At 44.7% G+C, this 57,671-nt stretch carries 51 protein-coding genes and 1 tRNA gene (1 of these 52 running past the window's edge); 17 read left to right on the top strand and 35 right to left on the bottom strand.

The genetic code is table 11. The annotated features are described in order from the left end of the window. Positions 1-84 precede the first annotated feature (84 nt). From R7D93_RS18995 to rbsD, 10 genes are all read right to left on the bottom strand, one after another. Positions 85-993 (bottom strand): siderophore ABC transporter substrate-binding protein, encoded by a 909-nt coding sequence (locus R7D93_RS18995; protein ID WP_005376635.1) that lies wholly within the window; start codon positions 991-993, stop codon positions 85-87. A gap of 163 nt (positions 994-1,156) precedes the next feature. Further along, positions 1,157-1,837: a Crp/Fnr family transcriptional regulator gene (locus tag R7D93_RS19000; RefSeq protein WP_213904450.1), complete on the bottom strand. Its 681-nt coding sequence runs from the start codon at positions 1,835-1,837 to the stop codon at positions 1,157-1,159. 134 nt (positions 1,838-1,971) lie between these two features. After that, the gene (locus R7D93_RS19005; protein ID WP_005373131.1) at positions 1,972-2,703 is read right to left on the bottom strand and encodes a nucleoside phosphorylase; all 732 of its coding nucleotides are present in this window, start codon (positions 2,701-2,703) and stop codon (positions 1,972-1,974) included. Between the two features lie 10 nt (positions 2,704-2,713). Further along, positions 2,714-3,445, bottom strand: a complete 732-nt coding sequence (pnuC, locus tag R7D93_RS19010; RefSeq protein WP_225496009.1) for a nicotinamide riboside transporter PnuC — start codon at positions 3,443-3,445, stop codon at positions 2,714-2,716. Between the two features lie 499 nt (positions 3,446-3,944). Then, positions 3,945-4,967 carry a substrate-binding domain-containing protein gene (locus R7D93_RS19015; protein ID WP_005373138.1) on the bottom strand — a complete coding sequence of 341 codons (1,023 nt, stop codon included), beginning with the start codon at positions 4,965-4,967 and terminating at the stop codon, positions 3,945-3,947. 35 nt (positions 4,968-5,002) lie between these two features. Further along, positions 5,003-5,920: a ribokinase gene (rbsK, locus tag R7D93_RS19020; protein WP_005382617.1), complete on the bottom strand. Its 918-nt coding sequence runs from the start codon at positions 5,918-5,920 to the stop codon at positions 5,003-5,005. Between the two features lie 223 nt (positions 5,921-6,143). Continuing rightward, positions 6,144-7,022 carry a ribose ABC transporter substrate-binding protein RbsB gene (gene rbsB / locus R7D93_RS19025; RefSeq protein ID WP_005373143.1) on the bottom strand — a complete coding sequence of 293 codons (879 nt, stop codon included), beginning with the start codon at positions 7,020-7,022 and terminating at the stop codon, positions 6,144-6,146. An 87-nt stretch (positions 7,023-7,109) separates the two neighbouring features. After that, a complete protein-coding gene (rbsC, locus tag R7D93_RS19030; protein ID WP_025767873.1) occupies positions 7,110-8,093 on the bottom strand; it encodes a ribose ABC transporter permease in 984 nt (327 codons plus the stop codon). Continuing rightward, complete coding sequence (gene rbsA / locus R7D93_RS19035; RefSeq protein ID WP_225496011.1) at positions 8,090-9,595, bottom strand: ribose ABC transporter ATP-binding protein RbsA; 1,506 nt, start codon at positions 9,593-9,595, stop codon at positions 8,090-8,092. Before rbsA ends, rbsC begins: the two co-directional genes overlap by 4 nt. A 23-nt stretch (positions 9,596-9,618) precedes the next feature. Further along, entirely contained in the window at positions 9,619-10,038 is a 420-nt protein-coding gene (gene rbsD, locus R7D93_RS19040; protein WP_005382620.1) for a D-ribose pyranase, read from the bottom strand. A gap of 473 nt (positions 10,039-10,511) precedes the next feature. Between rbsD and R7D93_RS19045 the strand changes: the two genes are divergently transcribed. Further along, positions 10,512-12,872 carry an EAL domain-containing protein gene (locus R7D93_RS19045; RefSeq protein ID WP_154204298.1) on the top strand — a complete coding sequence of 787 codons (2,361 nt, stop codon included), beginning with the start codon at positions 10,512-10,514 and terminating at the stop codon, positions 12,870-12,872. Positions 12,873-13,011: 139 nt separating this feature from the next. Here the strand turns inward: R7D93_RS19045 and R7D93_RS19050 are convergent, their stop codons facing one another. Further along, positions 13,012-13,587 (bottom strand): imm11 family protein, encoded by a 576-nt coding sequence (locus R7D93_RS19050; RefSeq protein ID WP_017635389.1) that lies wholly within the window; start codon positions 13,585-13,587, stop codon positions 13,012-13,014. Between the two features lie 858 nt (positions 13,588-14,445). Here R7D93_RS19050 and R7D93_RS19055 point away from each other — a divergent pair. The 3 genes from R7D93_RS19055 to R7D93_RS19065 all read left to right on the top strand — a co-directional run bounded on the left by R7D93_RS19055 (position 14,446) and on the right by R7D93_RS19065 (position 16,282). Next, positions 14,446-15,087 (top strand): murein L,D-transpeptidase catalytic domain family protein, encoded by a 642-nt coding sequence (locus R7D93_RS19055; RefSeq protein WP_017633652.1) that lies wholly within the window; start codon positions 14,446-14,448, stop codon positions 15,085-15,087. A gap of 326 nt (positions 15,088-15,413) precedes the next feature. Further along, the gene (locus R7D93_RS19060; RefSeq protein WP_017633653.1) at positions 15,414-15,872 is read left to right on the top strand and encodes a hypothetical protein; all 459 of its coding nucleotides are present in this window, start codon (positions 15,414-15,416) and stop codon (positions 15,870-15,872) included. 86 nt (positions 15,873-15,958) lie between these two features. Next, positions 15,959-16,282 carry a hypothetical protein gene (locus R7D93_RS19065; RefSeq protein WP_005373158.1) on the top strand — a complete coding sequence of 108 codons (324 nt, stop codon included), beginning with the start codon at positions 15,959-15,961 and terminating at the stop codon, positions 16,280-16,282. A gap of 124 nt (positions 16,283-16,406) precedes the next feature. Here R7D93_RS19065 and R7D93_RS19070 read toward each other — a convergent pair whose 3' ends face one another. The 3 genes from R7D93_RS19070 to R7D93_RS19080 all read right to left on the bottom strand — a co-directional run bounded on the left by R7D93_RS19070 (position 16,407) and on the right by R7D93_RS19080 (position 18,181). Beyond that, positions 16,407-17,087, bottom strand: coding sequence for a DedA family protein (locus R7D93_RS19070; RefSeq protein WP_017633654.1), 681 nt, complete (start codon positions 17,085-17,087; stop codon positions 16,407-16,409). A gap of 50 nt (positions 17,088-17,137) precedes the next feature. Then, positions 17,138-17,518 carry a hypothetical protein gene (locus tag R7D93_RS19075; RefSeq protein WP_017633655.1) on the bottom strand — a complete coding sequence of 127 codons (381 nt, stop codon included), beginning with the start codon at positions 17,516-17,518 and terminating at the stop codon, positions 17,138-17,140. 144 nt (positions 17,519-17,662) lie between these two features. Then, entirely contained in the window at positions 17,663-18,181 is a 519-nt protein-coding gene (locus tag R7D93_RS19080; RefSeq protein ID WP_005382627.1) for a DUF4136 domain-containing protein, read from the bottom strand. 371 nt (positions 18,182-18,552) lie between these two features. Between R7D93_RS19080 and R7D93_RS19085 the strand changes: the two genes are divergently transcribed. After that, positions 18,553-18,627 (top strand) — tRNA-Gly (locus tag R7D93_RS19085). A gap of 16 nt (positions 18,628-18,643) precedes the next feature. Here R7D93_RS19085 and R7D93_RS19090 read toward each other — a convergent pair. Both R7D93_RS19090 and R7D93_RS19095 read right to left on the bottom strand, forming a co-directional pair. Then, positions 18,644-19,501, bottom strand: coding sequence for a sterol desaturase family protein (locus R7D93_RS19090; protein ID WP_025998538.1), 858 nt, complete (start codon positions 19,499-19,501; stop codon positions 18,644-18,646). Positions 19,502-19,508: 7 nt separating this feature from the next. After that, positions 19,509-20,519, bottom strand: coding sequence for a DUF2804 domain-containing protein (locus tag R7D93_RS19095; RefSeq protein WP_017633657.1), 1,011 nt, complete (start codon positions 20,517-20,519; stop codon positions 19,509-19,511). Between the two features lie 305 nt (positions 20,520-20,824). On the opposite strand from R7D93_RS19095, the gene gdhA reads away from it, so the two are divergent. Further along, positions 20,825-22,177 carry an NADP-specific glutamate dehydrogenase gene (gdhA, locus tag R7D93_RS19100; protein WP_213867661.1) on the top strand — a complete coding sequence of 451 codons (1,353 nt, stop codon included), beginning with the start codon at positions 20,825-20,827 and terminating at the stop codon, positions 22,175-22,177. 75 nt (positions 22,178-22,252) lie between these two features. On the opposite strand, the gene R7D93_RS19105 is transcribed toward gdhA, so the two are convergent. The 3 genes from R7D93_RS19105 to R7D93_RS19115 all read right to left on the bottom strand — a co-directional run bounded on the left by R7D93_RS19105 (position 22,253) and on the right by R7D93_RS19115 (position 26,138). Further along, entirely contained in the window at positions 22,253-22,720 is a 468-nt protein-coding gene (locus tag R7D93_RS19105) for an OsmC family protein (RefSeq protein WP_053304737.1), read from the bottom strand. 99 nt (positions 22,721-22,819) lie between these two features. Continuing rightward, on the bottom strand, positions 22,820-25,177 hold the full coding sequence (locus R7D93_RS19110) for an ATP-binding protein (RefSeq protein ID WP_225496013.1): 2,358 nt from the start codon (positions 25,175-25,177) through the stop codon (positions 22,820-22,822). After that, complete coding sequence (locus R7D93_RS19115; RefSeq protein WP_086047464.1) at positions 25,170-26,138, bottom strand: cytochrome-c peroxidase; 969 nt, start codon at positions 26,136-26,138, stop codon at positions 25,170-25,172. The genes R7D93_RS19110 and R7D93_RS19115 overlap by 8 nt, the downstream gene beginning before the upstream one ends. Positions 26,139-26,636: 498 nt before the next feature. Between R7D93_RS19115 and R7D93_RS19120 the strand changes: the two genes are divergently transcribed. Next, positions 26,637-28,013, top strand: coding sequence for an NfeD family protein (locus R7D93_RS19120; RefSeq protein WP_213965462.1), 1,377 nt, complete (start codon positions 26,637-26,639; stop codon positions 28,011-28,013). 10 nt (positions 28,014-28,023) lie between these two features. Further along, positions 28,024-28,806, top strand: a complete 783-nt coding sequence (locus R7D93_RS19125; protein ID WP_005373196.1) for a slipin family protein — start codon at positions 28,024-28,026, stop codon at positions 28,804-28,806. Positions 28,807-28,847: 41 nt separating this feature from the next. On the opposite strand, the gene R7D93_RS19130 is transcribed toward R7D93_RS19125, so the two are convergent. Then, complete coding sequence (locus tag R7D93_RS19130) at positions 28,848-29,282, bottom strand: globin (protein WP_149192078.1); 435 nt, start codon at positions 29,280-29,282, stop codon at positions 28,848-28,850. A 243-nt stretch (positions 29,283-29,525) separates the two neighbouring features. Between R7D93_RS19130 and R7D93_RS19135 the strand changes: the two genes are divergently transcribed. After that, positions 29,526-30,182 carry an NAD(P)H-dependent oxidoreductase gene (locus tag R7D93_RS19135; protein WP_064354707.1) on the top strand — a complete coding sequence of 219 codons (657 nt, stop codon included), beginning with the start codon at positions 29,526-29,528 and terminating at the stop codon, positions 30,180-30,182. 96 nt (positions 30,183-30,278) lie between these two features. Here R7D93_RS19135 and choV read toward each other — a convergent pair whose 3' ends face one another. From choV to R7D93_RS19205, 14 genes are all read right to left on the bottom strand, one after another. Further along, positions 30,279-31,457, bottom strand: coding sequence for a choline ABC transporter ATP-binding protein (gene choV / locus R7D93_RS19140; protein ID WP_042523602.1), 1,179 nt, complete (start codon positions 31,455-31,457; stop codon positions 30,279-30,281). Between the two features lie 2 nt (positions 31,458-31,459). Then, the gene (choW, locus tag R7D93_RS19145; RefSeq protein ID WP_149192080.1) at positions 31,460-32,302 is read right to left on the bottom strand and encodes a choline ABC transporter permease subunit; all 843 of its coding nucleotides are present in this window, start codon (positions 32,300-32,302) and stop codon (positions 31,460-31,462) included. 77 nt (positions 32,303-32,379) lie between these two features. Beyond that, positions 32,380-33,318, bottom strand: coding sequence for a choline ABC transporter substrate-binding protein (locus R7D93_RS19150; RefSeq protein ID WP_005382646.1), 939 nt, complete (start codon positions 33,316-33,318; stop codon positions 32,380-32,382). Between the two features lie 36 nt (positions 33,319-33,354). Next, positions 33,355-35,070 (bottom strand): choline dehydrogenase, encoded by a 1,716-nt coding sequence (gene betA / locus R7D93_RS19155; RefSeq protein WP_005373209.1) that lies wholly within the window; start codon positions 35,068-35,070, stop codon positions 33,355-33,357. A gap of 181 nt (positions 35,071-35,251) precedes the next feature. Then, a complete protein-coding gene (betB, locus tag R7D93_RS19160; protein ID WP_149192081.1) occupies positions 35,252-36,712 on the bottom strand; it encodes a betaine-aldehyde dehydrogenase in 1,461 nt (486 codons plus the stop codon). Positions 36,713-36,730: 18 nt separating this feature from the next. Further along, a complete protein-coding gene (gene betI / locus R7D93_RS19165) occupies positions 36,731-37,330 on the bottom strand; it encodes a transcriptional regulator BetI (protein WP_017820329.1) in 600 nt (199 codons plus the stop codon). 605 nt (positions 37,331-37,935) lie between these two features. After that, positions 37,936-39,957, bottom strand: coding sequence for a tetratricopeptide repeat-containing diguanylate cyclase (locus R7D93_RS19170; protein ID WP_081051365.1), 2,022 nt, complete (start codon positions 39,955-39,957; stop codon positions 37,936-37,938). A gap of 462 nt (positions 39,958-40,419) precedes the next feature. Then, positions 40,420-41,178 carry an SDR family oxidoreductase gene (locus R7D93_RS19175; RefSeq protein ID WP_151515661.1) on the bottom strand — a complete coding sequence of 253 codons (759 nt, stop codon included), beginning with the start codon at positions 41,176-41,178 and terminating at the stop codon, positions 40,420-40,422. 9 nt (positions 41,179-41,187) lie between these two features. After that, a complete protein-coding gene (mmsB, locus tag R7D93_RS19180; RefSeq protein WP_149192083.1) occupies positions 41,188-42,084 on the bottom strand; it encodes a 3-hydroxyisobutyrate dehydrogenase in 897 nt (298 codons plus the stop codon). A 19-nt stretch (positions 42,085-42,103) separates the two neighbouring features. Continuing rightward, the gene (locus R7D93_RS19185) at positions 42,104-43,234 is read right to left on the bottom strand and encodes an enoyl-CoA hydratase/isomerase family protein (protein ID WP_025767889.1); all 1,131 of its coding nucleotides are present in this window, start codon (positions 43,232-43,234) and stop codon (positions 42,104-42,106) included. Positions 43,235-43,244: 10 nt separating this feature from the next. Beyond that, positions 43,245-44,021, bottom strand: coding sequence for an enoyl-CoA hydratase (locus R7D93_RS19190; protein WP_025767890.1), 777 nt, complete (start codon positions 44,019-44,021; stop codon positions 43,245-43,247). A gap of 49 nt (positions 44,022-44,070) precedes the next feature. Then, positions 44,071-45,225, bottom strand: coding sequence for an acyl-CoA dehydrogenase family protein (locus R7D93_RS19195; protein WP_005373226.1), 1,155 nt, complete (start codon positions 45,223-45,225; stop codon positions 44,071-44,073). Positions 45,226-45,318: 93 nt separating this feature from the next. After that, the gene (locus R7D93_RS19200) at positions 45,319-46,812 is read right to left on the bottom strand and encodes a CoA-acylating methylmalonate-semialdehyde dehydrogenase (protein ID WP_005382664.1); all 1,494 of its coding nucleotides are present in this window, start codon (positions 46,810-46,812) and stop codon (positions 45,319-45,321) included. Positions 46,813-46,882: 70 nt separating this feature from the next. Next, on the bottom strand, positions 46,883-48,061 hold the full coding sequence (locus R7D93_RS19205; RefSeq protein WP_149192084.1) for a thiolase family protein: 1,179 nt from the start codon (positions 48,059-48,061) through the stop codon (positions 46,883-46,885). Positions 48,062-48,270: 209 nt separating this feature from the next. On the opposite strand from R7D93_RS19205, the gene R7D93_RS19210 reads away from it, so the two are divergent. From R7D93_RS19210 to R7D93_RS19240, 7 genes are all read left to right on the top strand, one after another. Then, entirely contained in the window at positions 48,271-48,657 is a 387-nt protein-coding gene (locus R7D93_RS19210) for a MerR family transcriptional regulator (protein WP_005373242.1), read from the top strand. A gap of 45 nt (positions 48,658-48,702) precedes the next feature. Then, positions 48,703-49,872, top strand: a complete 1,170-nt coding sequence (locus tag R7D93_RS19215) for an isovaleryl-CoA dehydrogenase (RefSeq protein ID WP_213867653.1) — start codon at positions 48,703-48,705, stop codon at positions 49,870-49,872. A gap of 115 nt (positions 49,873-49,987) precedes the next feature. Then, positions 49,988-51,595 carry a carboxyl transferase domain-containing protein gene (locus tag R7D93_RS19220; RefSeq protein ID WP_213867652.1) on the top strand — a complete coding sequence of 536 codons (1,608 nt, stop codon included), beginning with the start codon at positions 49,988-49,990 and terminating at the stop codon, positions 51,593-51,595. Between the two features lie 104 nt (positions 51,596-51,699). After that, positions 51,700-52,482 (top strand): enoyl-CoA hydratase-related protein, encoded by a 783-nt coding sequence (locus R7D93_RS19225; protein ID WP_225496017.1) that lies wholly within the window; start codon positions 51,700-51,702, stop codon positions 52,480-52,482. Further along, positions 52,475-54,523: an acetyl/propionyl/methylcrotonyl-CoA carboxylase subunit alpha gene (locus R7D93_RS19230; protein WP_225496019.1), complete on the top strand. Its 2,049-nt coding sequence runs from the start codon at positions 52,475-52,477 to the stop codon at positions 54,521-54,523. The genes R7D93_RS19225 and R7D93_RS19230 overlap by 8 nt, the downstream gene beginning before the upstream one ends. Further along, on the top strand, positions 54,504-55,406 hold the full coding sequence (locus R7D93_RS19235; RefSeq protein WP_005382683.1) for a hydroxymethylglutaryl-CoA lyase: 903 nt from the start codon (positions 54,504-54,506) through the stop codon (positions 55,404-55,406). The genes R7D93_RS19230 and R7D93_RS19235 overlap by 20 nt, the downstream gene beginning before the upstream one ends. A gap of 173 nt (positions 55,407-55,579) precedes the next feature. Beyond that, positions 55,580-55,900: a DUF1840 domain-containing protein gene (locus tag R7D93_RS19240; protein ID WP_005373256.1), complete on the top strand. Its 321-nt coding sequence runs from the start codon at positions 55,580-55,582 to the stop codon at positions 55,898-55,900. A 98-nt stretch (positions 55,901-55,998) separates the two neighbouring features. Here the strand turns inward: R7D93_RS19240 and R7D93_RS19245 are convergent, their stop codons facing one another. Then, on the bottom strand, positions 55,999-56,865 hold the full coding sequence (locus R7D93_RS19245) for a mechanosensitive ion channel family protein (protein ID WP_047101328.1): 867 nt from the start codon (positions 56,863-56,865) through the stop codon (positions 55,999-56,001). 338 nt (positions 56,866-57,203) lie between these two features. On the opposite strand from R7D93_RS19245, the gene R7D93_RS19250 reads away from it, so the two are divergent. Then, positions 57,204-57,671: the 5' portion of a sugar O-acetyltransferase gene (locus R7D93_RS19250; protein ID WP_132937146.1), read on the top strand. The gene runs 81 nt beyond the window's last position; 468 of the gene's 549 nt are visible here — the first part of the coding sequence; it begins with the start codon at positions 57,204-57,206; its stop codon lies beyond the right edge, outside the window.

The raw sequence follows: 57,671 nt of genomic DNA on the forward strand, positions 1-57,671 counted from the left end.
GCCACCCCAACAAATAACGAAACCGTGCTTAAAACCACAAGGGTTAGCAATAACTTCTTCAAAGTTAACCTCTGCTATCTTGGATTACAGTTCAACGGTTTGCTTTATCTCACTGACCATTTTTTCTGTTGCTGTCACACCAGACATCGACAAGTACCACGCGTCCACATCTAAATAAGTGATTTTATGATTTTTATATGCCGCAGTCGCTTTGACTAAGTCGTTATCCATGGATTTACGAATATCGTTATCCGGCGTACCTGTCAGAGAATTTCGGTCAACCACGAGGATATTTTTCGGGTTAGCTTCACGAATAAACTCATAAGAAATGACATCTCCGTGAGTGCCCGTTTTCACGTGCTCAACCGTTTCCAAGAAGCCAAAGTCGTTATAAATGACGCCAAATCGCGACTGGGCACCAAACGCGCTGATGTTGTCACCCATGCTCAAAATCGTTAGTGCATCATTTTTGTTCGATTGGTTGTAGTCACGGATTGCTTTGAATTGAGCATCTAGCGCTTCAATTTTCTGCTCTACTTTTTCTTCGATATTGAAGATCTTACCAATATTGCGCCATTGCGCTTGCGTGCCTTCCCAATAGCCTTGGTTCTCTTTCGCCGCAAAAACAACTGTAGGGGCAATTTCACTCAGCTCTTCATATTTCGCAGACGCTCGCGGACCAACCAAAATCAAATCCGGTTTTTGCATGTAGATGGTTTCAAAATCAGGTTCAAACAAACTACCCGCAGAGGTGTAGTTATCTTTGCTGTATTTTGAAAGGTAACTAGGAAGATTAGACGAGTTAGATACTGCAACAGGATCGATACCAAAGTTGTCCAGCGCATCTAGCGGGCCAAAGCCAATCACAACCACACGCTCTGGGGATTGTTCTAGCTCTGTTTGACCCATGTAGTGGTCAATCACAACTTTAGCAGCGAAAGAAGGAGAAACAGTAAATAACGACAGCATAGCCGCACCGACGAATTTTTTCATTTTGTTAAGCCTTAATGAGATCTATTATCATACGCGTTCGCAATATAACGCTACTCTTTAATGCATTCAACAAAATTTAAGGTACTTTACATTAGTTACGTTTACTCAAGACTTAGATATATCAAAGACTTATAAAACCCATCAGTTTCAATACCTGGGCGTATCATTCATGCGCTTCAATAAACGCTTTGAGTGCCAGCTCATCAATAATCTCCAAACCGTTGTCCGTTTTTGTAATCAATCCCTTTTCAATCAAGTCCTTAACTGCACGTCGATAGACTCGGCCTGAGGTGCCAAACCGCTCAGCCTCTTGGTTCACTTTATCAAAGCCACCAAGGAGCTTATCCGTCTGATTACGGACGAGAAGATCATAGGCAATGTTGTAAGTAATGGGATGCAACAAACGACTAGTGTAGATATCCATGGAGTCTTGATAATCCTCAGCCAATGCTGAAGCGAAGAACACCATCATTTGGGGATAATTTTGCAGTGCTTCGGTTAGTTTTTGGATACAGATAACATCAACCTGCATATGTTCATCTGCTATCACATTCCATTGACAAGGAGTCCGAGTGAAGAACTCCATTTCACCATAAATATGATAGTCGCAGTTAGCTTCCCCTAATTGAAAACGTCGTCCATTTGCGGCCAATATGTTCATCGAGACTCGACCTACTGGCACAACATACAAGTACTGAAGTTGCTCACCTTGGCGGAGAATTGCTTCCCCAGCATCAAAGTAACGCGAATTTATTTGGCATTGATAAATCAAATCGCGAAAGGTGGCACTCTTTTCTTCAAGGTATGTTTTGAAGCGACCAGTCGGATAAGGGCTGATTTTCATTTTCTGCTCTCTCAGAAAAAGTTACGGACAACTATTTAAGGTGGATTGTACCCCGTAACTCCAAATAAAAAAGCGACAGTGACCTGTCGCTTTACATCTATTCTGTTTATGTGACTTACTGAGATAGAGACTGGCTAACGCTGAGCAACCAAGGCTTCTAATGCCGTAATCGCGGCACTCTTCTCACCTTGCATCATTACTTTGGCCTCATCAACGTACTGACCAACACCTTCTTTCACATCTTGTTGATACAGCACCACGTTGTTTAATATCGAAGCCACATGAAGGCCTCGTAGTCGACCGACCGTAAACAGCGCAGAGGTTTCCATATCGGCACCTAAGATGCCTTTCTTGTTCCAATGTTGGCATATCGCATCCTCGTCATCGGTATAGAAACTGTCGTGAGAACGCACCACACCAAAATGATAATGCACTTTTTGCATCGACAAGTAACGCTCGACTTCCTTTAACAGTGAAAAGCTTGCGTAGGCTGGATAAGACGAATCGACATACGCTTTAGAGCCGCCCTCATCTCTTACCGCGCCTTCGGCAATGATCAACTCGCCAAGATGAATGCCTGATTGCATTGCCCCCGCCGATCCAACGCGTACCACATGAGTCACACCGCACTGTTTTAGCTCTTCCACTGCGATGATCATCGATGGCGCACCTATACCTGTACTACATACTGAAACAGGCTTGCCTTTGTAGTTGCCGGTAAACACACGGTACTCGCGGTTTTCCGACACCATTTCTGCATCATCAAATAATACCGCGATACGATTCGCTCGATCTGGCTCGCCGCATACAATAACGAGGGGAGCGATTTGTGTTTCATCCACTCCGATATGAGGTTGTTTGGCCATTTTTCGTTCCTTACGCAGCAGCGTGCGCTAAGGTTTTATCGCCATTGCGCTTAGCGCTACGAGCCCACTCACGCGTGCCATTGGCAGCGATGAACATAAGAATCGCGTACTGAACAGACATTGCGTAAACACCTTGCGTCGCGTAGATACCCACACTGATCATATTAATCACAACCCATAGAATCCAGTTTTCGACGTATTTACGTGTCATCAGAATTTGTGCAACAACAGAAAGTACTGTCATGGTTGCATCCCAGAACGGGAACGCGTCAGGTTCAAGCACCGGTTCAGCCAAGTCAGCACCAAAGAAATTCAAGCTATCAACAGCAATGTTTGCTAGCGCAAAGAAAAATGGGTCGATATAGATCGTTAATAATGCGATACATGCAACGCTAATAGAGGCAGTAGTAATAAGTTTCTGTTTATTTAACCAGCGAACCTCCAGCGTTTCACCTTGTGCGTTTGGACGAGTCCACGCATACCAGCCGTAAATGTTCGCACAGAAGAAAAACAATTGAAGAAGCAATAATCCGTATAACTGAATTTGAAAAAAGATAACGGCAAAAAGCGTGACATTCAGCAAACCGAATAAGTAGTTGATGGTTTTTTCTTGGCTGGCAAACCAAATGCAAAGCAGTCCAAAAACGGTACCGAAAGCTTCGATCCAGCTCATTGCGTAGCCGTCGCCAATCGGAATGTTAACGAGAGTATTATTAATATCGAGTAAGGCAAAGAGGTCCATAACATTTCCTTTATTATTTTGTTTGGAATACGCTTATATTAGAGCGTGATCCCCAACAAAAAGGAGGACATTTGTCCTCCTCTTGATGCACTCGATCATAATTCAGTTCAATGTTTACTTGAAAGCAATAAATGATGCTATTGAACGGTGTTGGAAATAGACGTGCCTATGAGTCCAAGCCTAGATAGCGTTTTTTGAATGCAGAAGCTGATGCAAATAAAGCTGACGCCAAAAGTGTAATAATAAAGCCAATTGCGTACTCAAATGCTTCATTAACCAGTAGCTGATAGCAGCTCACAAAAAAAATCAATACAACTGTAATAACATTAACTCGGTGAAACCAAGGGTGTTTTACAGATAACTTAGCGTAACCTTTTGATAACATTTGACTAATCCGCCAGACAACAATTAATAGTTTTATTTATAATCAACGACGATAGTAAGGCTTTATCGTATAAAGAGAAACGACTTTTTTAATTTTTTAGCTCAACATCACACGTCATTCAGTGAGGTTTGACTTTAACCTCTTGACGCTTTTTCGTTCCACTAGAGTCGGCTCTAATTGTACGACCTGTGCCTCTGTTGATTTTTCATCCAACTTTCGGACAAGAGTCTCAACGGCAGCCTGCCCCAAACGGTACTTAGGCTGATGAATGGTAGTTAGCGATGGCGACATAAATTTCGCGATATGGATGTCATCGTAACCAATAATGGATAGGTCGTCCGGCACTTTAATACCGAGCTCATTTGCGGCGTTAATCACACCCATCGCCATCATATCGTTAGAGACGAAAATCGAGCTGGGTAATGCGCCACGCTGAGCCATTTTTTTGAACGCTTGATACCCACCCTCACATTCGAAGTCAGACTCAATGATCCAATTGGCATTAAATTCCAAGCCAGCTTCGTTCATTGCTCGCTTATAACCTTCGTATCGCATTTGCGCTTGGTGTTTAATCAAAGGGCCAGTGATGCACCCAATTTCGGTATGGCCGCAATCAATTAAGTATTTCGCCGCTAAGTAACCGCCACGAAGTGAGTTGTCTTGGATTTTATCACTTGTAAATAGCATCGGCCCCCAGTCCATTACCACTACTGGGATATCTGGGTAACGCTCAAATACATCGATACGCTCTCCTTCTAGCGACGAACACATCAAAATCAAACCATCGACACGCTTTTGCAATAGCGTATTAATGGATTGACGCATACGTTCGTTATCACCCTCGGTGTTACATAAAATGAGGCTGTAGCCTTTTTGGTAGCAGCTGCGTTCGACGCCTTTTACGACTTCGCCAAAGAATGGGTTGGTTGAGGTTGTCACGAGCATACCAATGGTTTTGGTACGATTAACTTTGAGGCTACGCGCCAACGCAGAGGGCGCGTAGTAGTTAAGCTCTTTTGCGGCATTGTTAACGCGTTCAGAGATCTCTTCGCTCACAAAACGCGTCTTGTTAATAACATGGCTCACTGTTGAAGTGGAAACCCCTGCCAGTTTTGCGATGTCTTTCATCGTCGCCATGTTACTACTCCTATTTTAATGAGGCGTTATGCGCCTTATTGTTCAGCGAGAAACGCGTCCACCTCTTCGCGGGTTGGAATCGACGTTTGCGCGCCAAAGCGGGTCACAGAAATTGCAGCCGCCGCATGTGCAAACTTAATCGCTGATTCTAAAGGTAAATCTTCTAGGAGACCAGTGACGAATGCCCCATTAAATGTATCGCCCGCTGCGGTAGTATCCGTCGCTTCAACGCGGAAACCCGAGATGATTTCGCCTCGACCGTTTTGGCTTAGCCAAACGCCTTTTGCACCGAGTGTGATCATGACAATTTCTATACCTTTACCATGTAGCACATTCGCCGCTTCTTGCGCGCTTTCGTTGTCTGTTACAGTAATACCTGTCAGAACTTCAGCTTCCGTTTCATTTGGTGTAATCACGTCAATGCAAGACAGTAATTCATCTGACAGTTCGCGAGCTGGCGCTGGGTTCAGAATGACATTGGTTTTGGCATCTTTCGCGATTCGCGCAGCTTTCTCAATGCCGCACATCGGCGTTTCCAATTGCATTAGCAAGTAATCTGCTTGGCGAATACGCTCTAAATCTGGCTCAATCGCTTCTGCTGTCAGTTTGGCGTTCGCTTCAGCTGAAATGCAAATGCTGTTCTCACCACTGTCCGACACTTGAATCATCGCGATACCTGTCGGGCAATTTGGCTGCATCTTCACACCTGTGATATCGATGCCGTCCATTTTGAAGTTTTCGCGAATGTTAATGCCGAATGAGTCGTCGCCCACACAAGCGATAAAACCGATGTCTGCATTTAATCGCGCCGCCGCGACGGCTTGGTTGGCACCTTTGCCACCTGGGATAACTTGATAGTTGCGACCATGCAGCGTCTCGCCTGGGCGAGGGAAAGAAGGCACTTGAAGAACATGGTCAGCGTTTACACTACCTAACACCACTAACTTATTCATACGGTTATCCTCGGTTCTGAATGAACCCTTTTAAAAAACTGTTTAGGAAAATACATTAGATGACTTTAACTTCTCTTCCTGATGAAGGAGTCTCGATAAAAAGCCAAAGGCATCTATACCCCACACTTTGCAGTATTTTGGGTAAGTTTGCCCTCACCTCCTAAACGACAGATATAAACGGAGGAGAGAGCAAAAATTAGGATGATTTATTGGAACTTGAAACTTACTTAGTGACTACTTTTAGTGGTACTGGGATGTACTCTTCTACTTCTTCACCTTTCAAAACTTTGTCAGCCGTTTCAACACCTAAAGCACCGATAAGGTCTGGTTGCTGAGCAATAGTTGCCGCTAGTTTGCCACGGTTAACTGCTGCAATGCCGTCTTCCGTACCATCAAAACCAACGATAACGACATCTTTGCCAGAAGCTTGAACTGCGCGAAGTGCACCTAGCGCCATTTCATCATTCTGTGCAAATACCGCTTGTACATCCGGGTTAGCCGCTAGCAGGTTTTCCATTACGTTTAGACCTTTTGTGCGGTCAAAGTCAGCTGGTTGGCTAGCAAGAAGATCCATATCGCTGCCCTTCACGGCATTCATAAAGCCTTCACCGCGCTCACGCGCTGCCGATGTGCCCGCAATACCTTCAAGTTGAATGACTTTTGCTTTTTCGCCTACTTTTTCCATGATGTAGTGGCCTGCCATTTCACCACCAATTACGTTGTCCGACGCGATGTGACTCACGACTTCACCACGGCTTGCACCACGGTCTAATGTCAACACAGGGATCTTAGAACGGTTCGCCATACGAATTGCATTAGACACTGCATCAGAATCCGTTGGGTTGATAAGAATTGCTTTTACGCCGCGAATACTTAAATCCTCGATGTTCGACAGTTCTTTACTCGGGTCATTTTGCGAGTCCAGTACAATTAAGTCGTACCCCAATTCTTTCGCTTTTGCTTCCGCACCGTCTTTCATCGTTACGAAGAACGGGTTGTTTAGCGTCGAAACCACAATCGCCATGGTATCTTGAGCTTGCGCCGCTACCGATACGGTTGAAGAAAGAAGTGCAGCAGAGATAAGAGTTGCAAGTTTTTTCATCGTTCTAGTCCTTTGTGTAGGGTGAGCCAGTACACGTCCCCTGACTCGGTTTGTATTCACTGTTTTATATATACAGATTGTTATGAATTACTTGTTTTTGTTGTCTACCAATACCGCAAGCAAGATAACCACTGCTTTTGCAATCATTTGGTAGTAGGAAGAAACATCAAGTAGGTTAAGTGCATTGTTCAAGAAACCGATGATCAGCGCACCAATCAAGGTACCCATGATACGACCTTTACCGCCCATCAAGCTGGTACCGCCAAGAACAACCGCTGCGATAGCGTCTAGCTCGTAGCCCATACCCGCTGTTGGCTGCGCCGAAGAAAGACGAGACGTTACAATAATGCCTGCAAGCGCTGCTAACATACCGCAGATGGCGTAGACACCAATCTTCACTCGGTCTACATTGATACCTGATAGGCGAGTCGCAGACTCATTGCCGCCTAGTGCGTAAACATAGCGACCAAAGCGCGTGTGGTTAAGTAAATACCAAGCCGCTGCAAACACAACCACCATTAACCAAACAGGAACCGGAATGCCTAGCGCGTAGCCAGTACCAAACCATGCGAACGCATCCGCGGTGTCAGTAAAGCCTGTCGAGATTGGTCGACCTTCGGTGTACACCATGGTCACACCACGTAGTAACGTCATGGTAACCAGCGTAGCGATAAATGCCTGCACCTTGCCCTTCGCAATAATGATACCGCTGATCGCACCTAACGCTGCGCCCGCAAGTAAAGCAGTGGGAACCGCCACCAGCACCGGGACTTCAAGCGCAATCATGCTTGCCGCAAAGGCACCACACAACGCCAATACCGAACCAACACTTAAGTCGATGCCTGCTGTTAAAATAACTAATGTCATACCCACTGCGATAATGGCATTCACGGAGGTTTGACGAAGAATGTTGAGAATGTTGTCGACCGTAAAGAAGTTCGGGTTCAAAAATGACACAACAACGATCAGAAAGATCAGAGCTATCAGTGATTTTTGTTCAATCAGCCACTCTTTTGTGAACAACTTCTTGTTGCCAGTTTCGGTTGGTTTGCTCATGGTATTCGTACTCATGCTGCTTCCTCATTGATCTCTTTGCCTACGGCACAGGCGAGTAATTTTTCTTGATCGGCGTCTTTCGCATCAAATTCGCCAGTGATACGACCTTCATGCATCACTAAAATACGGTCGCTCATGCCGAGCACTTCAGGCATCTCGGAAGAAACCAAGATGATGCTCATGCCTTCGGCCTTAAACTTGTTGATGAGCTGATAAATCTCTTTTTTTGCTCCGACATCAACACCACGTGTCGGCTCATCCAGAATCAGAACTTTAGGCTTCGTCATTAACCCTTTCGCTATCGCAACTTTTTGCTGGTTACCACCAGATAAGTTGCCGATGATTTGATCTCGCGTTGGGGTTTTAATGTTGAATAACTTAATAAAATCTTCCACAGCAATCACTTCGTCGCTGTGTTGAATCTGGAAGCCTTTGGTCAGCTGGTTTAGCGAACAAAGTGACATGTTCTCCTTAACCGAAAGACCTAAAACCAAACCATCGCCTTTGCGATCTTCAGAGATGTAAGCGATACCATTTGCCAAACCATCTTGCGGGCTAACCGGGTTAATAGTTTTGTTATCAAGATTGATAACACCATGCTCACTAGGTAATGCGCCGTAAATGACTTTCATGAGTTCAGTGCGGCCTGCGCCCATCAAGCCAGAAATTCCAAGAATCTCACCACGCTTGAGAGTAAAGCTCACATCCTGAACGCCAGACCCAGTCAAACCAATGACTTCAAGACAAGTTTCGCCATGTTGGACATCAATACGTGGATATTGCTCTTCTAATTTTCGGCCAACCATCATTTCAATTAGGCCATCTTCATCAGTGTCGGACACCTTGCACTCACCGATAAACTTACCATCACGAAGCACGGTAATGTCGTCACAGATTTCAAAGATTTCTTTAAGACGATGCGAGATGTATACGATGCCGCATCCTTGCTCGCGAAGCTCATTAATCACTTTAAATAGTGATTCCGTTTCGGTAAAGGTCAATGCGTCCGTTGGCTCATCCATAATGATGACTTTCGACTCAAACGAAAGTGCCTTTGCAATTTCCACCATTTGTTGTTCACCAAGGCTTAAATCGCCAAGCAATGTTTTTGATGAGTGCTTTACATTCAGACGTTTTAAAAGCTTGTCAGCTTCGTCATACATTTTGCCCCACTGGATACGCCCTAAGGAGCCAGTGAACTCTCGTCCCAAGTAAATATTTTCGGCAATCGTCAGTTCAGGAATCAGGTTCAGCTCTTGGTGAATAATGCTAATACCAGCTTCCTGTGAATCGCGTGGCCCTTTAAAGGCCGCCGGCTGACCTTGATATTGAATGCTCCCCGCATCCATGTGGTAAATGCCTGTCAACACCTTCATTAACGTTGACTTGCCTGCTCCATTTTCACCCATCAGCGCCATAACACGGCCTGGATAAACATTCAGGCTTGCTTTGTCGAGTGCTTTTACGCCCGGAAACGCCTTCTCAATTTCGCTTAGTTGTAGAATGGCTTGAGTCATAATCTGTCCTCAATATCTCTGGCTTAAAAAACCACGCCCGCTTGGAAAATAACGTTCGCATATGGCGAGCATTCGCCCGTTCTTACGATAGCGCGACTTTGGGCCGTGCGTGCTTTAAACGCTTCATGTGACACGTAGCTCACCTCAATAGATTTGCCCGTTTCTTCACTCTCTTTGCTCAGTTCGTTGAGCAACGCTTCATGCAAAACTGGGCTTGCATCAGAGAACTCTTCCGCAATGATGACCCCTTCGATTTGGGACTCAGATAGAATTACGCGAACAGTATCAAGAAAACTTGGTACCCCATGCGTTAGCGCCAAATCGATTCGCTGAACATGCTCTGGGATTGGTAGACCAGCATCACATATCGTGATCTCGTCGGTGTGGCCTAGCGTCGCCACCAAGTAAGAAATATCTGAGTTAATTAGGGTACTTTTTTTCATCTCATCGACCTTTCGGTTACACGTTCATACAACCATGAGCGCCTGTTTTAAAGTGTTTTCGTTATTAACAGAAAACTCATCGAAACGTTTCGATGAAATAATAATTCGTCATCGCAATTTGACCAGTGTGAGATCGATAAGGTGTGAGAATGATCTGTAATTCAATTGTCATTGAATAGGAAAAGTGCACTTGAGTCACACTTTATCATCGAAACGTTTCGATGACGGTATTTCCCTGTCATTACGGTTAGGTTTTATACAGGGAGGAAGGAAAAGAGACGTCCAACTACTGAGAAAACCTCTAGTTAATAAGCTCGAAACCTTTCACGTCATCACAATTCTTAGATAGCTGCCTGATTTTGGAGAACGCTCACCTTACAATCTGGTTACAATTTGCCAAAACACATCATCCGTTCAGTACCTTACCTGGTACGCGACGTTTGTAGGGACACAAACGGAAACTAAGAACCATAATGAAGTTAAGCAATAGAGTCATTTTGCTTGTCGCGCCAGTGATCTTATTAAGCGCGTTAGTATCTAGCTATATTATTTATAGCATTCAAAAAGTGACGCTCATCAAGCGGGAAGACAGCTATATTCAGTTGCAAATGGAAAAGCTCGCCGGGCAGTTTCGACAAGCGAATATTTTTCTTAATAGTTATGCCTATACGCTCAGTAAAAGTGATGTATTACAAGACTATTTGGTTAATCATAACAACCCCTATCGTGAACGAGTCTTGTTTAACCGATTAGACGAGACCGCTGAAGTATTGAGCCATGGTTACAAAGGCGATGCGAGCATGGCGATCCTCGACGGCAAACAAAACCTTCTCTACTACACAGAAAACAAATATTACGAATCATCAGGTGTGGTCGACCCAAAGGTGTTAGAGTACATATCACGAAGTTTCAATGAGAGAGAGGCTTTCAGTCACACTGGCTTTATTTATAACTCCAGTGGACAAAGCATTCTTCTTCAATATGAGGTCGTCGACAAAAGAACGGGGACTCACCCTTTGAGCTTTGACTCAAAAAATGTGTTTTTTGTGGTAGTTTCCGTATCACTTGAAGCCTTTAACGAGATTAAGCATGAAATCGAGTTTGACACGCACAGCGTGATTACTTTCGCCGACAAACCCATTTATCTTGATATTCCTCTCGCTCAAACCATTGAGCTGCTGCCGCACTTTTATGCCGTGCTTTCTCCTGCCGAATATTTAATGTGGAATAAAGTCGATAAAGTGTGGCTAGAACTTGCTTTCTCCTTTGGCGTAGCGGCGTTTTTCACTATCACATTAATCATTTTGGTGTTGTACCGCTATGTGTTGCGCCCTGTCTCTCGACTTGATAAGCAGCTGAACGAACTTGAATCTAATCAACGTGACAATATTGAAAAGCTAGAAACAAACGATGAAATAGGGCGCCTCTCTGCACGCTTTTTTGATATGTATGAGGAACTTAATGTCATCTATAAAAAGACAAAACGCCTAGCTGAAACGGATCACCTGACGCAACTCGCCAATCGCCATCGTTTTCATGAGCTTGCCACTCGTGAACTTATCTCCCCTTCGCAGTTTCTGTGGGTTGTTTACGTCGATCTTGATAACTTTAAATACGTGAATGATAAATACGGGCATGAATTGGGAGATAACTTATTAAAAGTGTTCTCATCACACATCAAGAATGCTTGTCAAAAGTTCTCGCACGATTACAACAGCCCCTGCTTTGCCGCCAGGTTATCTGGTGACGAATTTGCAATTTTGCTGAGCTCAAATCAAGAGGTAAAACGCTTGCCTGATTTGCTTGCATCAGAGTTACTAAAACCGATTAGTAATCTCAGTTCATCTTGGAGTAATTCATTTCCCGTTACGGCAAGCGTAGGTATTGCACAATATCCTCAAGACGGTACTGACATCGCGAAGTTACTCTCCAGTGCCGATGCGGCTATGTATCAAGCAAAACGGGCAGGGAAAAATCAATACGCCTATTATTCAGCCGCTCTCAATATTGAGTCTCAAAGACGAAGTCAACTTGAACGTGCGCTCCGAAAAAGCAATGTAGAGGAAGAATTTCACCTTGTTTTTCAACCCTATATGAACAATCGAAGCAACGAAATTGAGGGGTTAGAAGTCTTGTTGCGCTGGGAAGCCGAAGGTATCGGCCCTATCCCTCCAAAGGAGTTTATTCCAATTGCAGAGCAAGCCGGATTATTTGATAAAATTGACCGCTGGGTTTTCGCCAATGCAACGGCGGAATACCATCAATTAAGGAATATTTTCGGTAAGGATATTGTTCTTTCGGTCAATCTTTCATCAGCAGAGCTAAACTCGATAGAAATGGCAAACTACATCCATGAACAAGCGACACTGCACAGTGTTAAACCAGAATGTATTGAGATAGAAATAACCGAAACCTTTGCCGCAGAACAACAAGGCACGGCTCTACTTGATGAGCTATCAAAACGTGGCTACCGTCTTGCAATTGATGACTTTGGTTCTGGTTACACATCGTTAACTCAGCTCGTTCAGTATCCGGTTCAAAAAATCAAATTTGATCGAGAGTTCCTCGTTACATTGATGAACACCAACAACGGCCATGTGATCAAACCTATTATTGAGCTATGCCATGCCCAAAATAAAACGGTTACAGCAGAAGGTATTGAACACAATATGATGCATGAATGGCTATCGGCATACCGCTGCGACTATATGCAAGGCTATTTATTTGGCAAACCAATGACTAAAGAACAATTGAGCTTGTGGTGGCAATCGGCAAATGACGACAGTCGATTTGATGCGTCCATGGTCAGCTCAATTAGGGTTTCAAGAACATAAGTTAAGGGGAGAAGTACAGCAGTCACAACTGTGGCGGCTGTATTTAGCTGTATATGAGCTTCATTGATAGATGCTCAGCTTTTGTTCCCCCATACCTATATCTATGACTTTAGTTGAGTAAATTACTATTTATTCGTTTTTAAACCAGCACTTCCTTGAAATCCAAACCGGTCAAATTCAGCGCTTTGACGCTATCGTACAAGCCACCTTTTTTGTCCGTGCAAAACGTTCTGAGCCCAGCACCTTTTACTCTGAACAAGTCAGACTCATTAACGGCTTCTCTATTCAAAACGAGTTTCTTAAACGGTCTAGCACGACTTAGCTTACCATGACGAAGATTATACTCGGTAGCAGAGGTATCAATGGCATCAATTTGAGTGACAATGTTTAATGCTCGCCAAGGCTTTCCTTGTAGATTTAATGGTAAAAATTCGACATTCTCGCTCAACACATCGAGCTTATCCGCAATAGAAGCGGATACAGCAAGAGTAAAAGATCCCCATGCTGCAATATCAGGCCTGGGCAATGGCTTTTCACCCATAACGTCTAACCATTCAATATCAATACTTTTCCAACTGGCTTTAACAGACTCTCCATAGAGTTGGATAGGTTTGCTTGCCGTTACTTGAAGAGACATTTCCAATGGCGACTCTTGCAACATTGCAAAATCATTAACATTGGGAGTGACAATAAACACTTTATTAAATGCTGTCATAACCGTCCTTAAATAATTTTGAGCGTTTTTCTTAATGAGACGAGCGCTTTCACACCAAACCAAACCAAACCAAACATAATAGATAGAGTTTACTTTCATGTTCAAAAATTTAATGAATTAATATCTGGCGCTCTTATCTTTTAATTTCGAAGTTTTATTATTTATATATTTTAATCCACACGATAGAATTATTTTTTCAATTTTTACTATGTACCCTTCCTTATGTAATCGAATAAATTAGAGAATAAACAATAGCACGCGTCACTTCACTTTTGTCGAGCTCATCACTCTCACTTAAACGACACATTCACAAGTTCAATTTTTGAACGACTTAGACTTAGCTTTGTCAATCGTGAATTAAAAACAACCGATTCACCGCTGTTTTACTGCCTTTTCTTACCACCCTGTTGTTTATTCATACATTATAAATGCACTTATACACATAACGATTCGGCGTTACGATTTGTTACGAGTTAAATCACAAACTTTTGAGGTATTGGATAAAGCGTAGAAAAAGAAAACACATTGAAATAAAAAGAGTTTCTAAAGTACGAAAAATAAAACGCCGTTTTTATAAATTAGCAACTTCACAAATATCCTTAAACACAGTTTTATTAATTACATATATCAGATATTATTTACGCCGAAGTTTATAGAAATCATCGTTAAACTTCATATTTTTTATAAGTTTCAATTAGTTAGTTTTTAACTCGAAAACTTATCGTCAACCCAATATCAAGCACCTAAGCGTGCAATAAGAAACATTGGGAATAGAATTATATTGATGTGCATGTTGTTTTAACGAATGCATGAAGCAATCGGTAAATTTGTAACACCATAGAGTTTTATTTAGCCAAGATGAAAAAATTAATTATATTATTTACATGTGCGCTGTTGTCTGTATCACCTTTTGCTTTTGCAAAACAATCAGATAACGAACCCAGGGATCATTTACGACCAAAGCAAGTTGAACATGTGTTTAAACAAGCCAAGCTAGATGGCATAGTAGACTTTAAGTTGTTCAGTGACGCTTACATCGCTTATCAGAAGACACCCGATAGAAAGAAGTCGGTACTAACGATCATCGACTATAGTAAACCATCAACTGAAAAGCGTTTTTATGTGGTGGATTTAGATAAAAAGAAGCTAATCTACAATACGTATGTTTCTCACGGCGTGAACAGCGGAAAGAAAACAGCGACACAGTTTTCAAATGTCGTGAACTCGCGAAAAACATCATTGGGCACTTTTTTGACTGATACCACTTACTACGGCTCAAATGGCTATTCACTTCGATTAGATGGGCTAAGCTCTGGATTAAACGACAAAGCTCGCGAGCGTTACATTGTCGTGCACGGTGCCGATTACGCAAACCCTTCCTTCATCAAGAAGAATGGATACCTCGGACGCAGTTGGGGTTGCCCTGCTTTGCCAGAGAAGTTGTCTCGCGAGATCATTGACACCATAAAAGGCGGCAGCGTTATTTACGCAAGCGCATAATATCGATGCGACACATATGGGGAAGAAAAAGAAGATTCTATTTCTTCCCTAGTAATAATCCTGTTAGCTTAATCGTCCTGTGCAACGACTCTCTTTCCATTTTCGCTTACTCGAAAGCGAAAATTATTGTGTTATTCGCTGATATACCTAAGTGCGATCAGAAAACTCTGTTCATCCCCCTTCCATCTCGTTAGTATACGCTGAGTTGATCAGACACTGGCTTTCATCGTTATCATAGTTCCACTAAGATTCCTTAATCATGGTGGGTAACTGTGGCTTTATATGTTTAGGGTTACTTCTTGCGTTATCTACACCGTATATTATTGATGCTTTCTTTGTCCCTGCTCTCAGGGCTCATCACAGCTTCATATGCGCATGAGTGGCACCACACCAAACATTACACTTCCGAGCGCTTACTTAAACTCTCACAACAAGACGATTTTGAGCTAGCACACACTGATTTTCATGCCTCAGCTTCTCTGAGCTCTTGGGGTTCAGAAAGTTACTACCTACATATAAAGCGCGAGTTGTTCGGACTTGTCTCCTGTCGCCGAACATCAGCTACTGATGGCGTTTTATCATCAGATTTTACTCCTGATTATTTTTTACTTATTGCTTTCTCTTCTCCACCACTACTGGAGTTGGCAAAACAAGCATCTCGCTTACCTCTAGACAGTTATGGCGGACTCATGAGTCAACGCTCTCTTTATCGCCTCTCAGGAAGAAAGGAAGCGAACTTAATGTACGTCTTTACTCATGGTCGCAACGCCTTCTCTGTTGTTTAACTTTTTATGACATACAGAGAACACGAAAATGTAACGATAAGAACCAATATGCCCATTGTTACTAGAACCAATTTGAGGTCCATATAATGACAAGAATCGCTACAACCATCGCACTAGCATTACTATTTGCAGCGGGCTCAACCTTAGCAAACACAGAAACTAAGCCAGAAGAAATGAGTAACGACACTCTGTTAGAGTGTGCCAACGTTTCTAACGCACGTATTGCAGTTCCGGAACACAGAGCGATGTTCAGACACTACTTAATGTCTGAGAGAGACTACAGCTTTGACCAGCTATCGTCTGCCGAACTTGAATTTAAAGCAGCAGATAAGAATGAGTCTGAAGTAGAGAACATCTACAAGTCTCAGTGCAAAGAAGTTGGCGAATACTTATATAGCATTGGCTATTAAATTCGAAACCCTAACGACACTCAAAAAGAAAGGCGCAATGTATGCGCCTTTCTTTTTACTGATAAAAACCTGTCGATTAGATGTCTAATCTGCATACAAGCTTAAAAGTGCAAATCAAGTAAACTTACTGAGAAAACTCAGACACATCCTTGGGTTTACAGAACGCTCGACGTGCTTTAACAAACAAGAAACTAAGCACTCCAATCACAAGAGTAATTATTGGTGCCGCCATTAATAGCATTGTGATTGCTTTGCTCATATTTTCCGGTAGCAAAGGAAGTAATGAACCAAAACCGCATAATATCAGCGTCCATAAAATCGCACTCAGCCACGCAAAGTAATGGAATTTACTAATACGTTTCACTCGCAACCCCATCATTAATGGCAATAGGGAACGAACAACCGGAATAAACCGCGCGCACAAAAGCGCAACCAATCCATGTTTACTGAGTAATACGTCGACTTGTTCCAAACGCTTTTGAGGAACCGCACTCACCCAGCCTTGGACCTTAGGTAAGCGATTTAGCCACTTGCCTTGTAAATAAGCCGCCCAACTTCCCAACCCCGCACTAACAGCTATTACCAACATGATCATAATTGGGTCAAGGACGCCAACCGCCGCCAGCGTACCGGATAATACGACGACACTGTCGCATGGGAAAGGTGCAGCAGGAATAAAACCACTTTCCAAAAAGATACTCACAGCAACAACAAAATAAACCAAACCTGCACTGCCTGGCGCCATTAACGCCGTGAAATCTTGATGCCAAAAAGCACTCAAGACCTGAATGATCGAATCAAACATAAACCGCTCCTAAGCATAATTAACCAAAAGTTGCAAAAACATGGAATGTGTTAGCGAGCATGTATAAAGCGGTATATGAAATTCGACTCTTTTCTCACGCCGATTCTGTATTTAGAGTGAGTAAAAATACTTTCAATACAACAACCTAAAGCCTCATTACCGATGCGTTTTAGCCGCTTCATCGAGTAAATTGCCGAACGATGCGCCCACCATGCTACATCAAGCATTTCAAACCATTCGGGTTCTACATCGTCGTTCGAGCTCATTTCCTTAGCATGGATAACCCTCAATATATTCCGGCTGTTTAAACTCGGATAGTCTTGTTGTATTGGAGAGATAGGATGTTCTGAAAAGTGCTTCGACTTAGCGTCAACAGCGATATTCTGGTTATGAAAGGAAAGAAAATTTGGGTGTGAGTGCGCCAGGCTCATGCTCGGAGCCAACAAGCAGAAAAGTAGTCCGAGTAAAGCAATCAGGGTCGTACGCACAAAGGTAACCAAAACCAAAATAATAAGTTCTTTTAACCCTGTGCGTAACTATTGGCAATTAGTATTCTTAATCGTTAAGAATACTAATTATTTTTCACCGTAAGGGTAGCTTTCAAACATCTTCGCGATTTCTTCTTGGATGAGAGATTCTCTTTTCTCAGAGCTCATTGACTCAGACAGTTTACGACTTGAAACGCCTTTCCAAACGACTTGATTAGCCTTTGCATCAACCAGTTCAACCACCAACTTCCCATACTTACGTTCTTTATATCTTTCTGGGCTTGAAGTGATCACTCCAAAGCTATTCCAGCCATAGCCAAAGCTCACCGACGATCCTGAAGAAACAAGCTCGGATTCTTCTACGATATCATGATGTACGTAAAGGTCACCGCCACTATTTACCTTAATTAAACCCTTACCCTCAAGCTGTTCAGCAAGCCCTTGCTCAATACGTCGACCATCAATACTGGTAGGAGCTTCCGCCTGAGCACCGAAGTCAAACGTTCTGTAAGCTGAAAAGTCGGCTTGTTTATCTACATCGGTTGTAACGGTAGTACAAGCAGATACCAGCATCACCACCAGCCCTAATATCAAACCTCTCATCATGTTAAATCTCCTTTGGTTAAGCTGACTGTTTCAGCAGAATTACCCTGTGTTATACATACGCATCAACAGTAAAAAGTAATCATTTCAATATCTAGTCTTGACCATGAAACGTGACTGTTCAATAAACGAGATTAACCTTTACACAGAAAATCTTGAATATCATCAACATCTAAACACCTAAGAATTCGGTGTTTACGACCTAATTGGAAGCCCCTAGGCTTAGTAGCGGAATCGCGAGTGCCACAAAAAACCAGAGACAATGAACACTTTAACATCAGTCCGCTACTTTTTTAGGCAACTGACAAACATTTGATGAGAAAAGACTTTTCTTTTTCGTCCAGTGTGGCATATTAACTGAGTCCTATCGATGCGCGGGCATCGTATAATGGCTATTACCTCAGCCTTCCAAGCTGATGATGCGGGTTCGATTCCCGCTGCCCGCTCCAATCTCTTTATCCCAATTTACTCATAAAAATCCGATGGCGGAGCGAACAAACGGCGGCAGCGTTGTTTCCATGATAAGTTTGGTCGAGTTACGTCATGAAACATGTCTTTCCATTCTGCAAACGTCACGCGGATGGGATTAAAGCTGTTTACAGGTTTAGAAACCCCATATCGAACCGTTTCCACCTCTGGTTCAAACGTTCCGAACATTCGATCCCAAATAATTAATACACCCGCATAATTTTTGTCGATGTACTGACGGTTCACGCCATGATGAACGCGATGATGAGACGGCGTGTTAAATACCCACTCTAGTGGCCCGAGCGAACGAATTGATTGGGTGTGAACAAAAAACTGTAAGCCCAGATTAAACAACACAACGAAGACAACCCATTTTGGCTCAAAACCAATAATCACCAAGGGCAACCAAAAAATCCACATCCCCGCTAGCGGATACATTAAACTTTGACGAAAGGCGGTACTGAAGTTCATTCTTTCCGAACTGTGATGAACAACGTGCGCGGCCCACATCCAACGAATACGATGGCTAGCCCGATGAAACCAGTAATAGAAAAAATCTTGCAGGACAACAAGTAAAAGAAAAGCTGAGACGCTCATTTCGATATCAAACAAACGCCAATCAAACCACCACAAATACAACTGAGCAATCAGTAAACCCGTGAGTATGTCTGTCGCTTGGTGTAAGCCCGCAAGAACAAAATTACACGCTACTTCAGGGAAGTAATACGTCGCGCTTTCAGGCAAGCGTCCCCTTCTTTGTCCGAACCAATATTCGGCAAGCATGCAGAAAAAGAAAACTGGAGCCAGAATCATCAGAAGTAATTCTGGGCGGTCCATCAACTGCGTCCAATCCATTGTGTTTCTACCATTTTGCATAGTGATCTTCAGTAAGACCCATAACTTCTTCTAACTGATGTTTGATGCCATTTCCATCGATAATATAGCCAGAGAAATAACCGATGTACTGACGAAAGTTACTTTTGAGAAGCCAAAAATTTTTCTTCTCTGAGCGTCGATTCAAAGGCGTGAACTGTAAGTTAACTCGTTTATCTTCAGACGTAATATGCCACTTTTGCCCTTCATCACTTCGTGAAAACTGAAACTGCACAGGTTGCAAAAAGTGACGCTGACCATTAATCCACAATACATTTTCGCAATAGCCAGTTTCATTCACGCCAGCTGCCAAGTTCAACCCCAGACGCCTGTCATCCTCAAAGCAATTGATACTCGCCCAGCGCCAACTTGTTTCTCGCCGCATGTACCCAGCGGAAAAATCGTAACCAGCAGCCACCTCTGAAAGATCTTGCTCTTTTCCTAATATGAACAAGTTACCGTCTACTGCTAACGCATTGTGCTTCTGAGTATATGTCCAACCCGCATAACCTGTTGGCGTACACAACATTAATGGCAAACTCATATTTTCTGGACGTAAATAGAGATCCGCATTGACTGACTCTGTCACAAAGTGGACGTGCCAAATACCATCCTTAATAGAAAACTGAACTCTTTTGTTAGCAAGATGGGCAAGACTGCACCAACTGGAAGGCTGAGTTTGATAACCTATATTAAAAGGTTTCAACCATTGTTGCTCAATCAACTTATTCTTTTTAATATCAAACAGGTAGCAAAAGCCGGATGCTAAATACCGTATATCAGCAATCGCTACTCCAATGACGTAATCAGGTGTGACCAAATTGACGAACTGAAACTGCTTATAATCGCGGTAACGGCGCCACTTAGACACCGGCTTATCCATCTCATCGAGGTAGGTAAATTTATCTAGCTGTAACGATGTTGGAATTCCATCAAGGTGGCCAAACGCTGGTAGGCCATTCTGCTGAATAAACGAGTTCAGAACCTTAAGCTCATCCATATAGTTGTCTTTTCACAAGTTATCACACACCAAAACTTTAACATGACGTTAACATGAACAATTTGCGTAACTGCACAACAACATCGACTAAAGTGATTTCTGCTTGTTATATGTGAAACTGATCACTCAACCACCCGCTTACTTAGCTCGCCCTACCTATCTCAACCAACACTGCCTGGGTTAGAAGCTGCACATTCTCATCCGCAGGAAAGACCACTACAACCATTGAATCTTGGTCAAAATCACTATTTAATGGAAATACATTCATATAAACTGATTGCTTATTCACATCAAGGAAGAAATCTATGTCATACATACACGATACTATTGTTGCGTTGCAACACAGTAGCCCTGCGCAAAAAGAATTTTACCAAGCGGTAGAAGAAGTATTAACTTCTCTCGCGCCGGTAATTGAAGGCAATAATAAATATAAGGAACAAGCGATTATCCAGAGGATCGTCGAGCCAGAACGTCAAATCATGTTTCGAGTTCCTTGGGTTGATGATGCTGGAAATGTACAAGTAAACAAAGGTTATCGAGTTGAATTCAACTCTGCTTTGGGGCCGTACAAAGGAGGATTGAGATTCCATCACTCAGTCAATGCGAGCATCATAAAATTTCTCGGCTTTGAGCAAATCTTTAAAAACGCACTGACTGGCCTTCCTATCGGTGGCGGCAAAGGCGGTTCAAACTTCGATCCTAAAGGAAAATCCGACGGCGAGATCATGCGATTTTGCCAATCATTTATGAACGAGTTGTACCGTCACATCGGTCCTGCCACCGATGTACCCGCAGGCGATATCGGCGTCGGGGCGCGCGAAATTGGCTATATGTTTGGTCAATACAAACGATTGACGGGGCGCTACGAAGGTGTGCTTACAGGCAAGAGTCTTCTTTGGGGTGGCTCACTCGCCAGAAAAGAAGCGACAGGATATGGCGCCGTCTATTTTGCAGAATGCATGCTCAACGACCGCAACGATTCATTGAAGGGGAAAACTTGCCTCGTTTCTGGTGCTGGCAACGTGGCTATCTACGCCATTGAAAAACTGTACCATATGGGAGCAACGCCGGTTACATGCAGCGACTCTCGAGGTACGATCTATCATGAGCACGGTATTGATCTTAAGCTCCTCAAACAACTGAAAGAAGTGAATAGAGCAAGCTTAGAAGAATATTTAGAAACTTACCCTGAAGCAGAATACACACCAGAGGGCGACTATCCTAATGAAGGGCATGCTGTTTGGCGATATCAGGCTGATGCTGCCTTCCCTTGTGCGACTCAAAATGAATTAACGTCAGACGACGCACTGGCTCTTATCGAAAACGGATGTATTTTGATTAGTGAAGGGGCGAACATGCCAACCACCCGTGATGCTGCCAATATTATCGTGGACTCAGACATAGCTTATGGGCCTGCCAAAGCAGCCAATGCAGGCGGTGTTGCAACCAGTCAACTTGAAATGGCGCAAAACGCCAGCATGCAAAACTGGACGTTTGAACAAGTGGATAGTCAGTTGCAAACCATCATGAAAAATATTTTCATCAATGCAAACGAAACCAGTAAAGAGTTTGGCCAACCTGGAAATTTAGTTTTAGGCGCCAACATTGCAGGCTTTAGAAAAGTCGCTGATGCAATGATTGAGCAAGGTGTCGTCTAGATGAACGAGCCAGCAGGATGACTGCTGGCTTAATATAACTCTGTAATAGGCCGCGCTTTCGATAAAGAGCTTCACTTAATTCGCAATAAGCGTTGTCACTTCTGTTTTAACGGAGTTGGCGATAAAGCAATTCTCATGGGCCATGTGGTGCAGTTTTTCTAATTGAGATGGTGTCGGTTGTTTTTCACCTGAAAATGTTATCTCAGGGTTTAACGTCACCTTTGATACCCACTCTTTTCCGTTTTCGCCTTTTTCAAGCTCCCCCACCGCTTCATCTAAGTAACTGTCCACAACATAACGTCGCTTTGCTGCAATAGACAGGAAAACGAGCATATGACAACTAGAAAGTGCCGCGACAAACGCTTCTTCTGGATCAACATTTTCTTCTACGGATAGTGGTAATGGTACTACGTGGGGAGATGGAGATGCTGGGACTTGCAACCCTCCATCAAATTGCCAAATGTGTGCCCTACTATACTTATTATCACTAAACTCTTCGCCAGCTTTACGATGCCATTTGATTAAAGCGGAATGCTTACTCATTCTAACTCCCTGATTTTCCGACGACGAATCAACACTATCCGTCCTTGCCACAGTAAACCACAACAAAATGAGTTAAGGAAAGCATCGCACTCACAGGGACTATAAAATCTGTTGAGGATCGGCATTGTTCTTCTGGATATCATCCAAAAGTCTATGAGACTGATGGATGTTGACCTGTAACCGATTGATCAGCATCTGCAACTGCTCAATCTCGGGACTTTGGTTGGCTTTAAGTTGAGTTTCCAGGGCCTCCGTTTGGCTCGCCAAAATAGGTAAACTTAGGTTCAGTGCCATCCCTTTCGTTTTGTGCAACGTCAGCTCTAATGAAGCAAAGTCTTCAGCCATAAAGTATTCAATAAGCTCATCAACAGATGTCTCAAAATCGACAATAATGCTTTTTAGCAGCTCGTCGAGCGCTTCTGGCTCATCTCGTAAAGAAGCAAACATGCCTGAGTGGGAGAGTTCTTCCTCTGTTAACCTTAAGTTCTCGATTGGCTTACGTTGCAACTGAAGCACATTGCTGTCATTCGTTAGTGGCGGATTCCGTTTCGGTTCGAGTCTGGCTGCAAACTGTTTGAGAGCGTCTGAAAAGCTCTCATGCTGTAGCGGTTTTGTAAGCACATGGTCTGCTCCTGCTTCAATAAAGCTATCGTGAGCTTCACGAAATACGTCTGCCGTGTACGCAAAGAGTAATGTCTTGATACCTAACTCTTGTCGGATAACGCGTGTCGCCTCAACACCATTCATCTCGGGCATGTGGTTGTCCATCAAGATCAGGTCGTACTCGTTCTCTTTCGCCTTTTTAACCGCGATTAATCCATTTTCTGCAACATCCACTTCATGCCCAAGCTTTTCGCAAAACCCTTTTGCCACAATGGCATTCACACGGTTATCATCAGCAAGTAGTATCTTTAAATGGTGTGATTTTGCGCGAGGTTTCGGTGCTTCTTGCTGCTTTTTCGGAGCAGATTCTACCCAAGGAATCGGCAACTCAACGATAAATTGACTTCCAACGCCTTCTATACTCTTCAGAGTAATATGACCACCCATCAAATCGGTTAGTTTTTTGACGATGGCTAACCCAAGCCCTGTTCCGCCGAACCTTCGAGTCGTTGATGAGTCTGCTTGCTCAAACGAGTTAAAAATATGCTCGTGCTTGTCTGGCGCAATACCAATACCGGTGTCGCTCACGCGCATGACCAACAACTGATTCGATTCATCTAACTCGGTTCTAACCAGCACATGCCCTTCATTGGTAAACTTCACCGCGTTACCGGCGAGATTAAATAAGATCTGTCGTAAACGCGCACAATCCCCAGTAAATTCAGTATATTCAGAAACCTCGTTTTCCAAGATTAGCTCGATATTTTTTTCATCAACAAGTGGTTTTATTGCGCTACACACCGGAGAAAGCACTTGATCGAGCTTAAACTTAGCTTGCTCAAATTCCAGTTTGTTTTCTTCAACTTTAGAAAAATCCAAAATATCGTTGAGGATAGTCATCAGATGCTGGCCAGAGTCAAGAATAACCCTAATGTGCTCTTTCGTCGTCGGCTCTTTGGTCTCTTCTGCAATCATTTGAGAAAGCCCTAGTACGCCATTCATCGGCGTTCTTAGTTCGTGACTCATTGCAGCAAGAAAATTTGATTTCGCTTTTGCCGCTCGCTCGGCTTTGTTTCTCGCCTCTTCAATTTCAAGATTCAACTGTTTTAAGTTATGCATTCGGTGATGTGACTGATAAACAAACGCGCTAACTAGAAACATCACCGCGATAAATACAAACAACCACGTAAAACGCGCCTCACTTTGAGCAATATTGAGTAACCGATGCTCTGAGCTTTCGACAAACTCAATATAAGTGTGATCAAGCAGTTCATTCGTCAGCAATTCAATTCTTTTATCACTCGTTTGAAGCCGTTTAAGGAAGTTCGCTTCTTTTTCACTCTCAACTTCAGTTTGTGTTAGAAGCAACTGGTTGAGAAATTCAAAATAACGACTGCCACCCAATGATTGACCGCTCTCGGTAGAAACCTCTTGCTGATATAAATTGAACAACATGAGTAATGCATACCGATTTTCTACCTGAACACCAATTAACATATCAAGCTTCAACGTTGTTTGAAGCACTCGCTCCTTAAACTGTTCAAGCGTATCCCTAACTTTTATACGATTGGGTGTCACGGGAAACCAAACTGATGCCTTTGATGATTCCAACAGTGCCTGTGCTGCGATTTCTATCTCTACTAAAGATGTTGTTAACTCATAGTTTTTCCTATCTTCAACGGCATATCGGTTCACGATAACATCACGCTCTTCAATCAACTCATGTCCGATGTTCATTAGCTCTGCATGAAATTCTTGAGCGTTTTTTGAGTTCATATACGACATATACGCCAGTGTGCAGCACGTCAGTATCCCAATAAAAAAGCAAAAGTTGATCAGTTTGAATTTATTCATTTTCCAACACCTCTAAAATTATGGGTCTAGGTGCTGTCAACGACTGCAAGAATGCTTCAATGTCCGCGACATTCTCATCGTTCATCGTTATACCGAGCTGGGTTTTAGCCATGATTTGTATCGCGTCGGATAACTTATCGACTTGCCCATTATGAAAATAAGGACTCGTTAGCGCGACATTGCGTAAACTGGCTACTCTAAAATAGAATCGCTCTTCATCCTCTATCGTAACGAGCTGCCTGCCCGAATCCTCTACTACTGGCTTATCCTTGAAATAGGCGAACCTTTGGATCATCGCTCCGCCGATATTTTTGCCCTGATGACACTGCACACAACCTGAAGTCTGAAATGTTTTCCAACCTCTGATTTGCTGTTCACTCAGTACATGCGTGTAACCCAATAAGTAAGCATCGAATGGTGCGCCAGGCGTCTGCAGCCCTTCAACAAACTCCACTATAGCGGACTTGATATTATGAACGTTAATCGGCAATTCACCGTCACGATTAAATAGCGCTTGATAATGTTCACTCTCTTTTACATATTGCTCTATTGTTTGCCAGTTTGAGTCCATTTCCATTGGATTATGGATTGGACCATCAATCTGAGCCATCAAGGTGTTTTCCGTACCATCCCATAAAAAACGATAATTTAACGCTGCATTAAACACTGTTATAGAATTTCTAATTCCATCACCTTTCACCCCCGTAGAGACTGGTATATTTTCAGCGCCATTGGTTTGCAGATTGTGGCATGTCGCGCAGCTGACATTACCATTTGACGATAATTGAGGATCGCGGAAGAGATGCCAGCCAATTCTCGCTAGCTTAATATCCACATTAGGATCACCCTGTATGGGCTGAACTAGGGAGATATCACCTAACATCTTCGCGTTTCTTGCGGTTGTTGTTTGGCTCAAAATGAGTGTTACAACAGCTAGTGCGATTGCGCTGAATTGCCTCATCAACTACATACCTTAAACTTGTCATTGATATGAATTTAGTTGCATTTTGGCGTTTTTTCCACCGACAGGAAGTTGAAAAAACGAGTTAAGTATTGCTTTGTTTAAGGCTTTGGTTGAAGAGGGAGTAATAAGGCGAATATGAAGAAACCTATCGCCTTATGAGTAGCTAACGTATTGAAATCTGAGTTTAGTGTAGAAAAGCCAAAAACCGTTGAAACCAAGTCACCTCTCCATAGGAGATCAGATCGAAAATAGTAAAGAAAACGGCACAGATAACGGCCAACTTAATCAAACGCTGGACAATAAACATAAACATCACAATTACCAATAAGTTGCTTTAGTTTACTATCTCACACAGCGTTTATATATAAAAATGTAGTCTCCTAATTAGCCTCGGGAACTTATTCATTAGAACCTATACTCAAGCATCTCTAAGTTATTTGGATATACTTGAATTAGGATTTCAAAAAGTCCCTGTGACAACACAAGGAGGACTGCATGAAACGACTATGGATATGGTTCTTACCTTTACTCTTGATGGCCAGTCAAGCACTGGCGAATACTGTTTGGATTGTTCCTGTCAAAGGCGCTATAGGGCCTGCTACTAGCGACTATTTATCTCGTGAAATAGAAGAAGCTCAACTAAACGGTGTCAGTTTAGTGATCTTAGAGATGGACACACCAGGCGGCTTAGATAGCGCAATGCGAGATATTATTCACGCGATTACCACCTCCTCGACTCCCGTTGCAACTTGGGTCGGCCCATCTGGTTCTAGAGCTGCCAGTGCAGGAACATACATCTTGCTCGCTAGTCACGTAGCCGCCATGGCTGAAGCGACAAACCTCGGAGCTGCAACGCCCGTCGCGTTAGGTGGTACGCCTCAACCTCCTTCATCGGATGATGGCAAAGATCAAAACGCGGAAGAAACGCCAGAAGGAACCAACGAAAGCTCAGAGAAAGTTCCCGCTAAAACCGCAATGGAGAAAAAGGTAATTAACGACGCCAAAGCCTACATTAAAGGCTTAGCAAAACTTCATGGACGAAATGCAGAATGGGCAGAGAAAGCAGTAAGCGAAGCGGCGAGCTTGGATGCAACAGAAGCATTAGAATTAAACGTGATCGATTACATCGCCAATTCGCCAGAGGACTTAGTCAAAGCCATAGATGGGCAAACAGTTAAAGTAAACAATCGCACTGTGACATTGTCACTTGAAAATCCAACATGGGTTGAAAGAACGCCAGATTGGCGAGCAGAAATGCTAGCCGTTATCACCAATCCAAACGTTGCCTACATTCTAATGCTCATCGGCATCTACGGTTTACTTCTTGAATTTTACAACCCAGGAATTGGCTTACCCGGTGTGCTAGGTGGGATTTGTCTGCTTCTTGCCATGTACGCACTACAAATGATGCCCGTCAACTACGCAGGTCTTGGTCTGCTGTTACTCGGTATTGCACTAATGATAGCGGAAGCATTCAGCCCGAGCTTTGGTATTTTGGGCTTAGGCGGCGTTGTCGCCTTTGTACTCGGTTCGATATTTCTCATGGACAGTGAGTTACCAGGATTCCAGATCGCCCTTCCTTTGATTTTTGGTATTGCCATATTTTCCGTGGCTCTAATCGTGCTGACCGTCGGCCTGCTGCTCAAAATTCGTCGCCGGCGTGTAACGACGGGTTTAGAGACTTACCCTGGGAAGGTCGCCGTGGTAAGCGATGACTTTATCGATGGCGAAGGACGCGTTCAACTCAACGGTGCGTTATGGCGAGCTAAAGCCAAAGACCATCAACAATTCAAACAAGGTGATCACGTCACCATTGTTAATGTTAAAGGGCTGACCTTAACTGTGATGCCTGATGACCGCCAAAATAAATAGGAGGCGCTTTATGATGCTCTATACCGTTGCGGTGATCGTGGTGCTGCTGTTCGCACTAGCGACCCAAATGTTCAAGGTTTTGAGAGAATACGAACGTGGGGTTGTGTTCTTTCTTGGTCGATTTCAAGAAGTCAAAGGACCTGGTTTGATCATCCTTATCCCATTTATTCAGCAAATGGTGAGGGTTGATTTACGTACTGTCGTTTTGGATGTGCCGACACAAGATTTAATTACCAAAGATAACGTTTCTGTGCGCGTAAACGCAGTCGTTTATTTTCGCGTAGTCGATCCTCAAATGGCGATTAACAATATTGAAAGCTACAGCGATGCCACCAGTCAGTTAGCACAAACCACGCTGCGCTCGGTATTGGGTCAGCATGAACTCGATGAATTGCTATCAGAGCGAGAACGCCTCAATAAGGATTTACAATCCATTCTCGATCAACAGACTGATGACTGGGGAATCAAGATTGCTACGGTTGAAGTCAAACATGTTGATTTAAATGACAGCATGGTCAGAGCCCTAGCCCGTCAGGCAGAAGCAGAACGTAACCGTAGGGCGAAGATCATTCACGCTACTGGCGAGTTAGAGGCTTCAAATAAATTAAAAGAAGCAGCGCAAATGCTCAACGAAGCACCGAATGCACTGCAATTACGTTACATGCAGACACTCACTGAAATCACTACAGACAAAACATCCACTATTATTTTTCCAATGCCGATCAATCTTGTCGAAGCTGTCAGTGATATCGCCGAAGCGGTGAAAAAGAATAAAGAGACACAAGATAAGTAAGATTCTGCCCCTAGGAAGTAACGACCACTCACGTTACTTCCTTATTTGGTACTCGCTTTAAGGATGTGCCTATCTTCTTTATCACATTCTTGTTTCATTACTTCTAAGCCCGTTTTAAAGCATGTTCGCCAAGCGGTTTCAACATCGGCATCATACCCGGAATCACACTGTCGAACCGTTTCTAACAAACTCTCAAGCCAAACATCAAAATCCTGCGGCTCTATACCAATATCTGCACTTGCATGCTTTTTCCCATACTTTTCCACCATTTTGTGCGCTTCGGTCGAGGTATCTGCCATCATAAAAAATACAATAGACCCTCTAAGCATTCTCACTTGTTGGTGCATGTCTATACCGTCAAACTTCTGTCTAAAGTTGGCACTTTTCGACCATAAATTTTTGTAGAACAAGTCGAAAAACTCCTGATCTGAAGTACAACGTTCATAGCTATCATTAAAAACTTCAATCACGTTCATGTTGCTTTCCCCTACGCCTCAATATGAGTTTAATTTAATATCAAATAAAAGCTTCCAAATAAGGACTTTTAAGTTTCAAATCGATCAACTCACATCGATTTTCAACAAAAAGTAAAAAGTGATTTAAATAAACACCCTCTTATCAATGAAAAAATATCCATTATCATGAACCCATATTCGAGGTACGCATGGTTGTCGATGCTAGTGCATCCTCATCTGTCATCACATAAAGAGGATATAAACGTGTCCCATCAAATCATTACCGATCTAAATAGCCGTTACACTGCAAAAAAATATGATGAAACCAAGCGCGTTTCTCAAGAAGACATGGCGATAATCAAAGAAGCACTGCGTTTGTCGGCGTCTTCTATCAACTCACAACCATGGAAATTCATCGTTATTGAAAGTGATGAAGCGAAGCAACGTTTCCACAATACGTTTGCAAATATGCATCAGTTTAACCAACCACACGCGAAAGCCGCATCACATACGATTCTGTTTGCTTACGATCCTAAATTTACTAAAGAGAAATTTGCGAAGCGTGTGGATGCAGAAGTAACATCTGGCCACTTGCCAGCGGAGATGTACAACAACTTTATGGGTGCTTACGCTTTTGCCGATGCAAATACGGACGAAAATGGCTTCAACGGAAACTGGACAAAAGCACAAGTCTATTTGGCACTAGGCAACCTACTACACACATTGGCACGACTAGGCATTGATTCAACACCGATGGAAGGTGTCGATCCGGCTCTGATTGGAGAAGAGTTTAAAGAAGAGCTCGAGGGCCATATTTGTGAAGTTGCGCTGGCGATTGGCTACCATAAAGATGGGGAAGATTATAATCATGGTCTTCCAAAAGCACGCCTTGCAATGGATGACGTAATTACGACTCTATAGTCGACCATTGTCTTAGCTTAGCGACTTAACTCATTGTTTAAACTAAAAAGAGCCGCATTAATGTGCGGCTCTTTTTTACTTGGTTCTGCGTCAACTTTACGCAACTTGCTCTGACTTAAAATTACCAAGCAATGCATCGTAAAGCTCATTGTCGCTTAACACACCAACCAACTTATTATCTTCAACCATAAGCAGAGGCTGATTGCTACGCTGTTTAAGTTCAATCGCTTCTCGCATACTGATTTCTGGACTAACCTGAACCAGAGAGTTTTCATTAACTTCGTCAAGGTTCGAAGAGTCGCTCTTCCATTGAATCAACGATTTATCTTTATCCGCTAAACTTAACCCCTTGCTCTCTTGTATCACCCAAATATCTTTGTCAGGGCAAATTAGAACACGCGTATCTTCGCGAACCAAATCGTCACGCATTAAGGAACGTCCCTTCAGCACATTTAATGGATTAGTGTGAGCAACAAAGTCCGCCACATAATCGTTTTCTGGAGCAAGAATGATCTGTTCTGGCTTGCCATGTTGAATCAGCTTTCCTGATTCCATAATGGCGATGTTGTTACCGATTTTAAGTGCTTCATCCAAGTCGTGACTCACAAAAAGAATGGTTTTGTTTAGCTTTTCTTGAAGCAGAATCAATTCATCTTGAAGCTGAGCACGAATCAATGGATCAAGTGCTGAAAACGGTTCATCCATTAACAAGATATCAGTGTCCATCGCAAACGCTCGCGCTAGGCCAACACGCTGCTGCATACCACCAGAAAGCTCGTGCGGGAATTTGGTTTCCCACTCAGATAAACCGACCATTTCGAGCTGTTCACGCGCCTTTTTACGACGCTCTGCTTTACCAATGCCTTGCATCTCTAGACCAAACGCTACATTGTCTAACACCGTTAACCATGGCATCAATGCAAACTTCTGAAACACCATGGACACGCGGTGCGTACGAAGGTGGCGCAGTTTCTGTTCGTCACAGTTAGAGAGCTCAACCATATCGTCGCCATCTTTGATTTTCAGAGAGCCACGAGAAATATCGTTCAATCCGTTAACCGTTCGCAGCAAACTTGATTTACCCGAGCCTGAAAGCCCCATCAAGACACAGATCTCACCCTGTTTCACGTTCAGCGAAACATTATCAACCCCAACCACTTGGCCAGTTTCATCAATGATTTCTTGTCGAGATTTCCCTTGATCTAGTAGTGCTAGCGCCTGTGCTTGTTGCTGACCAAAAACGACATCAAGATTTTTAATAGTAATAGCGTCCATGATTATGACTCCTTCTGGTTTGGTGCTTTACACAAGCGGTCAAGAATGATGGCAACGAGTACAATCGCTAAACCCGCTTCAAAACCTTGTGAAATGTTTACCGTATTCAGTGCACGTACGACTGGCTTACCAAGCCCATCAGCACCAACAAGCGCCGCAATGACAACCATAGACAAAGACAACATAATACATTGCGTAACGCCAGCCATAATACTTGGCAATGCCGCAGGTAACTCCACCTTAAACAGTAGCTTCATGCGGCTGGCACCAAATGCTTTACCCGCTTCAAGTAGCTCCTCCGGCACTTTAATAATGCCGAGGTACGTCAATCGAATTGGCGCAGCGATAGCGAAAATGATGGTCGAGATTAGACCAGGGACAATACCTAAGCCAAACAGAACCAAGGTTGGAATTAGGTAAACGAATGTCGGTACGGTCTGCATCAAATCGAGTATTGGCCGCAACAAGGTGTATAACCAAGGACGGTGCGCCGCCATAATGCCCAACGGCACGCCAATTAATACGGAAATCGTTGTCGCTGCAAACACAAGGACAAAGGTTTCCAGCATTTCTTGCCAGTAACCAAGGTTGAGAATTGCGAGTAAGGCCAACACGATAAATACGACAAGAGGAATGCTGCGATGTAAGAACCAAGCAATTGCCGCCGTCATAATGATTGGCGCTGCAGGTGGCATCCATTTAAAAATGTCCACCACGAAAAGAATGATCGTTTCAAGTGTAATAGAGATTGCATCGAAAAAACCCGATGCATTGATGGTTAACCAATCGACGCCAGTTTCCATCCATTGGCCCAACGGTAGTTTGTTGTCCGTAATAAAATTCAAAATAAAACCTTTGTGTTAATGAAGCGGGCAAAACTCTGCCCACTTTCTTTTAAAAAAACGAGCTCAAATACTGCTTATTAAGCGTTTGTTTTTAAGTAGTTTGTAATAGCTGTTAGCGCATCTTGGCCATCTACCGTTTTCACGCCCTCTAGCCACGCTTCAATTTGCTCTTGGTTTGCATTCAACCATGCTTGCGCTGCTTTTGATGGCTTCTGTTTCTGGTTAAGAATCGCTTCCATCAGTTCATTTTCCATTTCTAGGTTAAACTCTAGATTTTTCACTAGCTGACCTACATTTGGACACTCAGCGAGGTAATTTTTACGTACGTTTGTGTAGACGTTCGCGCCGCCGTAGTTAGGACCGAAGAAGTCATCACCACCCGCTAGATATTCCATTTCAACGTTACTATTCATTGGGTGCGGCGCCCAACCTAGGTACACAATCCATTGATTGCGGCGTGCGGCACGTGATACTTGAGACACCATGCCAGCTTCACTGGACTCAACTAGGCTGAAATCTTTTAGGCCGAATGCGTTGCTATCAATCATTGACTGAATTAAGCGGTTGCCATCGTTTCCTGGTTCAATGCCGTAAATGCGGTCTTTAAATTTGTCGGCATGTTTTACTAGGTCAGCGAAGTTGGTTACGCCTGCGTCATAAACGTATTTTGGAACCGCTAGCGTGTACTTTGCGCCAACGAGGTTCGCGCGTACGGTTTCAACAGTACCTGCATCACGGTATTTCGCGATATCACCTTCCATCGTTGGCATCCAGTTACCTAGGAAAATGTCGATATCGCCATTAGCCATAGAGGAGTAAGTTACAGGTACAGACAGAAGATCGGTCTTCGTTTTGTACCCCAACCCTTTAAGTAACTCTGATGTAACGGCAGTGGTCGCTGTGATGTCAGTCCAACCTACATCTGCGAAACGAACCGTTTCACATTGGTTGGCGTAAGCGCCTGTTGCTAAAGTACTTAGTGCAATTGTTGAGAAGATTTTTGTCATCTTAGACATGTTGAATTCCTTGTAATGATTACTGACTTTTTCATTTTATGAGATCGAATCGAGATCTCTTTTTGGCGGATGCATTCGTTGCATCTCTTGCCAGTCTGGTGCAATCCAAACTGGTACGTTGTTCGACGTTTCTAGGGCGTTATCCAAAATCATATCCGCGGCGCGTTCTGCCACCATAATCGTTGGCGCATTTAAATTACCGTTCGGAATGGTTGGGAAAATAGAAGAGTCCACCACACGCAAGCCTTGAATACCGCGTACTTGGCATCGCTCATTTAAGACGGCTAATGGGTCATTATCTGCGCCCATTTTGCAGGTACAAGATGGATGGTAAGCACTCTCGACGTTTTGCTTCACCCATTCATCAATCTGTTCATCCGTTGTGATGTTCAGACCGGGTTGGATCTCGTCCCCACGAAACTCATCCATGGCTGGCTGATTGAGGATCTCGCGAGTAAGGCGAATACAATCACGCCAATCCTGCTTATCTTGTTCAGTGGAAATGTAGTTAAACTCAATCTTCGGCTTATCATTCGGATTCGCAGAGACAACTTCGACCGACCCGCGACTTTCTGGCTTGTTAGGTCCGACGTGCACTTGGAAACCATGACCATCAAAAGCAGCTTGCCCGTCATAGCGCATTGCCGCTGGCAAGAAGTGATATTGAATATTTGGCCACTTTAGTCCTTCACGAGAGCGGATAAACGCACACGATTCAAAGTGGTTAGTAGCACCAAGGCCTTTGCGAGTTAATATCCACTCAGTGCCAATCAAGCCCTTGCTCACCAAGCCTAATTTGCTGTTGAGCGTGATAGGTTGCTTACAGTGATATTGGAAGTACACTTCTAAGTGATCTTGCAGGTTTTTACCTACCCCTTCCAACGAGTGTTTCACCTCAATGCCCGCTTTTTCTAATACTGCCTTAGGGCCAATGCCTGAAAGCTGCAACAGCTGAACGGAGCCAACCGAACCCGCACTCGAAATCACTTCATTATTCGCAAAACATTGCTGAATTGAACCTGACTTTTCAAATTCAACGCCTACCGCTTTCTTACCTTCTGCACCAGTTTCTTCTAATAAAACTCGATGAACCGTCACCCTCTTCATTAGGGTGAAGTTTTTGCGTTTTTTAGCGCGGCTTAAGTATGCATTAGAGGTCGAAGCGCGTACGCCTTTGTCGACGGTCATATGCATTGGGCCAAAGCCCTCTTGCTGATAACCGTTGTAATCTTTTGTTTCTGGGTAGCCCGCTTCTTTGCCTGCATCAATAAAAGCTTGGTACAGTGGATTGAGCTTCATATCGTTGCCGTTACATGTGCCGACTGGACCGTGATCGCCCCGATATTCATCAGCACCACCAATCCAAGACTCTGCTTTACGGAAATAAGGCAAACACGACTGATAATTCCAGCCTTTCGCGCCTTCCTCTTCCCACTGGTCAAAGTCACAAGCGTGTCCGCGAACGTAAACCATGCCGTTGATAGATGAGCTACCGCCCAGAACTTTTCCGCGAGGACAATGAAGTTGGCGACCATCCAACCCTTGCTCTTCAACCGTCTCAAACTGCCACGCGTATTTTTCAGTGTTCATCGGGTAAGAAAGCGCTGTTGGCATTTGGATAAAAATACTTTTATCCGACCCACCCGCTTCGAGTAATAGGACCGAATTTTGACCACTTTCACTTAAGCGATCCGCTAACACACAGCCGGCGGAACCCGCACCGACGATGATGTAATCGTAGTGTTGTTGCATTTTTATTCTCCTAGGAGTTAATACTCATCACCGTAGATAAGTGAACGAAATTAGCGTAGGAAAAATGCTTGAGAACAAGGCGGAAATTTTCGATAAGTAGTTAACCTACAATCGAAATTGACAAAGCAGTTATCGAGCATTTTAACAAGCTAAAGTGGTCAGTTATCTACTACGATTGGTATCATTTGTAAGGGCTTTCGAAGTCGCTTAGCTGAACCAGAACACTCTTCGTTTGTGTGTAATGCTTAAGGGTCTCGACTCCGTTTTCACGGCCAACACCTGATTGCTTGTAGCCGCCAACTGGCATTTCCGCAGGTGAGTCACCCCATGTGTTTACCCAACAAATACCCGCTTGAATTTGGTGGATCACACGATGCGCACGAGATAGGTTTTGAGTAAATACACCTGCCGCTAAGCCATAATCGGTGCCATTTGCACGCGCAATCACTTCCGACTCATCGCGGAATTTCAGGACTGACATTACCGGGCCAAAGATTTCTTGTTGAACGTGGCTCATGGCATCATCGCAATCGACAAATACAGTTGGAGCAACAAAGTTACCATTAGCTAGGCCATTGTCTGTTACTTTGTAGCCGCCAGTCAGTAACGTCGCGCCACTCGCTTTAGCGGCTTCAATCGCTCCTAAAACTTTCGATTCATGATCTTTAGAGATTAGCGCGCCAATCTGCGTGTTCTCATCAAGCGGATCGCCGACGACTAACAGCTCGGTTCGGGCTTTAAGTTGTGCGATAAAGTCGTCATAAATACCTTCATGGACAAATACGCGTGTACCGTGCGTACAAACTTCACCTTGGGTGTAGAAGTTCGCCACCATGGCCGCAGAAACGGCATCGTTTAACTTCGCATCATCAAAAATAATCAGTGGAGACTTACCACCAAGCTCCATCGTTACTTGTTTTAGTGTCTTAGCGCTGTCACTCATGACGACTTTACCGGTGCCTGACTCACCCGTGAATGACACTTTTGCGATATCAGGATGCGCCGTTAGCATCTGTCCTACTCGGTAATCCCCTTGCACGACATTAAATACGCCATCTGGCATGCCCGCTTCTGAATAAATTTCGGCGAGCTTAAGCGCCGTTAATGGTGTTTCTTCTGATGGCTTGAAGATCATTGCGTTGCCCGCAGCGAGTGCTGGCGCCGATTTCCACATCGCAATTTGAATTGGATAATTCCAAGCACCAATACCCGCGCAAATGCCCAATGGCTCACGACGTGTATAGAAAAACTGATCGTCGCTGAGTGGCTGCTGTTCACCTTGTAGACTTGGAGCAAGGCCCGCGTAGTACTCAAGAACATCGGCACCTGTTGTGACATCAACCGCGATAGCTTCTTGAATTGGCTTACCAGTATCTGACACTTCCAATGCAGCCAAATCGTCATTACGCTCACGTAAAATGGCAACGGCTTTGTGTAAAATACGGCTGCGCTCAATCGCAGTCATCGCAGACCATGCAGCAAAACCTTTCTTTGCCGATTCAATCGCTGCTTGAAGATCGTCTTGGTTCGCTTGTTTAATGTTGGCCAATGGCTCACCATTCGCCGGATTGTAAGTGGTGAAGTGTTCATCTGAACACCCGTCGTACATCGCACCATTGATATAGTGTGCTTTCATTTCCATTTTGAAGACCTGTAACTTTTATATTTTTTCAGAATAAAACGTAAGTTGTTTTTCGAGATAATCGTTGATGATGATTCTCGCTCTTTCTGCATCAATGCCTTGCGGGTTGAGCGTTCCGCGCAGCCAAATTCCATCAATAAGTGATGCAATACCATGAGCAACCAATTCAGCCTGCTCTGCATTTAATAATGCTTTGAGTTCTTTTCTTAGGTGGGACAATAGACGTCGTTCGTTGACACGCTGTAAACGCTTGAGCTGCTCGTCATGCATTGAGTACGACCAAAACGCCAGCCAAGTCTTAGCAACTTGGTTTTCTGCCTGATAGCCGACAAAGTTACCATCAATGATGGCGTTAATTCTTTGGTGATGAGCATCACTTGGCAGCTCACGTAACTTCTGTGTGATAGTGGACGAAAGCTGACGCAAGATTTCGCGCATCGTTTCCTCCAACAATCCGTGCTTACCACCGAAATAGTGGTTGATAATCCCCGTTGATACACCGGCTTCTTTGCTGATTAACGAAATACTCGCCGCGTGTAAACCGACTCTATCAATCACTGACATTGTCGCTTTCACAAGCTGCGGTTTTCTGATTTCAGGCATCCCCACCTTTGGCATTTTGCGTCCCTGTTATTTTTAATTGAACGGTTAGTTAAATATAAAATGCCTGAAAATTAATTCGAACTCAAATTATTTTTAAAGAAAAATGTTAGTAAAAGAGGATGAAAAGTTGAGGGTGTACGAAAAATTGCTCGGTAAGAACTTGTCGGGATAAGTAGATTTTAGTTTAAGAATAAACAAATAAGGAAAATAAAATCAGATATTTAACCCTTACTCTATTTTTAAAACGATGATGAACGAGTTGATTTTTGAACAACAAAAATCTGTGCTACAAAAAATTTATATCGACCACTAATCATTTCACCTGTACACGGTTTGTTTGTACAAAGAATAGACACACTAGTTTGTTATAGTTTTGTAGACACAAGTGGCATTCGCACTTTGAAGGTGAAGGAGACAAAAAGTGAGGCTATATTGAACGCCATGAATATGCGATTCGATATCCTTAAGCCATTTTTAAGTAATATCGCCAAGTGACTTTAAGATGTTAGATTCAGCGTTTTATATTCGAAGCAAGGATCTCAAAGTCACTTGGCTATCAAAGTAAATGGGAGGGATAAGTTCAGATTCATCGTGCGATGAGCCTGAACTTTTGATTTCTGTTACGCTAGCGAGCGACCTTCCACACAGTTGCGTCCGTTCGCTTTCGCTTGATAAAGCAATTTATCGGCCTGATCGCAAAGTGATTTAAAACTCATCTCATTATCTTCAGTGGTAACGACTCCAAAACTACAGGTCACTCTCACTTCTTCTTTCTGTTCCGTAACAAAGCCATGTAGGGATAAAGCGCTACGTAAACGTTCTGCAGTAATAAGGGCGTTTTTATGGTCTGTATTGGGCATAACAACAACAAACTCTTCACCACCAAAGCGAGCAACAATGTCGTTCTCACGTACAGTTTCCTCCAACACTTTGGCAACGCCCGTTAGTACGGTATCTCCAAACACATGCCCATAGGTATCATTTACCTGCTTGAAATAATCCACATCGATTAACGCTAAAGTTACTGGCCCCGATTGTGGTTTATTTGGCACCATTTTCTGTTTATCGAGTTTGCTATCTACCCATTTATTTAAAGCTAGATAACCGTACTTAACTTGCTCGACTTGCTCAAAAACAAATTGTTGTATCTTTTCTTGCTTAGATTGAGGTACCGGTTTCTCTTTTCGCTCACGCCTCACTTCTACTGGCTTAGTGAACCAGTCCTCTAAAAAACGGCGATTGAACAACCCTGTCAATGTGTCTGTCTTTGCGAGGCGACGCATTCTCAAACGCGAGCGATTGACGACGAGAAATACTACCGCCATCAAAAATAGAACACCGATGAGCGCAAGTAGCGCTTCACCCAATAAGTAAAAAGTACGACGGTTATTTTCTAGCTCCATACGCTGCAAGACATTGTTCCAGTTGAGATCTTCGTTCTCATATTCAAGTCGTTCCAACTCAAATAACGTCTGCTGGCGCTCAAGATTTTCAACTTCTCTTTGATTGCTAAATTGGATAAATTTATCGTGATAGTTACCGTAAGTTTCGAATGCTAGTTTAAAGTCATTGCTCCCCGCATAGGCCATAGCGGCGACTTTTAGTAGCTCCATTTGCTGTTGCTTGACGTATCGACTCTCTATAATCTCCGGCAGCATTGGCGCGATCATCGCTAAAAGTATTTCAAATTGCTGCTGCTCTAACATATATTCGGCTTGTAACAACTTAAATGTTGCCAAATACGCGCTAGACGTTTCTCTGTACTGTAAATTCTCCGCCAGCTTCAAGTGGTTAACCATCTTCTTTTCTTGATTCGTCTCGCGATATAAAGCTGCAAGTTCAAGGTTAACTCGAAATCTAAAGCGTCCATCACCGATAATTTGAGCCAGCTTTAACGCTCGCTGATATGACGCTATCGCCTCTTCGTATTGGAACTGTGCTTTATGAAGTTTCGCTATCGTCAAAACGCTCAACAACTCATTGAACGACATACGCCTATCCCTAAAATAGCGATATGCTTGTTCCAAAAGCGCCTCAGATCGGTCGTAACCCTGAATTTTGACAAGTACGTCACCTAGCTCTAGTGCTGCACGTTCTACCAGCCCGTGAACACCTGAAGATTCAGCCGCATCCATGGACGACATAAGTGCAGCATAGGATTTTTTAAACTCACCTTGCTCATCGTAATAGCGTCCTTTTAGCAACAGGATTTCTGATTCAAGTTGCTTATCACCATTCTCACGCGATGTTTCCAACAAGCTATCCAACGCAGAAAGCGCGGTATCGATATCGCTCTTTCCAACCATAGTTCGCATCTGAATCAACTTAAACAGGAGATACTCATGGCTCTGTGGACGCACAAGCTCCAATCCTTTTTGAACTACACTCTGACTCTCTTCTACGCGCCCTAGCAGCTCTAAAACCGTGGCCTTGGCCAGCCAGTAACGCACCAACAGCGCTGTTGGTTGGTTTTGTAGCAAAGACTCTTCTTCTAACGCTTCAATCAAAGCTAAAGAACTCTGAGGTAATGCGTAAATTTGATTTTCGATGCCTTCTAACGACTGTAAAAACTTACCTTCCTGTTCCACCTTTTCTGTGGAGGCCTGAACAGAAAAACACAGACACCCCAATAATAGCGGCATCGTCCTAAGCGAATGAAATAGTGACATTATTGCTCTTCCCTAATGGGTAGTTACTTCAGTGTAATTGAGAACTCTGATTATTTATTATTAAGACAACTGAAGGTTATTCAGTCAGCCTCATATTCCCATGTATTTTGCGCTGAATAATAAATCACCATCTTTAGATGCCGAAATAGTTTTCGGTTGCAATATGACCAATAAGAGTGTTTTTTACACACCAAGAATGACGATCTCGTTAGTGAGACAAAAGATCGTCTTAGTTGTGAGTTAATGCATTTACATGACAAGCAATATAGAACTAGCCATTCACATTAGAAATAGAATCAATTTTTATACCGTTCGATGAGATAGCAGTCGACCATGCATCCAATACATTTTTCAGATAGAAGCAATAAAAGAAAGGAGAAAGTGGAAGGAAGCGGACAATCAAACTCGCTCCCCTTTTTTATGTTGCAGAGGGGGTTACATTCGCATTCCGCCATCGACTTCGAACACTCGTCCGGTCACGAATTCGTTGGTTAACACGTATTTTATGGTCGATGAAATTTCATCCGCCAAACCTAAACGTCCAACTGGAATCATTCCGATTAAACGTTCCATCGCTTCAGGTTTTATTTGGTCTGTCATGGCAGTTTTGATGACACCCGGAGCAATCGCCACTGAGCGAATTCCGAAACGCCCTAACTCTTTCGCCCACACCGTTGCCATGGTGGCTACCGCCGCTTTAGATGCTGAATAGTTGGTTTGACCAATATTCCCGGCACGCGCAACGCTGGATATGTTGATCAGAACCCCTTTGCTATCGGTGTTCAGCATTACCTTGCTCGCTTCACGGCCACACAGGAAAGTGCCTGTTACATTCACATCTAGAACAGACTGAAATTGTTCCAGCGACATCGTGTTAACCTGACCATCTTTGACTTTAATGAACATACCATCACGCATAATACCTGCGTTATTGATAACGCCATTGAGCTGCTTGAAATCTACCTCAATTTGCTCAAAAGCAGTGCATACCTGCTGTTCGTCAGTCACGTTCGTCACATAAAAACGAGCGGTAACACCGAGAGATTCACATTCCGCTTTCGTTTCAGCCAGTTGCTCTGAATTGAGGTCGATAAGCGCAAGATGAACGCCATTTTCCGCCAGTGACAGTGCCATTTGTTTACCCAGCCCCTGCCCTGCCCCCGTGATCGCAATAACCTTATTTGCTAGATCCATACGCACTCCTTAGGCCTGATTTTGCTTTTGGTAGAACTCAAACAAGCTTGAGAAATCTTTTTGCCCGTTGCCCTGACCGTTGTGAAAATTAAACAGATTACGAGCCAAGCTGCCCATTGGCGTTGAGGTTTGACTGACAACCGCCGCTTCCATCGCAAGACCCAGATCTTTAGCCATTAACTGGCTCATAAAGCCGCCTTGATAACCATTGCTTGCAGGCGTATTTTCCATCACACCTGGACAAGGGTTATAAAGCTCTAGCGCCCAGTTACGCCCTGAACTTTGCAACATGATGTCGGAAAGCACTTTGGGATCGAGTCCGTTTTCCATCCCTAAATTGAGTGCTTCACAGGTGCCGCTCATCAAAATGCCCAACATCATGTTATTGCAGATCTTCGCGACCTGACCAGCTCCAACATAGCCCGCATGGAAGATGTTTTTACCCATGTGGCTAAGCACCGCTTTGGCTTGAACAAAGTTCTCTTGCGAGCCGCCAACAATGAAAGTTAACGTACCTGCTGCTGCGCCCGCAACGCCACCAGATACTGGTGCATCAACAAAACTGATACCAAGTTGCGATGCTTTTTCGCCAACCAAACGAGCAGTCGCAGGATCGATGGTGGATGAATCAATCAGCAAGGTGCCTGATTCGACGCTATCTAATATGCCATCTTGACCAAGATAAACGCTTTGAACGTGTTGGCTCGCTGGCAGCATAGTGACAACCACATCAACACCTTGTACTGCCTGCTGAACGGAATCGGCACTTGAAGCGCCCAATGCGGTCAACTCCTCAACTGCGTTTGGGTTCAAATCAAATACTTCGACGTTCAAGCCCGCTTTAAGTAGATTCTTAGCCATAGGCGCACCCATGTTACCAAGGCCAATAAATGCAATTTTGTCCATATCGTATTTCTTCCTTGTACTAAAGTGCCGCTATAGCTACCGACGATGCGGTCAGTGGGTATTCTGCTGAGTCAATTGGCGAGAAGAAGCGCTCCAAAACTTGTGGCGTTACGTCAGAAACCGTGCGATGTTGCCAAGTCGGTTGATTGGTTTTATCAATAATCAGCGCACGAACCCCTTCTCTAAAATCACCTTCTAAGCCACAACGTAGTGTTAGGTTAAATTCCATATCAAAACACGCTTTCAAAGAGAGGTTTTGATACTGCGTTAACTGCTGATAAGTGATACTGAGCGACAACGGACTGCCATAGTTCAGTGACTTCTGCGCATTGACGAACCACTTGTTATCAACGTTAGCACGGCTGATTGCATCAACAATTGACGCTAAGTCACCCGAACATAACTGCTCAATCAATTCCGCATAGGGCATCAACATCCCTTCGGTTGGCTCGTCCACGTGTACCGAACGCAGCGTAGTGGCGATTTTTTCGTTGATGTTCGCTTCACCTTTCCAACTTACCGATGCAAGCAGATCCAGCAGCACTTGCTTGTTTTCTGGCTGTGCAATCCATTGGCTTAACCCCAACGCTTTCATATCTGTTGCGTTAATTTGACAAGCCGTCAAACTTAAGAACAGTGCCAAATGTTTTGGCAACTGGTTCAGGAAGTACGTCGCGCCTACATCTGGGTAAAGGCCAATTTTAATCTCTGGCATTGCAAAGCGTGTGGTGGTTTCTGCTACGCGATGGCTGGCACCCATAAACAGGCCAACTCCCCCGCCCATCAAATAACCATGTCCCCACGCGATGATCGGTTTTGGATAAGTATGAATAAGATGGTCACAGCGATATTCGAGGTCAAAGAAGGTTTCCATCGCTGAAAACGCAGAATCAAAGTCTTGCTCTTTGTTTTCAAGTGCACGGTAGATCGCTTGAATATCACCACCAGCACAAAACGCTTTTTCACCTTGAGCATGCAAGAATACCGCGATGACGCTGTCGTCCGTTTGCCATTCATTAAGCTGTTTGTACAACTTCTCAATCATCACGTAACTCAACGCGTTGAGAGCTGCTGGGTTATCAAGCTCTAGCACACCAATAACAGAGCCATCAGCGCACTCAAGTTTTGAAACATTTACTGTACCTGTCATTTGGCCTCCGCTAGCTGTTTGTCCATTGTGGCTTGCGCTTTTGCAAGAACGCATTCACACCCTCAGTCTGATCGTGTGTATTGAACAGCTGTAAAAACAGTTCACGCTCTAAAACCAATCCAGCTGCGTGAGTTTGGCTGCGTCGACCTTGAATGAGCGTTTTGCACGCAGACACAGATTTCGGTGATTGACCTGCAACACGCTGTGCTAGCTCCATAGCCGCTTCGAGTGCTTGACCTTTCGCCACCACCTCTTCGACTAACCCAATTTTTTCCGCTCGCTCGGCCGTCACACGCTCGCCACACAGGATCATACGCTTCGCCCAACCTTCACCTACCAACGCGGTCAGGTTTTGCGTCCCGCCCGCACACGGCAACAAGCCTACCGATGCTTCAGGAAGTGCCATTTGTACTTGTTCTTCTGCGATGCGAATGTCACACGCCATCGCCACTTCCAAACCGCCGCCCATCGCGTAACCATTAATTGCTGCGATGGAAACACCATCGAACGCAGACAGCGCTTCAAAGGCTTCACCAAATGCGAACGCCATATCTGCTGCTTGCGATTTATCGCCGGATGCAAAGTTGTTGAGATCCGCTCCAGCAGAAAAGAATTTCTCGCCTTCGCCTGTTAATACCAACGCATAAATGGAGCGATCATTACTGAGTTCAATCGCCAACTCTTTTAGCTGATTCAAAGATTCAAGCGTCCAGGTGTTTGCTGGCGGGTTACTAATCGTGAGCTTGGCAATGTGCGCTTCACGCTCTAGTTTGATTTGTGCCGTCATAATCTTTCAGTCCTTTTTAATTTCTTTAGGTAAGGCTGTGTCTCGCTGACTAAAGCAGCTCAACGCCTTCCGTTAGTAATCGTCTTGCGACGATCAGACGCATGATTTCGTTGGTACCTTCAAGGATTTGGTGAACACGAACGTCTCGGAAATGTCGCTCGACTGGATATTCTTTGATGTAGCCATAGCCACCGTGAATTTGCAGCGCCTGATCGCAGACTTTAAAGCCCACATCAGTAGCAAAGCGTTTTGCCATGGCACAGTACGCACTTTTTTCTGCGTGCTGGGCATCGAGTTTAGCGGCAGCGAGTCGCACCATTTGACGCGCAGCGACCAGCTCAGTCGCCATATCAGCAAGCTTGAACTGCAACGCTTGAAATTGCGCCAGTGAACGGCCGAACTGTTTGCGTTCGTTCATGTATTGCTTGGCTTCGTTCAGTGCTTGTTGCGCAGTACCGACGGAACAAGTAGCGATATTGATTCGACCACCATCAAGGCCAAGCATGGCGAACTTAAAGCCTTCTCCCTCTTCACCCAACAGGTAGTCAGCCGGAATGCGGACATTTTCGAAGGTAATCATGCGAGTTGGCTGGCAGTTCCAACCCATTTTGGCTTCTTTTTTACCGTAGCTAATGCCTTCGCAATCAGCAGGAACAACGAATGCAGAAACGCCACCCGCTCCTTCGCCGCACGAACGCGCCATCACGACAAGAACGTCCGTATCACCCGCACCAGAGATAAATACTTTTGCGCCATTCAGGACAAACTCATCGCCGTCACGCACTGCACTGGTCGTCAGTGAAGCGGCGTCAGAGCCTGCATTAGGTTCGGTTAAACAGTAGGAAGCGAGCTTTTCACCCGAAATTAGATCCGCGCTAAACTGCTGCGCCACTTCGGCTTTGGCAAAGCTGGTGATCATCCACGTCGCCATGTTGTGAATGGTCATAAACGCAGTAGTCGCGGTACAACCCATAGCCAACTGCTCGAAAATGATCGCCGCATCCAAACGAGACAATCCCAAACCACCATGCTCTGGCGGCGTATAGATGCTCAGAAAGCCAAGTTCACCTGCTTGACGCAGTACATCTTTAGGGAAGTGATGGTTTTCATCCCACTCGGCCGCATGAGGCGCTAACATTTGGTCTGCAAACTGCTTTGCTACTTCGGCAAACGCGAGTTGATCTTCGTTTAATTCAAAATCCATCTTGAAGTCCTAAGGTCTAATTCGTTGCATTTGTATCCGAGCCAAGCCCACTTAAACGGTGGCGCTTGGCTAGAGGTGTCGCTAATCCAGTAATTAGCTAAGTTGAATAGTCATGTTTGGACCGCTTGGAATGTCATCTTCAAACCAACGCGCGGTGACAGTTTTCGTCTCGGTGTAGAAGCGAACCGCTTGTTTACCGTAAGCATGCAGGTCGCCGTAGAAGCTGCCTTTCCACCCAGTAAACGAAAAGAACGGCAATGGCACCGGAATCGGTACGTTGATTCCTACGTTACCTACTTCGATATTGTGTTGATACTTTCTCGCGGCAGCGCCGTTCGCCGTGAAAATAGACGTACCATTACCAAAGCGGTTTGCATTGATCAGTTCAATCGCTTCATCTAGGTCATCCACTTCCATAGTTAACAGTACAGGCCCGAAAATTTCTTCCTGATAAATCGACATGTCTGTGGTCACGTTGGTAAACAGTGTTGGCCCCACCCAGTTACCGTTCGGGAAGCCAGGTACTTGGCAGTCTGTCCCGTCCAGAACACAATTCGCGCCTGACGCTTTGCCTTCATTAATCAGATTCACCACTCGCTGCTTCGCTTGAGGGCTAATCAGTGGACCATAACCGGCGGTTTCATCATCCCACGCGCCAGGCTGAACCTGAGCTAACGCCTCTTTAAGCTCTGGAATCCATTCTTTGGTTTCGCCGACAAATACGGCAACCGAAATCGCCATACAGCGTTGGCCTGCAGCACCAACTGACGCGCCAACTAGGTTATTGATGACTTGCTGTTTGTTTGCATCCGGCATGATGACCATGTGGTTCTTAGCACCTGCAAATGACTGCACGCGTTTCAGGTTGTCTGTACCTGTTTTGTAGATGTACTCACCAACGGGCACAGAGCCAACAAAAGAGATCGCACGAACAACTGGATCAGTCAGAATGCGGTCGACTTGCTCTTTGGTCCCGTGAACAACTTGCAATACACCTTTTGGTGCACCAGCTTGTTCAAATAGCTCTGCCAATTTCATTGCAGTCAGCGGAACTTGTTCCGAAGGTTTTAGAATAAAGGTGTTGCCACAAGCGATCGCCATCGGGAACATCCACAATGGGATCATCGCAGGGAAGTTAAAGGGTGTGATGCCAGCACAAACACCGAGCGGTTGAATGTAAGAGTAACCATCAATATTGGTCGCGACGTTTTCCACCGTTTCGCCCATCATTGAGCTACAAATGTTCGCCGCTTGTTCTACGACTTCAATCCCACGCCAAATGTCACCCTTTGCATCCGCGAGGGTTTTGCCTGTCTCACTTGAAAGCAGTATCGCCAACTCATCGTGTTGCTCTTTTAGCAGATGTTGGTAACGCAACATCAATCTAGCACGCTCCGGCGCTGCAACTTCTTTCCAGCGTTTGAACGTTTCTGTTGCGCTGGCAATCGCCGCATTCATTTCCGATTCCGTGGCACAAGGTACTTGTGCAATCACTTCGTTGGTTGCCGGGTTGGTTACATCTAGCCATTGTTTTGAATCGGAGATGGCAAATTCACCACCGATATACTGCTTTACTTGTTCTGTCATGATGACATCCTTGTATTTTTCAGCTTGTTACTGACTACTGTTATGTAAGTGAAACTTTGTTGAGAGTGATTTAGCAGATTTCAATCGCGATAGCGGTAGCCTCGCCACCACCAATACAAAGCGATGCAACGCCACGCTTACCACCAGTTTGTTTTAGCGCATGAATCAAAGTGACAAGGATTCGATTGCCACTTGCGCCTATTGGATGCCCCAGCGCACAAGCCCCTCCGCGCGGGTTCACTTTGCTCTCGTCCAGTTCGAGTGCTTTCACCGCGTATTGAGTCACGACAGCAAAAGCTTCATTGATTTCCCAAAGGTCCACGTCCGATTTTTCCCAGCCCGTTTTTTCCAGCAGCGATTCAATCGCGAAGACTGGTGCGATGGTGAACTCATCAGGCTGTCTTGCATGCGTGCTGTACGCGACAATTTTGGCTAGAGGTTGAAGGTTTTCCTGACGACCAAACTCACTATCGACTAAGATCATTGCCGACGCACCATCCGAAATGGAACTAGAGTTTGCTGCGGTTACGCCGCCATCTTTGGCAAACGCAGGGCGTAAGGTAGGAATTTTAGTGACGTCGAGTTTGCTCGGTTGCTCATCATCTACAACCAAGGTTTCGCCGCGCCGACTTTTTACGTTAACAGGCACGATCTCTTCTTTGAACAAGCCTTGTTCGATTGCTTGCTGCGCACGAGTCACCGACTGCTGCGCCCAGGCATCCATACTTTCACGGCTAAACTGATACTTTTGCGCCGTCTGTTCTGCAAAGACACCCATCAGCTCGCCTTGGTAGGCATCCTGCAAACCGTCATAAAACATGTGATCAAGCACTTGCTCGTGACCTAAACGGAAACCATCACGCGCTTTCTTTAATAGATAAGGAGAAGACGACATGTTTTCCATGCCACCAGCGATGACAGCATGCGCATTACCAGATTGAATAAGGTCATATGCCAGCATCACGGTTTTCATACCCGATCCACAAACTTTGTTCAGTGTCGTACAACCAATCGATTGTGGCATTTCAGCTTTAAGGCTTGCTTGTCTTGCAGGCGCTTGCCCCACACCGGCGGGTAAAACGCACCCCATCAACACTTCGTCTATTTTGTGCACATCGAGTTGGCTTTCGGCTAGCGCCCCTTGAATGGCTTTCGCACCGAGTTCCGTGACATCTGTTGAAGCTAATGCACCTTGAAAAGAGCCGATAGGCGTTCGCTTAGCGGCAACAATCCATGTTTCATTTTTCATTCCATTAACCTTTTGTTGACGTTTACGTCATAACTATACTAACATTTACGTTAACGTCAAGTTTGAGGTTATTGTTTGTTCGAGTAATTCTTTGATTTCGAGTAAATGCGAGTGATATCAAGGCTCAAGAGTGGATGTTGTTTGTTTACTTTAACGTTAACGAATTGTATATTCATGTAAATGTTATACGAAAGTCGTAAGGTTAAGGAATGAACACATTTAAGATCAGCGAGCTCGCGAAAGAGTTCGACATTACTACTCGAAGCATTCGCTTCTACGAAGATTTAGGTCTCCTAACTCCAGAACGTAAAGGCAACACTCGAATCTACAATGGTCGTGATCGAATTCGACTAAAACTGATTTTGCGAGGTAAGCGATTGGGCTTTTCTCTTGCAGATATCAAAGAGTTATTTGAACTCTACGATACCGATCAAAGTACTGAGCAGTTGAACTATATGATTCGGTTGATCGAAGAGAAGAAGGCAGCATTGCAACAGCAAGCAAACGACATTCAAGCGGTAATGATGGAGTTAAATGCTGCGCAGTTGCGATGCCAAAACACACTGAGATCCATGAAAGGCGAAAAAGTCACCTAACACCTCAACTCTGGGATGTAGGTGACGTAAAGGCAAGGACACGCAATGAAATCTACCTACTCTTCCCTGAACTTTGTTTATGACGAAAATACCGATTTGCTTCGCGAGCAAATCAATAGTTTTGCTGCAAGAGAAATTGCGCCGCTAGCGCAATCTATCGACCAAACTAACGACTTTCCAAACCATCTTTGGTCCAAATTAGGTGACATGGGTCTTTTAGGTGTGACCACCAGCGAAGAGTTTGGTGGTGCAGGCATGGGCTATCTCGCCCACGTTATCGCTATGGAAGAAATCAGCCGAGCATCCGCTTCGGTTGCGTTAAGTTACGGCGCTCACTCCAACCTTTGCGTCAACCAAATCCACCGTAACGGCACACAAGTGCAAAAAGAGAAATACCTACCTAAGCTCATCTCCGGTGAACATATCGGCGCCCTTGCTATGAGTGAACCCGGCGCCGGCTCTGATGTGGTCTCTATGCAGCTTAAAGCCGAACGTAAAGGCGATATTTTCCTATTAAATGGCAACAAAATGTGGATCACCAACGGCCCTGATGCACACACCTATGTTGTCTACGCAAAAACCGACCCAAGCCAGCACTCCAAAGGCATCACGGCATTTATTGTGGAACGCGGATTCCCTGGATTTACTCAAGCACAAAAACTCGACAAGTTGGGTATGCGCGGCTCGAATACGTGTGAGCTGGTCTTCCAAAACTGCGAAGTCCCTTCGGAAAATATTCTCGGCGAAGAAAACCAAGGCGTGAAAGTATTGATGAGCGGCCTCGACTACGAACGTGTGGTGCTTGCAGGCGGCCCACTTGGCATCATGCAGGCGTGTATGGATATCGTTGTGCCTTACATTCACGACCGTAAACAGTTCGGTAAATCCATCGGTGAATTCCAGCTAGTTCAAGCAAAAATCGCGGATATGTACACACAAATGAATGCCGCTAAAGCGTATGTTTACGCCGTCGCTGCCGCTTGTGATCGCGGTGAAACCACACGTAAAGATTCTGCTGGCGCGATCCTCTACAGCGCAGAGCTGGCAACCAAGATGGCACTGGATGCGATTCAACTACTTGGCGGTAACGGCTACATCAACGAGTTTGATACGGGCCGTTTGTTGCGAGATGCCAAGCTGTATGAAATCGGTGCGGGCACTTCAGAAATTCGCCGTATGCTTATTGGTCGCGAATTGTTTAACGAAAGCGCCTAATCATCATACCTAGGCGGTTCGAACTCGAAACAACTTCCTTATTCAATCTAAATCTTATTCAACCTAAATAAAGACGGGTGGTGACACCCGTCTACCGAATGGAGATCGGCTATTTATGGCTTGTTTGACGACCAATATTAACACCCATTCAGAGCAGTATCAGGAAAACTACCGCTCTATGGCGTCACTTGTAGATCAACTTTATACCGTGACTGCCCAAATAGAAGATGGTGGCGGTGAGAAAGCCCGCGAGCATCAGCAGAAGAAAGGCAAACTTCCGGTACGTGAGCGCATTCTTGCCCTACTCGACCCTGGTTCGTCCTTTCTAGAAATTGGTCATTTTGCTGGCTGGGATGTGTATCCAGATTACGTTCCATGTGCTGGAGTGGTTGCCGGTGTGGGTGTAATTGACGGCACCGAGTGTATGATCGTTGCCAACGACGTGACGGTAAAAGGCGGCAGTTACTACCCACTCACCGTGAAAAAGCACTTAAGAGCACAAGAAATTGCAGAAAAATGCCAACTGCCGTGTGTTTACTTAGTCGACTCTGGCGGCGCTAACCTACCCCGCCAAGATGAGGTATTCCCAGATAAAGACCATTTTGGCCGTATTTTCTACAACCAAGCCCGTATGTCGGCCAAAGGCATTCCACAAATTGCGGTGGTCATGGGGCTATGTACCGCTGGCGGCGCTTATGTTCCTGCCATGTGCGACGTATCCATCATAGTCAAAGAACAAGGCACGATTTTTTTGGCAGGTCCACCTCTTGTAAAAGCAGCGACAGGTGAAGAAGTCAGCGCGGAAGATCTTGGTGGCGCAGACGTTCACTGTCGCACCTCTGGCGTGGCGGACTATTACGCAGAAAATGATCACCACGCGTTAGAGTTGGCAAGACAAGCGGTTTCTCAAATTAACCACTTGAAACCCGTTCAACTCAAGCAAAAAGCACCACAGGAACCACGTTTTCCTGCCCAAGAGCTGTACGGCATCGTCGGAACCGATCTCAAAAAGCCGTTTGATGTTAAAGAGGTCATTGCCCGAATTGTTGATGATTCCCAGTTCGATGAATTTAAAGCCCTGTTCGGCGAAACCTTGGTCTGTGGCTTTGCCCATATTCACGGTATGCCGATTGGCATTGTCGCTAACAACGGCATTCTATTTTCAGAATCAGCACAAAAAGGCGCGCATTTTATTGAGCTGTGCGCACAACGCAAAATTCCTCTGCTTTTCTTGCAGAACATAACGGGCTTTATGGTCGGTCAGAAGTACGAAGCCGAAGGCATCGCCAAACATGGTGCGAAAATGGTAACTGCTGTTGCGTGTGCAGACGTGCCGAAGTTTACCGTAGTGATTGGTGGATCGTATGGCGCAGGAAACTACGGCATGTGTGGCCGCGCTTATGATCCAACCATGATGTGGATGTGGCCAAACGCGCGCATCTCCGTCATGGGTGGAGAGCAAGCGGCTGGCGTGATGGCGCAAGTGACCCGCGATATCAAAACTCGCAAAGGTGAAAGCTGGAGCGCGGAGGAAGAAGAAGCGTTCAAACGTCCAATTGCGGAGCAATATCAGACTCAAAGTCACGCTTATTACGCCAGTGCTCGTTTGTGGGACGACGGCATTATTGACCCTGCGAAAACCCGTGATGTTGTCGGCATTGCTCTGTCTGCTGCGCTTAATGCGCCAATACCAGACAGCAAATTTGGCATCTTCCGTATGTAGCCGGATGCAAGGCAAACCTTAACTCCTCGCGAATACCGATGTTTAAAAAGTAATGGTTAGCGAGCATTGAAATACAGACTGAAATGTCAGACAAAGGAAGTCACATGACCGGACTACTGCTTGAAAAAGACAGCAATGGCGTTGCTTGGTTGAGCCTCAATCGACCAGAGAAACACAACGCGTTTAATGATGAATTAATTGCTTCACTTATCGACACCTTGGAAAAACTTGAGAGAGACAACTCTCTACGTGCATTGGTACTAACGGCGCAAGGGAAACACTTTTCTGCGGGTGCGGATCTTGGCTGGATGCAGTCAATGGCCACCAAAACCGAGGGGGAAAATCTGCAAGATGCACAGCAGTTAGCGTTGCTCTTGCACAAACTGGATACCTTTAGCAAACCGACTATTGCTATGGTGCATGGCGCTGCATTTGGCGGCGCACTTGGGCTTATCTGCTGCTGCGATATCGCTATTGGTACACCTGAAAGCCGATTTTGTTTGAGTGAAGTGAAGCTCGGTTTGTTACCCGCCACCATCGGACCTTACGTAATCCGAGCGATTGGACAACGACAAAGCCGACGCTACTTTTTAACCGCGGAACTGATTGATGCCGAAACCGCGCTATCGATGAGTATTCTTCATCAGATAGACGCTCAACCACGTGAAGCCGTCAATCGCACCATTGATCACCTGCTCAACAACGGTCCACAAGCCATGCAGGCTGCAAAAGCACTTTGTTTACGCTGTCATAACCAACCTATCGATCATTCATTAATTGAATACACCAGCCAAGCTATTGCAACCGCTCGCGTGTCCAGTGAAGGACAAGAAGGACTAGCTGCATTTTTTGAAAAGCGCGCCGCCAATTGGAGGAATCATGTTTAAAAGAATACTGATCGCAAACCGCGGTGAAATTGCCTGCCGAATCATTAAAACCGCAAAAAGCATGGCTATCGAGACGGTAGCCGTCTATTCCGAAGCGGATCGCAGCAGCTTACATGTTAAACAAGCGGATTTCGCTGAATTCATTGGCCCCGCTCCTGCGAGTGAATCGTATCTCGATATCGATGCAATTATCGGCGCTGCGAAAAAATGGCAAGCCGATGCTATCCACCCTGGGTATGGTTTTCTTTCCGAGAACCCGAAACTGGCGAAAGCGTGCAGCGAAAATGGCATTGTTTTTATTGGCCCTTCCACCAGCGCAATTGAAGCAATGGGTTCGAAGTCGCAAGCCAAAACCATCATGTCAGAGGCGAACGTACCATTGGTTCCGGGCTATCACGGCACAGACAACAGCGTAGAGCATTTATTAGCAGAAGCGGAAAAAATCGGTTACCCAGTGATGCTTAAAGCAACCCAAGGGGGCGGCGGTAAAGGCATGCGAGTGGTCAATAGCGCAGCCGAAATGCCTCTGGCCATCGACGGTGCGCAGCGTGAAGCACTTTCAAGCTTTGGCGATAAGCAGCTTCTAATCGAAAAATGTATATTGCAGCCTCGTCACGTTGAAGTTCAGGTATTTGCTGACCAACATGGCAACTGTGTCTATCTTTCTGATCGCGATTGCTCCATTCAACGCCGTCACCAAAAAGTAGTCGAAGAAGCACCAGCTCCCGGTCTTAGTGATGAACTGCGTAAACAAATGGGTGAAGCTGCGGTTCAGGCCGCTCAAGCGATCGACTATGTTGGCGCTGGCACGGTGGAGTTCTTGCTCGATAGCCGCGGTGAGTTTTACTTCATGGAAATGAATACTCGTCTGCAAGTTGAACACCCTGTTACTGAATTGATCACCGGCGTTGATTTGGTGGAGTGGCAATTCAAAGTCGCAGCTGGAGAGCATTTACCTATTTCGCAATCTGAAATCACCCACAACGGTCATTCAATTGAGCTGCGAGTTTACGCAGAAGATACAGACAATGACTTTATGCCGTCGACTGGCCGCATTGACTACTTAAAAGAACCCGTATCAGACAGTAATGTGCGCCTAGCGTACGTACGAGTTGATAGCGGTGTTACCCAAGGCGATAGCATCAGCGAATATTACGATCCAATGATCAGCAAGCTGATCGTCTGGGGGCAAACTCGTGATATCGCCCTAAAGCAGCTTAAGCAGGCGTTAACTCAATATCACGTACGTGGCGTAACGACAAACATTGGTTATCTGCACAGCATTATTTCGCAGCCAGCCTTTGCAGAGATTGAGCTTGATACAGGTTTCCTCGTCACACATCAACAAGGCATAAATGAGCAGCAAGACGTGTCGGATTCAATCTGGCTTACATTGGCGGCGGTTGCTCGCTGGAATGATCTGATTTCAAAATCAGACAGCTCAACGTTACCCGCGCCAACCAAACGAGGTTTTAGACTGTCGGTTGACAACGTTTACCGATTTAACTTCACGGATGCCAATGCCAACCATCAAGTACGTTTGCAACAATCATCGCAAGATACAGGATCTCACTTCACTGTCCGATGCGGCGAGGATCTGCATCAGGTCATCCTGCTTGAAAGTGACAACCAATTTATCGTCGATATTGATAATGTGCGTTACACCCTTAATGCACTTAGCAACGAACAAAAGACAACACTGTTTTATCTTGGTCAGCAGCGCACGTTCGCTCATCAACCTGACTTTCACTCTGCAAAAGATGTAGACGATGAACTAAGTCCAACCGCACCACTCAACGGCATAATTTCAGCAGTTATGGTGGCTAAAGGTGACGAAGTGGCGGCGGGCGATCCGCTTTTGGTACTCGAAGCAATGAAAATGGAATACACCATCACGGCTCCGGTCGCAGCAACAGTCGACGAATTGTTTTATCAGCACGGGGACCAAGTGCAGCACGGTTCCATCCTGCTGAATTTGTCTTTGATATCGGATAACGTCAGTGAAGATAAGGAGCGCGAATATGCTACCAGCGAAGGTTAATATCGTCGAAGTCGGCGCTCGTGATGGTCTGCAAAATGAAACGGCAGTGACGCTGGTTGATAAAATCCGTTTGATTAACCAACTAAGCAGCAGTGGCTTAAAGCATATTGAGGCGGGATCTTTCGTCTCTCCAAGGTGGGTGCCTCAAATGGCCGATTCCGATCAGGTGTTTGCTGGTATCTCAAAAAAGCCTGACGTGGTTTATAGCGCGCTCACACCAAATCTCGCAGGGTTAGAACGTGCGCTGGAAAGCGGTGTAAAGCGAATTGCGGTGTTTGGCTCCGCTTCAGAAACGTTCAGCCAGAAGAACATCAACTGCAGCATTACCGAAAGTCTCGCTCGATTTGAACCCGTTATCGAATTGGCGAACCAGCACAACATTCCTGTACGCGGGTACTTGTCTTGTACCATGGTGTGTCCATATGAGGGAGTAATCAAGCCAGAGCAAACTACCAAGGTCGCCAATACGTTGTTTGATATGGGATGTTATGAGATTTCGCTCGGTGATACTGTCGGTAAAGCAACGCCTAATCGCGTTATCGCCATGCTGGATTCATTGTTAACGCTACTGCCAAAAGACGCGCTCGCAGTACATTTTCATGACACTTATGGACAAGCATTAGCCAATATCTATCAAGCCTTGTTAATGGGCATCAACACCATTGATAGCGCAGTAGCGGGGCTCGGCGGCTGCCCTTACGCGAAAGGAGCCAGTGGCAATGTTGCAACGGAAGATGTACTTTATCTGTGTGAGCAACTTGGGATTGAAACGGGCGTTGATCTTAGCGTCATCAATGAAGCGGGTTGGCAAATTTGCCGTGCGTTAGGAAAGTCTCCTGCTTCTAGGGTCGCATTAGCTCTGGGCGATCCGTATAGCTTGTAAATCATCAACAACCAATCAGGTAATGTATTTCAACGGGCATGCAGACGTACGTGCCCGTTTTTTATTGTTACTCATAAAAACCTTAACGCTCAACGGTCTTCATCACATTAATTAGTGTCTGATTTCAGCTACAATTTAGTTTCAAACCGAACATATAAAACAGGATCAGGTAAATGCTCATAACATTTCGTTGTCGAAGCCACTCAAACGTCACAATGTTTGGTGATATTGCATTAGATATGCTCAAAATGATGGGTCACAGCGGCACGGTGCCGGGATCAATTTCCGCTCAAGATGTTCCTGACGCGCTATCAAGATTAACTTCTGCTCTATCTGCGAAAAATGCAGCTGAAGAAAACCTCCCTACTGATGTAGACGAAGAGGAAGAACAAGCAGAGCCCGCTGTAAGCCTAGGACGCAGAGCGTTTCCACTGATTGAGTTGCTAAAATCAGCAATCAAAGAAGAATGCGAAGTCATGTGGGACAACCAATAACGCCTTCAAACTGGTTTCTAGCGAGGTGAATCCATATTGTGACCGCCTCGCTATCACTACTCGAAGCCAAGATAAGGGCACCTACACCGCTTATCGCCCTATCCGTTTCTCTCCCTAGACAACTTGATTTCCCCATCAATGTGCACATCTCGTTGTGGAAACGCGATTTCAATACCGTGCTTTTCGAAAGCTTCATAGATTTCAAAACGTATGGCACTTGCGACCGATCGAATCCCGCCTTCAACCGTTGAGTTAATCCAAAAATAAGATTCGAAGATCAAAGCATTATCGCCAAAGTCTTGAAAAAACACGTCTGGAGCTGGCGAACTCAGAACTTGCGCTTGCTGCGAAGTCACCTCCGCCATTAAGGCAGCAACCTGTTTGACATCGCTCCCATACGCGACACCGACAACGACCGAGCCACGAACTAATCTGTCGCATAACGTCCAGTTGATCACCACGTTCTCAATCAACTGACTGTTGGGTATGAGCATATGAACACCATCGGTTCGTCTGATTCTCGTTGAACGTGTATTTATTTGCTCGACAGTGCCTTTGGCGCCCTCAACCTCTAAAAAGTCCCCAATTCGGATTGGCTTTTCACCAATCAAAATCCAGCCACTTATGAAGTTGTTAATGATGTTTTGCGCACCAAAACCGAAGCCGATAGCGATGGCACCAGACAGAAAGGCGAACGCGGTGATTGGCACATTGATCATCGAAAGTGTGGTCATAAAAATAATGGCTAGAGCGATGACAAATAATATCCGTTTAACCAAATGAATAACGTTTGGATCTTTCCCCGATGAGGACATTCTTGACGTAACGGTTTTGATTAAAATTTTGGACAACCATAAAGCGACAATCACCCATGTCGGCACCATCAATATCGCCCACAACGTGATAGGTTGTTCGTTAAAGGTAAACAGCGTTGTTTCTAAAAATGAAATGACCCGTTCGAACATAAAGTGCTCACTCTTGATTCATCGTTGCCAGCAAGCCAGAGCGCATAAGTCTTAAATTTTTAGGTCAATCGATAGCGCAAGCGGCTTAATTAAGTTCTTCTTATTAACTATATTGTAATCTACGCAAAACGCTTCGAGTGGTTTCCCGCTTTGGCTTCAACACGATTAAGCCATTTAAGGAGCACGTCTTTGTATACTCAACGAGCCAATCAACCGACTAAACACGCAAGGCAAATCAGTGATAACTTTCTGATTTTTAAGCATCAAATTTTCACTTCGAATCTCCCTCACTTATCATTATGCACCTTATTGCAAATAATATTGATGGAATGATTGTTATGTCAGAACTGACTCGGATGCGCTCTGGAGAAACCTATAATTGTCTGGATGAAGAACTAAAGCTCATGCGCGCCAAAACCGCGCAGCTTGTCTTCCAATTTAACCACGAGCCAAACCCAGATATCCGTAGACAACTATTGGCGGAAATGGGCGTCCAATTAGAAAACAGCGCCTGTATAGAGCCACCGCTTCAACTTACCTACGGTTGCCACTTGTCCGTCGGGGAAAACACCTACATCAACTGGGATGCCATTATTCTGGACAATGGGCAGGTTGAGGTTGGCGCGAACGTCATGATTGGGCCTAGAGTGCAAATTTACACAGCCGCTCATTCACTCGATACACAAAGACGCTTAGCCGGAGATGAGATCGCCAAACCGGTAAAAATCGGCAATAACGTTTGGATTGGTGGGGGCGCTATCATACTGCCAGGCGTGACCATTGGCGATCAGGCCGTCGTTGGCGCT

Origin of the sequence: Vibrio sp. YT-15 (assembly GCF_033337445.1) — a bacterium.
GTDB classification, from domain to species: Bacteria; Pseudomonadota; Gammaproteobacteria; order Enterobacterales; family Vibrionaceae; genus Vibrio; species Vibrio alginolyticus.

Coding starts and splice junctions, on each gene's coding strand:
- R7D93_RS19115 (WP_086047464.1), bottom strand. CDS start 26,138: ATGAGGCAATTCAGCGCAATCGCACTAGCTGTTGTAACACTCATTTTG.
- R7D93_RS19120 (WP_213965462.1), top strand. CDS start 26,637: ATGAAACGACTATGGATATGGTTCTTACCTTTACTCTTGATGGCCAGT.
- pnuC (WP_225496009.1), bottom strand. CDS start 3,445: ATGGACCTCTTTGCCTTACTCGATATTAATAATACTCTCGTTAACATT.
- R7D93_RS19170 (WP_081051365.1), bottom strand. CDS start 39,957: ATGCCGCTATTATTGGGGTGTCTGTGTTTTTCTGTTCAGGCCTCCACA.
- betI (WP_017820329.1), bottom strand. CDS start 37,330: ATGCCAAAGGTGGGGATGCCTGAAATCAGAAAACCGCAGCTTGTGAAA.
- R7D93_RS19050 (WP_017635389.1), bottom strand. CDS start 13,587: ATGACAGCATTTAATAAAGTGTTTATTGTCACTCCCAATGTTAATGAT.
- rbsK (WP_005382617.1), bottom strand. CDS start 5,920: ATGAATAAGTTAGTGGTGTTAGGTAGTGTAAACGCTGACCATGTTCTT.
- R7D93_RS19075 (WP_017633655.1), bottom strand. CDS start 17,518: ATGAGCCTGGCGCACTCACACCCAAATTTTCTTTCCTTTCATAACCAG.
- R7D93_RS19185 (WP_025767889.1), bottom strand. CDS start 43,234: ATGACAGGTACAGTAAATGTTTCAAAACTTGAGTGCGCTGATGGCTCT.
- R7D93_RS19175 (WP_151515661.1), bottom strand. CDS start 41,178: ATGGATCTAGCAAATAAGGTTATTGCGATCACGGGGGCAGGGCAGGGG.
- rbsA (WP_225496011.1), bottom strand. CDS start 9,595: ATGACTCAAGCCATTCTACAACTAAGCGAAATTGAGAAGGCGTTTCCG.
- R7D93_RS19220 (WP_213867652.1), top strand. CDS start 49,988: ATGGCTTGTTTGACGACCAATATTAACACCCATTCAGAGCAGTATCAG.
- R7D93_RS19205 (WP_149192084.1), bottom strand. CDS start 48,061: ATGAAAAATGAAACATGGATTGTTGCCGCTAAGCGAACGCCTATCGGC.
- R7D93_RS19200 (WP_005382664.1), bottom strand. CDS start 46,812: ATGACAGAACAAGTAAAGCAGTATATCGGTGGTGAATTTGCCATCTCC.
- R7D93_RS19230 (WP_225496019.1), top strand. CDS start 52,475: ATGTTTAAAAGAATACTGATCGCAAACCGCGGTGAAATTGCCTGCCGA.
- R7D93_RS19125 (WP_005373196.1), top strand. CDS start 28,024: ATGATGCTCTATACCGTTGCGGTGATCGTGGTGCTGCTGTTCGCACTA.
- R7D93_RS19005 (WP_005373131.1), bottom strand. CDS start 2,703: ATGGCCAAACAACCTCATATCGGAGTGGATGAAACACAAATCGCTCCC.
- R7D93_RS19000 (WP_213904450.1), bottom strand. CDS start 1,837: ATGAAAATCAGCCCTTATCCGACTGGTCGCTTCAAAACATACCTTGAA.
- R7D93_RS19110 (WP_225496013.1), bottom strand. CDS start 25,177: ATGAATAAATTCAAACTGATCAACTTTTGCTTTTTTATTGGGATACTG.
- R7D93_RS19095 (WP_017633657.1), bottom strand. CDS start 20,519: ATGGATGAGCTTAAGGTTCTGAACTCGTTTATTCAGCAGAATGGCCTA.
- R7D93_RS19215 (WP_213867653.1), top strand. CDS start 48,703: ATGAAATCTACCTACTCTTCCCTGAACTTTGTTTATGACGAAAATACC.
- R7D93_RS18995 (WP_005376635.1), bottom strand. CDS start 993: ATGAAAAAATTCGTCGGTGCGGCTATGCTGTCGTTATTTACTGTTTCT.
- rbsD (WP_005382620.1), bottom strand. CDS start 10,038: ATGAAAAAAAGTACCCTAATTAACTCAGATATTTCTTACTTGGTGGCG.
- mmsB (WP_149192083.1), bottom strand. CDS start 42,084: ATGGACAAAATTGCATTTATTGGCCTTGGTAACATGGGTGCGCCTATG.
- R7D93_RS19080 (WP_005382627.1), bottom strand. CDS start 18,181: ATGATGAGAGGTTTGATATTAGGGCTGGTGGTGATGCTGGTATCTGCT.
- R7D93_RS19015 (WP_005373138.1), bottom strand. CDS start 4,967: ATGGCGACGATGAAAGACATCGCAAAACTGGCAGGGGTTTCCACTTCA.
- R7D93_RS19150 (WP_005382646.1), bottom strand. CDS start 33,318: ATGTCTAAGATGACAAAAATCTTCTCAACAATTGCACTAAGTACTTTA.
- R7D93_RS19240 (WP_005373256.1), top strand. CDS start 55,580: ATGCTCATAACATTTCGTTGTCGAAGCCACTCAAACGTCACAATGTTT.
- rbsB (WP_005373143.1), bottom strand. CDS start 7,022: ATGAAAAAACTTGCAACTCTTATCTCTGCTGCACTTCTTTCTTCAACC.
- gdhA (WP_213867661.1), top strand. CDS start 20,825: ATGTCATACATACACGATACTATTGTTGCGTTGCAACACAGTAGCCCT.
- R7D93_RS19060 (WP_017633653.1), top strand. CDS start 15,414: ATGCTTTCTTTGTCCCTGCTCTCAGGGCTCATCACAGCTTCATATGCG.
- R7D93_RS19210 (WP_005373242.1), top strand. CDS start 48,271: ATGAACACATTTAAGATCAGCGAGCTCGCGAAAGAGTTCGACATTACT.
- R7D93_RS19070 (WP_017633654.1), bottom strand. CDS start 17,087: ATGTTTGATTCGATCATTCAGGTCTTGAGTGCTTTTTGGCATCAAGAT.
- R7D93_RS19245 (WP_047101328.1), bottom strand. CDS start 56,865: ATGTTCGAACGGGTCATTTCATTTTTAGAAACAACGCTGTTTACCTTT.
- R7D93_RS19045 (WP_154204298.1), top strand. CDS start 10,512: ATGAAGTTAAGCAATAGAGTCATTTTGCTTGTCGCGCCAGTGATCTTA.
- R7D93_RS19105 (WP_053304737.1), bottom strand. CDS start 22,720: ATGAGTAAGCATTCCGCTTTAATCAAATGGCATCGTAAAGCTGGCGAA.
- R7D93_RS19065 (WP_005373158.1), top strand. CDS start 15,959: ATGACAAGAATCGCTACAACCATCGCACTAGCATTACTATTTGCAGCG.
- R7D93_RS19225 (WP_225496017.1), top strand. CDS start 51,700: ATGACCGGACTACTGCTTGAAAAAGACAGCAATGGCGTTGCTTGGTTG.
- R7D93_RS19195 (WP_005373226.1), bottom strand. CDS start 45,225: ATGGATTTTGAATTAAACGAAGATCAACTCGCGTTTGCCGAAGTAGCA.
- betA (WP_005373209.1), bottom strand. CDS start 35,070: ATGCAACAACACTACGATTACATCATCGTCGGTGCGGGTTCCGCCGGC.
- R7D93_RS19130 (WP_149192078.1), bottom strand. CDS start 29,282: ATGAACGTGATTGAAGTTTTTAATGATAGCTATGAACGTTGTACTTCA.
- R7D93_RS19090 (WP_025998538.1), bottom strand. CDS start 19,501: ATGGATTGGACGCAGTTGATGGACCGCCCAGAATTACTTCTGATGATT.
- R7D93_RS19190 (WP_025767890.1), bottom strand. CDS start 44,021: ATGACGGCACAAATCAAACTAGAGCGTGAAGCGCACATTGCCAAGCTC.
- choV (WP_042523602.1), bottom strand. CDS start 31,457: ATGGACGCTATTACTATTAAAAATCTTGATGTCGTTTTTGGTCAGCAA.
- R7D93_RS19235 (WP_005382683.1), top strand. CDS start 54,504: ATGCTACCAGCGAAGGTTAATATCGTCGAAGTCGGCGCTCGTGATGGT.
- R7D93_RS19055 (WP_017633652.1), top strand. CDS start 14,446: ATGAAAAAATTAATTATATTATTTACATGTGCGCTGTTGTCTGTATCA.
- rbsC (WP_025767873.1), bottom strand. CDS start 8,093: ATGAGTACGAATACCATGAGCAAACCAACCGAAACTGGCAACAAGAAG.
- betB (WP_149192081.1), bottom strand. CDS start 36,712: ATGGAAATGAAAGCACACTATATCAATGGTGCGATGTACGACGGGTGT.